The following is a 57259-nucleotide window of genomic DNA, read 5'->3' as shown; positions in this document are numbered from 1 at the left end:
TGTCTTCATAGCCACCTGCTCGTTTTTTGTTACTTTTTTGTTAAGGAAATGTTAACTTTGTGTTAAATGCAACCTCCAATGTAGGAAATTGTACGTAAAATTGCAACAAGAGATGCAAAAAATTAGTTTGCCACTTTGACGGCATAGCCTGAAATTTTGTATCCGTAATATTGTTTATTCACAAAAAGGGTATATTCTACCTCTACAAGCGCATCAGCACCTAAGCGGCGCGCTTTCTCTGCCAGTTGGTAAATCAATATTTCCTTTTCGGTCAAGTTGTATCCTTTGGGCATTTGCCCGTATTGCTCGAGCAGTTCGTCTCTGATGCCGCGGTTGGCATTGTGTGGGCGGGTGTCGCTTAACTCCACTATTTCAATAATGCGGTAAGGCATGCCAGCCCTCTCTCCTTTAAAATATACGGGAATAGGATAGGGGTTTTCTTGGCGCAAAGGGATGAGACACGCCTGCAGCGAGAGGAGCATCAGCCCCAAAAAGCAGCAGCGGCGAAGAGTACCGAGCAAAAGAAAGTACTTAATGCCAACTGTTTGAGTAGAGGGTCCAGTTGTGGCGGCTCCGCTGTATTCCATACTTTTTTCAGGTGAATAACAAACAAAGGGTAAGTAAGCAAAAATACAAACTGTTGTCTTTGATGAAACAGTATGTTTGCAGTGAATAAAAGCGCCAACATGCCGGCAATAACCAAGAAGGCGTGGTAGTAACGGGCAGCTTGGTATCCCATGCGTACGGGCAAGGAGCGTTTTCCTGCCAAGCGGTCGCTTTCTATGTCGCGCATGTTGTTGAGGTTGAGCACACCCACCGACCAGAAGCCGATGGCGGCAGCTGCCCCCCATACGGCTGCGGTCAATTGTCCGGTATAGAGAAAGTAGCTGCCTGCCACAGCAATGAGACCAAAGAAAAGCCAGACACTCAGGTCACCCAAGCCCCAATAGCCGTAGGGGCGTTTGCCTATGGTGTAGCCGATGGCTGCCAAGATAGCCAACACGCCTATAAGCAGCAGTATGGTAAAAGCCTTGTAATTGGGAACGGAACCACTAAAAAAAGCAAGATATAAAAGGTAGGTGCCAGTCAGCAGGCTGCCCCCTCCCGTGAAGAAAATTGCCCGCCACATCGCTCGATGGCTGATTGCCCCGCTTTGTACGGCTCGCGTTGGTCCTTGGCGGTGAGCAGAGTCGGCGCCGTGCTGGGCGTCGCCTAAGTCATTGGCAAAGTTGGAAAGTATTTGCAGCAGTAGGGCAGTGAGCCATGCCCAAATGAAGATATTGAGGCGAAAAGCACCTGCCTGTGCAGCCAAGGCGCTGCCGGTGAGTATGCCTGCCGATGCCAGTGGAAGGGTACGTAAGCGAGCTGCTTGTAGCCATACGCGCCATTGTTTCATAAACATAAAACCGTTTTTAAGCCGCATAAAAAAACAGAGGCACAAAGATAATCTTGTGCCTCTGTTTGATGCAAAAGAGCAGTGTTTTTATTGGTTGACAGCAGCCAGCAATTCTTTGTCCATGGGGTTGACTGCCGAACCGAAGAACTTGACCAGTTCACCGTTTTCGTTGATGAGATATTTGCAGAAGTTCCAAGTAGGTTCTTGCTCATTCCAGCCGTTTTCTTCTTTGTGCGTCAGCCAGTAATAGACGGGGTGTTGTCCTTCCCCTTTTTTTACGTTTACTTTCGAGAACATCTGGAAGGTAACCCCATAGTTCTTTTGGCAGAAGGCAGCAATTTCTGCTTCGCTTCCCGGTTCTTGCCCTCCGAATTGGTTACAGGGGAAGCCCAATAAGACTACCTTGTCGCCATATTTTTCGTGGAAAGCCTGCAGGTCTTTGTACTGCGGCGTATAGCCACACTTCGAGGCAGTGTTCACGATGAGCACCTTTTTGCCTTTTAACTGCGAAAACTTAAAAGGCTTGCCATCGATGGTGGTGGCTTCTAAATCATAAAAAGAACTTTTGGCTTGGTTCATGGCTTCTTGCGGTTTAGATTTGATGGTGGTGGCGCCCCAACAGGCAGCCAAGAAGATAAATAAAAGACTGAGTATCTTTGCCATAGGTGTGTTGTTTTACATGCGTTCGGGTACTTCTATTCCTAATAACTGCATTCCCTTGCAAATGGTTTGCGCGGTGGCTTGCGAAATTGCTAAACGAAAACCTGCAGCCTCCTTTGTTTCGGCTTTCAGTATGGAATGATGCGCATAGAAAGAGTTATAGAGGCGGGTGAGCTCGTAAAGATATTGCGCTACTACCGAGGGGGCATAGGTGCGGGCTGCTTCTTCCAGCTTATCGGTAAATTGCGTGAGCGTGAACACCAGTTGCTCTTCTTGCTCGCTCAGGACATAGCTTTTGGGGAAGGCGGCTTCCATTGCATTGTCGGCGGCTTTGCGCAATACCGAACAGATGCGGGCGTGGGTATATTGTATGAAAGGAGCCGCATCACCTTCGAAGTCTATAGACTCTTGCGGGTTGAAGAGCATGCGTTTTTTGGGGTCTACCCGCACAAGGAAATACTTGAGTGCACCCAAGCCAATGATTTCATAGAGTTTATTTAGTTCTTCGGGAGAGAAGCTGTCGAGCATGTCATTGTTTTTCAGCTTCTCTTCGGTGATTTGGCGGGCGATGTCGATGACTTCGGCTATGAGGTCGTCGGCATCGACGACGGTGCCCTCGCGCGATTTCATTTTTCCGGAAGGTAAATCCACCATACCATACGACAGGTGGAAGAGCCCGTCGGCATAGGGGCGCCCCAGTCGTTTTAAGATGGAAAAGAGTACTTTGAAGTGATAGTCTTGCTCGTTGCCTACCACATAAATCATACGCTGCATGTGGTGTTCTTGGTAGCGTTTTTCGGCGGTGCCCAGGTCTTGGGTGATATAGACGGAGGTGCCGTCGCCACGCAGCAGCAGTTTGTGGTCCAACCCCTCTTCGGTGAGGTCTACCCATATTGAGCCGTCTTCTTTTTTATAGAAGATGCCCTTCTGCAACCCCTCTTCTACGATGTCTTTACCCAGTAGGTAAGTATCCGATTCATAATCAACCGAGTCGAAGCGAACGCCTATTTTGCGGTAGGTTTCTTCGAAGCCGTCAAGTACCCACTGGTTCATTTTCTGCCAGAGGGCACGCACTTGGGGATTGCCGGCTTCCCATTGGCGCAGCATCTCTTGTGCCTCTTTCATGAGTGGAGCTTCTTTCTCGGCTTCTTCTTGGCTCATGCCTTGCTCCATGAGTGCTTTTACCTGCTCGCGGTAGTGTTTTTCAAATACCACATAATAATGTCCTACGAGGTGGTCGCCTTTGATGCCGCTGCTTTCGGGGGTCTCGCCTTTGCCAAAACGTTGATAGGCAAGCATGGACTTGCATATGTGTATGCCACGGTCGTTGATGATTTGTGTTTTGTGCACATCATAACCGGTGGCTTCGAGGATGGCAGCCATGGAGTAGCCCAGGAAGTTGTTGCGCAGGTGCCCCAAGTGAAGGGGTTTGTTGGTGTTGGGCGACGAGTACTCGACCACCACTTTTTCTTGTTTGCTGTGGCGCGTATGCTTGGGAAAGTCAGCCAGCCACTGGCTGTAGTCCTGCAGGGCGTTTACAAATGCTTCGTGGGTGAGTTCTATGTTCAAAAAACCCTTCACTACATTGAACGCACGTACGAGCGGACTGTGGTTTTGCAGCCACTCGCCAATGGCTTGGGCTATCTCTTCGGGTTTACGTCGCAGAGTTTTGGTAAGGGGAAAAGTAACAAAGGTATAGGTTCCTTTGAACTCTTTACGCGTAGGTTGAAGACTCACAGCCGCTTCGGTATCAAACAGCTCGTGAATAGCCGTGCCTATTGCTTTTTCTAATTGTGCTTGTACGTTCATTCTCTTAATTTGCATTGAGTCCTTATTTTTTTCAATCGAGCAAAATTAGAAAATATGCCTTTGGAATGAATAAAAAACTTGTGTTTTTCTGCCGTCTGCTACAAGCTCCATGCTTTGGTAGGATACAGCAAGACGCAACTAAATAAAAAAGAATTAGGATGGAAGTAGTTTCTTTAAAAACCTGTCTGACGGACGACCTCCTGCTCCATAGTTGGCAGCGCCTTTGTGTGGATACTTACCGGGCTACTTATGTGCCTGCCTTCCCGGAAGCAGACATTGAGGCGTACATACAGCGACATTTTCACAAGGAGCAACTTAAGCAGTGGGCAAGCGACTCCCGTTATGAAGGGTGGATTGCCCACACCGGTGGGCAGGCAGCCGGTTATGTGTTGTTGCGAAAGGGCATTGCTCCCAATAACAAGTTCGACTCGCGGCAGGTATGTTTGGACAAGTTCTACGTATCGCCCGATTGGCAGGGAAAGGGCATAGCTATACGCTTATGGCAAGCAGCCCTTTTTTTCGCTTTGAAGGAAGGTTACAAACAATTGTGGCTAATTACATGGCGCAACAACGGGCGTGCCATTCGCTTTTATGAGAAAATAGGATTTCGTACAGTAGGTACTCATCCTTTTCGTTTAGGAACAAAGACCTATTTTGACTACTTGATGGTATATGAACCGGTTACTGGAAATGGGGTTTAAAAAGTATTCTTCAAACAACATCGTTCTACTTCTTCTATGAGCTGCAGCAGACTGTTCATTTGTCTGCGCAAATATTCATTTTGCATTTGAACTGCCTGTTGCCGATATTTTTGTTGCTGTTCTTTTGAGAAAAGGAGGCGACGTAGCATCATAGTATCACAGCGCTCCAGTTGCTCTTGATGAAGATAAAGCTGTGCCAAAAGGCGGAAAGGACGCTTTTCCTGCATAAGGAAGAATTTAAGTCTCTTGTTTTCAGGAAAATAAACCATTGAAAAGAATTGCAAATAAAACACTTTATTTTTCAACCACTAAGATTAAGTAATAAAAATCTTGTTTTCGTTGTCTATCATCCTTATCTTTCGAGGCTAAAAGTAAAAACGGCTTTAAATTATCAGTGTATGAGTAATACAACTACTTTGAATAAACAAGAATCCTGGGGGTCTCGTATCGGTTTAATTCTTGCCATGGCAGGCAACGCCGTTGGTTTGGGCAACTTCTTGCGTTTTCCGATGCAGGCGGTGCAAAACGGCGGTGGTGCGTTCATCATTCCTTATATTGTGTGCTTTTTGCTGATGGGTATTCCCATGCTGTGGATAGAGTGGGCTACTGGGCGCTTCGGCGGACGCTATGGCAACCACTCCACGCCTTTTATTCTGGATAAGATGACCAAAAGCAACTTCTGGAAATATTTTGGGGTGTTTGGCATCTTTACTAACATAGGGGTGGCGGCATATTACTGCTATATCGAGTCGTGGACAATGGCTTATGTGTATCACTCCATCATGCAGACTTTTTCGGGAAAAACACAAATCGAAGTAGCCTCTTTCTTTAACAGCTATGTGGATGTAACTTATTCTACAACTGGTATCCCCTATGAAGCGGTTATTTTTTATCTGGTCTGTTTGGCACTGAATACCTATATCCTCTCGAGAGGATTGAGTGAGGGGATTGAAAAGGTGGCTAAGATAGGTATGCCGCTTTTGCTTCTGTTTGGTGCTTTTTTGGCAGTGCGCGGCTTGACCTTAGGCGATTCTGGTGCCCCCGAAGGATGCACCGACTGCAACGCCTACTTGGGCTTGAATTTCTTGTGGGAGCCCAAATTCGAATCGGTGCTTGACCCCAAAGTATGGCTGGCAGCCGCTGGGCAAATATTCTTCACCCTTTCGGTAGGCATGGGTACTATCCAGTGCTATGCTTCTTATGTGAAATCGCGCGATGATATCGCTTTGAATGCTATGTCAGCAGGTTTTATGAACGGCTTCGTGGAAATCGTCTTGGGTGCTTCCATCGTGATACCTATTGCTGTAGGCTACCTGGGCTTGGATTGGGTGCTTGAAAATGCAGGTTTCTCTATGGCTTTCCAAACGATGCCCTACCTCTTTGGACAGTGGGGACCCTTCTTGGCTACCGTGGCAGGTGTCATGTGGTTTGGCTTGCTTTTCTTTGCAGGCATCACCTCGTCGCTGGCAATGGGTACTCCTTGGATGGGCTTCATGCGTGATGAATTCAATTGGAGCCGTGAAAAAGCAGCTTGGTCATTTGGTTTGGTAACACTCATCATGGGCTTGCCTACTGTATTCTTCTTTCAGCAAGGCGTATTTGATGAATATGACTACTGGGCAGGCACCGTGTCGTTAGTGATATTTGCTTTGGCAGAGTCTTTGATTTTCGCTTGGTTGTTTGGTATCCGTCGCGGCTGGCGCGAAATCAATTTAGGTGCCGACATCCGGGTGCCTCGCTTCTATAAGCCCATATTGAAATATGTAACGCCGCTGCTCTTGTTAGCAGTCTTTTTGAGTGCTTTGGTTACGCCCAAAAACAACGACTGGGAAGCGGCTTTTTCCGGTAATTGGGAATTAGATGCCAGCAGCATCATAGGTAAGATTCAGCACAAGGGAGTGGTTGCCAATCAAAGTTATTTTTCTGATGTGCTGGAGTCGGAGGTGGCAGGCGTAGTTTACAACATAGGACGTACGAAGCGCCGCAATCGTCATCTGGTGGAAATCGCTCAGCAAAAAACTTTCTACCGCTCACCTGCGGGTGTTCGCCTTTATGAAGGGGAGGAAGCAATAGACCAATCTTTGCTATTCGATTCGTTGGTGGTAGTAAAGGCTTACCGCATTGCCCCGGAAAAAGAACTACTTGTAAAAGTAGGCGATAAGGTGGAAGTAGGAACGCCTATAGCCAAAGGCGGCTTTGTAAACAACATCTTTTACATAGACATGGCTCGCTTGCTGCTGATGGGACTATTTATAGGTATCTGTGTGTTGGTATATGTCGCTACCAAAAAGCGCGAACGCGAAGGAAAGACCGGAGATGAGATAGTGGATGAAACCTATCCGGGCGATGATTACGATGTTACAAATTATTAAACGAAACGAGCCATGACAACAAGTGCATTGATTACGATGATTACGGTTCAGGGAATGGTTACCTTAGTGACGGCATATCTTTTCTGGCGGGTATTGACTACTCCGCCAAAGCCGAATGCTATTGAGGAAAACAACGATGATTCTCGTTGAGTGATACCAGAAGACTGCCAGCTGGCAGTCTTTTTTTGCATTATCTTATGTGTCCCACTTATTTAAAGCATGTCATGTTAAAAAAGAAAAAAAAGCCTATAGGCATCTGTTTGAGTGGGGGCGGTGCGCGTGGTATTGCTCATGTAGGTGTGCTGCAGGCATTGTTTGAGAGGGGTATGGCACCCGACAGGGTCGCAGGGGCAAGTATGGGAGCAATCGTAGGGGCGTTTTATGCAGCGGGCTATGACCCGGAAGACCTCAAGCGCTTGGTGGATGATGCCAGCTTGTTGAAGCTCTTTTCTTTCTCTTTGCCGAGCAGCGGCTTGTCGGAGCTTAGCTACCTGCGCAAACTGATGAAACGATTTCTGCCCGAGCGCTTTGAAGAGCTGGAGCGTCCTTTTACCGTATCGGTATCTAACCTGAATACCGGGCGTGCCGAGTTCATTTCAGAGGGCAGCCTGTACGAGGCGGTAGAAGCCTCGGCTTCTATTCCTATCTTATTCAAGCCTGTGAAAATAGGCGAGTATTTTTATGTAGATGGTGGCATGCTCAACAACTTGCCGGTAGAGCCCCTTCTGGAGCACTGTTTCCCCGTCATAGGGGTGAATGTAAATCCGTTGGAGGTACTTCCCGACGACTCGTGGACGATGCTGTCGGTAGGGGAGCGTTGCTTTGATTTGATTGTGTGGCAGAACGTTCAGGAAAATCTGAAAAAATGCAATGTGGTAATAGAACCGCCGGGGCTGTCGGAACACAATATTTTTGCTTTTCAGAAAGCCGACTTCTTTTACGAAGCCGGCTATGAAGCTGCTTTACGGGTGATGCCCCATTTGCAGGGTTTACTCCAGTAAGCCCGCACGACGCAACAGGGGTTCTACTGAAGGCTCGTGCCCTCGAAACGCCTTGTACAGTTCCATAGGATGTCGCGAGCCACCGGCTGCCAACAGGCGGCGGAAAGCAAGCCCTGTATGGCGGTCAAAGATGCCTTTTTCTTGGAAGAGGGCAAAAGCATCGGCATCGAGCACCTCTGCCCATTTGTAACTGTAATAGCCGGCAGAGTAGCCACCAGAGAAAATGTGTGAAAAAGCGGTGCTGATGGCAGTGCCTTCTACTGGTGGCAACAAATCGACGGGTGTAAGCACTTCTCGTTCAAAATCCTCAAGTTTGTTGAATATGGGCGCTTGTTCTACGGCATGCCATGCCATGTCGAGATAGCCGAAGCTCAGTTGTCGCAGGGTCTGATAGCCTTCCATAAACTTGCCCAGCGCCTTGATTTTTTCTATGTATTCCATGGGCAGCGTTTCGCCGGTTTCGTAGTGCTTAGCAAAAAGGGCGAGGCATTCGGCTTCATAGCACCAGTTTTCCATGATTTGCGAAGGCAGCTCTACAAAATCCCAATACACATTGGTACCTGACAGGCTTTCATAGGTTACGTCGGAGAGGAGGGCATGCAGGGCGTGCCCAAACTCATGGAATAAGGTAGTTACTTCGTTGAAGGTGAGCAGGGAGGGTTTGTCTTGGGTAGGGCGTGTAAAATTGCACACAATAGACACCAAAGGCGAAATGCGCTTACCCTCTTCTTTGTACTGCTCACGGAAGGTGGTCATCCAAGCACCGCTGCGTTTGCCTTCGCGCGGATGGAAGTCGGCATACAACAAACCCAAGTGGGTGCCGTCGTAGTCCAGCACTTCATATACTTCCACCTCTTCGTGATAGACGGGGATATCGGTTCGTTGTTGGAAGGAGATGCCGTACAGCCGCCCGGCTACTTCAAAGGCAGCGGCTAATACCTGTGGCAAAGGAAAGTAAGGCTTTAGGCGGTCGTCGTCTATGTCAAACAGATGTTTTTTTAGCTTTTCTGCATAGAAAGAGACATCCCAGCGTTGCAGTTGTCCTTCGAAGCCTTGTGTTTTGGCAAATTTTTCCAGTTCGCTCATCTGGCGAATGGCTACGGGTTTGGCTTTTTGCGCCAGTTCATCTAAGAAAGCCTGCACCCGCTCGGGGGTTTGTGCCATGCGCTCTTCCAGCACAAAGTGAGCATGGGTGGGGTATCCCAGCAAGCGGGCGCGTTGCACACGCAGTTCGGCTATGCGGCGTGCTATTTCCACATTGTTGTGCTCGTTATTACGGTAGGCACGCGACGCATAAGCACGGTAGAGTTTTTCGCGCAGCTCGCGCCGTTGGGCATATTGCATGAAAGGCATGAAGCTGGGTGCCTGCAAAGTGATGACCCATTTGTCGGACATATTGCGCTTGGCTGCCTCTTGGCGTGCTGCCTCTACTGCCCAAGCGGGCAAACCTGCCAGTTCTTCTTCCGATTCCAGTACCAATATAAAATCGTTGGTTTCCTTGAGTACGTTCTCGCCAAACTGCACTGAAAGGCGTGCTTTCTCTTCATCTATTTGGCGAAGAATGGCTTTGTCTGCTTCGGAAAGCAGCGCCCCGTTGCGTACAAACTGACGGTACGTTTGCGTGAGCAGCATTTGCTGCTCGGCAGTAAGTTGCGTTTTATGCCTATGTTCCCATACGTAGCGTATGCGTGCAAAGAGCTGCTCATGGAGCATGATGTCGTTGGCATAGGCAGCCAGTAGGGGGCTTGCTTCGCGTGCCACGGCTTGCAGGCTTTCGTTGGTCTCGGCACTATTCAAGTTGAACAATACGGAAGCAATGCGATTGACTTGCTTGCCTGCACGCTCCAGCGCCTCTATGGTGTTGAAGAAATCGGGCGTTGCGGGGTTCTGCGCAATGGCTTCAATTTCTGCTTTGGCTTGCTCTATTGCTTCTTGCAAGGCGGGCAAGTAGTGTTCTGTTTGTATGGCAGGAAAATCGGGGGCAGCAAAAGGATGCTCGCTTTCAACAAGTAAAGGATTGCGGATGTCTGTTTTCATAGGGTTTGTTTTTCAATCTCTGTAAAGTTGTAACTTTAAAAAGAACCTTTGCTGAAAAGATAACAAAATAAGGCGTAAAAAAGCTATATGCCTTTTAAAAAGTAAACGGGGCTGTTTTTCATCGGCAATTGAGCCACGAAAAAGTTTCAGTATGTGCATCTATCAAGAATAAAGAGCAGTTTGGTTGCTGTCAAAGAAGAGCTCTTTCGATTGGAAAAGAAAAACCAGACACTCACCTAATGCAGGCTTTTGGGGATAGAGCTCGTTGAGTCCGAACTCAATATTCAGAATCTCCGAGTTGACTCTTCTCCCTTTGAATGCTAAGCTACGAGAATTTGGGCTTCATTCCGCTTGAAATGGCAGGCAACGCTGTTTATTTCAAGCGACTTAACGTATTTTATTTTTTATTGGTTTTCTTGTTGCTCTTCATCATCGAGGATTTCTATATCCTGCACAAGCACCCTTTGAGCTATGGCAAGCCCGGTAGGGGTTGTTGCCAAGCCGCCTTGGGCAGTTTCTTTATAGCGGGTTTCCATGCTTTGTCCTACTTCACCCATCGCCATCACACATTCATCTACGGGTACCACACCACTCATGCCTGCTATGGATAGCTGCGCTGAGGAGTAAGCAATGGCAGCGGCGCTTGCATTGCGTACCACGCAGGGCATTTCTACCAACCCAGCGATGGGGTCGCATACCAAGCCCAGCATGCACTGTATGGTGATGCCCACGGCATTAAATACCTGTTCGGTATTGCCCCCCAGAGCATACACTATAGCGCCGGCGCCCATGGCAGCAGCGGTGCCGGTTTCTGCTTGGCAGCCGCCTACTGCACCTGCAATGCCCGCTTTCTTTTCGATGATGAGGGCAATGCCTGCTGCTACCAGCATGCTTTCAAGAATCACTTGTTCGGGCAACTGGTGTACCTCTTGCAGAGTATAGAGCACCGCTGGCATGATGCCCGAAGCACCAGCCGTGGGCGCTGCTACGATACGCCCCATGCAGGAGTTGACTTCTTTGGCAGCAACTGCCCGGGCTACCAGCTTTTGGAATTCGGGCGAAAGCACCGTTATCGGGCTGTGATACACTTTCTTGCCGCCGTTATCAATCATGCCCGAGCGGGAGCGCATGTCTTCGGTTAAGCCTGTTTCTATGGCTTCACACATCACGCCGTAGGCTTTGCGCATGTGTGCCCATATCTCTTCCTCGCTGCGGTTGCGTAGCTCTATTTCGTAGCGCAGTACCGGCTCGTAGAGTTTGCAGTTATGTTTTTGGCAAAATTGAGCCCACTCTTGAAAAGAATCGAACTGTATGGTCATAACACTTTTTTCGTTAAAAATCCCTGCTTTGTGCTTATACAACAAAAAACAAGACGAGGAAGGTCAGTTTTCGTAGGTTTCTTTCACATCAACGAGGAAATGATGGGTGTCGAAAATCAAATCTTCCTTTTTTACTTGATGCGGCAGGGGTAGGCTTTGCCATTGGGTAGTTACACGTAGGCGGTGGGTTTCACCGGGCCATGATACCACAAAAGGCATCTCGAACTCGGGCACGTTGGCTTTCCAGCGGTAATGCAGCTTGCCGCGCAGTACATGGTATTCAAACACTGGGATGTCTTTGTATTCAAGATACTGCTTGAAGAAAAGGCTGTAATCAGCATTGAGCTGCTGCGAGAAAAAGCGAATAAAAGTGGGTGTGTCCACCGTTTTATAGCCGAACTCTTCGAGTACCGACCGTATGGCACGGAACCATAATTTGTCGTTGGCAACGATGTGACGCAGCGTTTGCAGCATCAAAGCGCCTTTGAAATAAATATCGCCGGGTGGGTCGGCATGCACACCCCGTGGTGCCAGCATGAGCGCTTGGTTTTGTATGAGCGGGCGGTAACCTGCTAAATAAGCATCGGCAGCATCTTTGCCCCACATACATTCCACATAAAGGGCTTCGCTATAAGTGCACCAACTTTCGTGCAGCCACATGTCGGCGCGGTCCTGGCAGCTCAACAGGTTGCCCCAATATTCATGTCCCGACTCGTGGATGATGATAAAGTCGAAGCGCTCGCCTATTTGGGTAGCGGTGCTGAGGCTGCGCCCAAGATAGCCATTCTGGTAACCGTTGCCATAGGCAATGGCACTTTGGTGTTCCATGCCCAAATAGGGCGACTCTACCAGCTTATAGCCATCGCGCCAAAAAGGATATTTCCCGAAATACTTTTCATAGCAGCGGAGCATGGGTTTTACTTGTGCGAATTGCTGTTTCGCCTTCTCTTCATTGCCGGGCAGTACGAAATAATCTAACCGTAGCCTTTTTTCATCGTCGCTGGTGTATTCGTCTTGCCAATGCACATATGGCGCTACATACAGTGTGATGTTGTAGTTGTTGATGGGATAGGTTACGCGCCAATGAAAACGTACGAAGCCATCTTGAAGGGTGTCAATTCCTGCAAACTGCCCGTTGCCCACAGCCCATAAGCCTTGCGGTACTTCATAATGCAGGCGCACGCTGTCCGGTTCGTCTGACAGGTGGTCTTTGTTAGGATACCATACGTGTGCGCCCACGCCTTCGCAGGCAACGCCTATCCAAAGCTTGCCTTGATGGCTTTTCCATACAAAGCCCCCATCCCACGGAGCATTGCGGGCTTCTTGTGGTTTGCCTTCGTAGTAAACCGTAATACTGCTTTGGCTACCCGCTTTTATATTTTTGGGAAAGCGGACATATACCGCTTGCGCTTCTCTGTTGAAAGGAAGAGCACTTCCCTTCCACTCGATGCGCCGAATGGCGAGATTAGCAGCCAAATCTATCTGCATTTCTTTGAAAGTGCGGGTAGCGGTGAAATAAATAGTATTGCTGCCGCTGATGCTTTTGCTTTCGGGCAGAATGCGCAAAGACAAGTCATAATGGTGTACGTCGTAGCAGCCGCGCAGGGGCGTGAGCGTACCTAAAAGCGAATCGGCACGGCTGTAGCTTTCTTTTTGCGCAAAGCCGGGCAGCATCATAAAAAAGCAAGGTAAGACCATAAGCACTCGAAAAGGATGTATCTTCATAGTAGTCTGATTTTTGGCTTTCTCTTGAAAAGAACTATGGTTTTACGGCAATATACAGAATTTCGTTGGCGGGAAGCGCAAAACGACGCACTTCATCGGGCGGCAGTGTTTTTACAAAGGCATCTGCCTTCACTCGAAAGCCTGCTTTTTCTAAACGTTGAGCATAGTCGCGCCCATATTGGCGCACGTGGTCGTTTTGTCCGTAGTATTTTTCACGTGCTTCGGGGCTTTCTATGCTGGGGTCTTCGAAGGTGTGTTCCAGCTCGTAGTTGATAGGCACTTGAAGAAGTGCCCAACCACCGGGACGCAGCACTCTGTACAATTCCCGCAGCGCCTGCTGTTCGTCGTCTATGTGTTCGAGCACATGATTACAAAAAATAATGTCAAAGCTGTTGTCTTCAAGTGGCATGCGGCGGATATCCATTTTGATGTCTGCCCAAGGCGATTCGAGGTCGGCAGTATAATACTTCAGCTGTGGCAACTGTTTGAAACGTTCCACAAAACAAACTTCGGGGGCTATGTGCAGCACCTTATGAGGAGCAGAGAAAAAGTCTGTTTTTCGTTGCAGGTATAACCATATCAGACGGTGTCGTTCCAACGACTGGCATTTGGGGCAGAGCGCATTTGCCCGCATTTGCACCCTGCCGTAGGGCAGCATTTTGCGCCACCGGCTTTGGCATATGGGGCATTCATAGCGCTTGCCTCGGTACCAAACCGCAAGTATCGGAAAAATCGCCGGAACAGCTCTTTGAAGCCATGGACGGGGAATAAAGCGCAAACTCCATCGAATGAGGGCTTTCATGAAAAGTACATAATGTTTAAAGAATGCCAATACAGTCTTTGCAAAGCTACAAAATTGATACCTTTGTCGAAAAATGCCTGTTAAACCTTACAAAGAATGGGAGAGGGGGCTGCTTGAACGCCTTTTGGTGGTATATACCGAGCCGGAAGCGCGTGCCATTGCCCGCTGGTTGCTTGAAAAGCGCGCCTGCGCAGGCAGTGCCCAACGCCTGTTGAATGCCCCTTTGTCTTTAAGCGAAGCAGTAAGCCGGCGTATAGAGCAGGATATAGAGCGTTTGCTGCGTCATGAGCCCGTGCAGTATGTACTTGGCGAGGCTTATTTCTTTGGCATGCGCTTCGAAGTAAGCCCTGCTGTTTTGATTCCCCGCCGAGAAACCGAAGAGCTTGTGGAGTGGGTGCTGCAGTCCATAGCGCCCGGGCAGCCACTTCGTTTGTTAGACATAGGTACCGGCAGCGGGTGTATTGCCATCACCTTGAAGAAACACCTGCCGGCTGTCGAAGTGCACGCTTGGGATGTGTCGTCGCAAGCGCTTGAGCAAGCCGCTCGCAATGCAGCCTTTCATCATGTGGAAATTCGGTTTTCGCACAAGGATGTTCTGAGAGAAGCTGCGGCTTCCACTCACAACGAGCAGTGGGAAGTCATTGTGAGCAATCCGCCTTATATACCTAAAAAGGAAAAAGCGCTTATGCAGCGCCATGTGCTTGATTATGAACCGCCTATAGCCCTTTTTGTCGATGACAGTCGCCCCCTGCTTTTTTATGAAGCCATTGCCCGTTATGCGTGGCATACGCTGCTGCCCGGCGGATATTTGTTTTTTGAAATACACGAGGATTACGGGATGGCTTGCAAACACATGCTTGAACAGTATGGGTTTCAGCAGGTGCAGCTGCGCCGCGATATGCAGGGCAAACAGCGCATGCTTCGCGCTTGCAAAGCATAATGCCCTTTTGTGCTTTCCTTTATGAATGCGTAAATTTGTATGCTCAAACAAAAACGAATAAGCAATCATGGCTCAAATGGAACTAATGGCGCCGGCGGGAAGCTTCGAGGCGATTGCCTCGGCAGTGAAGGCAGGAGCAAACTCTATCTACTTTGGCATTGAGCAGCTCAACATGCGGGCGCGCTCAAGCATCAACTTTACTTTGGAAGATTTGCCCAAAATCGTGGATATGACCGCCTCGAAAGGCGTGAAATCATACATTACGCTCAACACCATCATTTATGACCACGACCTGCGCCTCATGCGCGAAATCGTGGATGCCTCGAAGGCAGCCGGGGTAAATGCCATCATCGCCTCCGACCATGCGGTGATGAGCTACTGCCGTCGTGTGGGCATGCCCGTGCATATCTCTACTCAAGCCAACATCACCAACATCGAAACTGTGGAGTTTTACTCCGCCTTTGCCGATGTGATGGTGATGGCGCGTGAGCTGAGTTTGAAGCAAGTAGCCGATATTGTGCGAGAAATAGAGCGCCGTCAAGTGAAGGGTCCCTCGGGTGAGCTGGTGCGTATCGAAATTTTTGGACATGGAGCGCTCTGCATGGCAGTGTCTGGCAAATGCTATCTTAGTTTGCACTCACACAATGCCTCTGCTAACCGTGGAGCTTGCATTCAGAATTGCCGCCGCAGCTATATCGTCATCGACAAAGAAGAAGGATATGAGTTGGAGATAGACAATGAGTACATTATGTCTGCCAAAGATTTGTGCACCATTGACTTCTTAGACAAAATCATAGAAGCAGGTGTGAGTGTGCTTAAAATAGAGGGGCGTGGGCGCTCTGCCGACTACGTATATGTAACTACCCGTTGTTATCGCGAGGCTATCGACAGCATCGCCGAAGGAACCTATACCCCCGAAAAGATAGCCGAATGGAAAGAGCGACTGGCTACGGTCTATAACCGCGGCTTCTGGGATGGCTATTATTTGGGACGAAAACTGGGCGAGTGGAGCAAAGAATATGGTTCGGCTGCTACCAAACGTAAAATCTATTTGGGTCGCGGACGCAAATACTTCGACCGCATCGGCGTGGCAGAGTTTGAAATGGAAACCCACAGCCTGCGCGTAGGCGATGAAATCATGATTACGGGACCCACCACCGGATTCATACAAACCAAAGTGGAAGAGCTACGCATAGACGACCGCCCCGTAGAAGAAGTGAAAAAAGGCGATATCTTCTCCGTGAAAGTGCCCGAAAAAGTGCGCCCTTCTGATAAGCTTTACAAAGTGGTAGAGGTCTCGCAGAAAGCCGAAACAGAAGCCTGAGTCTGGATGAAAAAGAAATACAGAGTCATACAATACCGCCAAAAATGCATCGGTTGCAATGCCTGTGTGGAAGTAGCCCCGGAGCGCTGGCGCATGTCCAAAAAAGACGGTAAATCGGTGTTGCTTGGCGCAAAAGAAAAGAAAGGCATCTTTTCGGTGCTTATTCATGAAGAAGAACTGGAAGCCAATCGTTTGGCAGCTGAATATTGCCCGGTGAATATTATCCGCATTTTGGATACATAGAAGATGCTCAGCCAACACAAAACTGCTTTTTAAGTCTGTTTTTTTTGGTATTTGCAAGCTGGTCTGAGTCTTTACGAAGAAATAATGCACTTATGCAGCATAAAAAAACAAGCTTCGCTTGCCAAGTGAGGCTTTGTTTTTATTTTATTGTCGCTTTGTAAAATTTTACTACTACCTTGTCGTTACATCTAAAAAGTTTGTTTCAAAAAATTAAAGACAGCATAGTTATGAAATACACATGGATACCCTTGGTAGCAATCCTTCTTTTGTTGGGGCAAGCGCAACCAAGCCATGCGCAGTTGTTTGGCAAAAAGAAGAAAAAAGCCCAAGTAGCGCAGCAAGCTCCCTCACAGGATAAAAAGAAAAAGAGCATTGAAGACATCACCTCGAAATGCACTGCCTACGATGGGCTGTTTAAACTCTACCAAAACAAAGAAGACGGCACGGTGTATATGCTCATCGAAGCACCGCAGCTCGAAAAAGAATACATTTATTTTAGTCATGTAGTGGATGGTGCTGTGCCTGCTGGCAGTTTCCGCGGTGCTTTCCGTGGCAATGCAATTTTTTCGGTGCGTCGTCACTTCGACCGCATCGAGTTTATCAATAAAAACACTTCCTTCTATTTTGACCCCAAGAGCCCTCTGAGCCGTGCTGCCCATGCCAACATCAGCGATGCAGTGCTGGTGAGTGTGAAAATAGAAGCTGCCGATGAAAAAAATGAGCGCTACCTTATCAAAGCTGATGAAGTATTTCTGGCAGAGCACTTCAATCCCATTAAACCCAACTACCCACCCGAATACAAAGGATTTAAGTTGGGCAACCTTAGCAAAGAAAAAACCAAGTTTGTAGCCTTGAAGAATTACCCTGCCAATACTGACGTGATTGTAGAATATGTCTTCGACAATTCAAATCCCGGAGAGAGAGCAGAAGAGCTGGCAGACAGCCGTTTTGTGAGTATTTTCTTCCAACATACCCTCATAGAGATGCCACAAAACGATTTTGTCCCTGTATTGGATGACCCGCGTGTAGGCTATTTCACTACTCAAGTGAACGATATGACCACCACCAAGGCAGTGAACTACCGTGACTTGGTGCACAAGTGGCATCTGAAAAAGAAGAATCCCAACGCCGAGCTGTCTGAACCGGTAGAGCCTATTGTCTTCTGGATTGAAAACACCACACCGTATGAGTTTCGCGACATTATTCGCCAAGCCGGCTTGCGCTGGAATGAAGCTTTTGAAAAAGCAGGCTTCAAAAATGCCATCGACATACGCGTGCAGCCCGACACCGCCGATTGGGATGCTGGCGATATCCGCTACAACGTATTGCGTTGGACTTCTTCGCCCACACCGCCTTTTGGGGGCTACGGTCCCAGCTTCGTGAACCCGAGAACAGGGCAGATATTAGGCGCCGACATCATGCTGGAGTTTGTGTTCTTTACCAATCGCTTGCGTCAGCAGGAAGCCTTCGACGTGGCGGGTATCAGCCAGTGGCTGCAAAGCAAAGAGGAGTGGCTTGAAAAACACCCCAACGCTTGTGAGGCTTCTTATTATATGCATCAGGCAGCCCTGTTTGGTGTAACCGCTTTGAGCTTGACCGGTGCCTCAGAAGCCGAAATCAAAGAATACGTCGAAAATGCCTTGTACTACCTTGTGCTGCATGAAATGGGGCACACCTTAGGCTTGAATCACAACATGAAAGCAAGCCAACTGCATATGCCCGATGAAATACATGATAAGCAACTCACCCAGCAGGTAGGCTTGACGGCATCGGTAATGGACTACCCCGCTGCCAACTTAGCACTGGACAAAGCAAAACAAGGGCAATTCTTTACCACCAAGCCCGGACCTTATGACCATTGGGCTATTGAGTTTGCCTATGGCAACTTAGAAGACCCTGACGCAGAAGCGCAACGCCGTCAAAAGCTATTGGAGCGCTCTACCGAACATGCGCTTATGTTTGGCAATGATGCAGACGACATGCGCACGCCGGGCAGAGGCATAGACCCCCGCGTGATGATTTATGACCTGTCGGGCGATGTAGTTACTTATTCCATGCAACGTATGGAGCTTTGCCGTCGTTTGTTAGGCGAACTGCTCGAACGCTACCGTCAAGCACATGAAAATGAATCTTATCAACTGTTGCGCAACCAATACTTAATCATCACCACCGAAATGGCATATGCTGCCAACAACTTATCCCGCTATGTAGGGGGCGTGTATGTAGAGCGTGCTTTTGTGGGGCAGAAGGGCGCTACTCAGCCTTTCAAGCCAGTAGAGCGGGAAAAGCAAAAGCAAGCTATGCGCAATCTGGAGCGGTATGTCTTTGCGCCCGATGCCTTCAATGCGCCTTCTGCCTTGTATGCTCACCTGCAAATGCAACGACGTGGTTTCAACTTCGCTAACAACAACGAAGACCCCGAAATCCATACCCGTGTGTTGAATATTCAACAGACGGTACTGAGTCATTTGTTGCACCCCAACACCCTGACTCGCATCGTAAACAGCGAGCTCTATGGCAATGCCTATCCGCTGAGCGAGATGATGACCGACCTGACCAATGCCATCTTTATGGCAGACCTGAGCGGAAAAGTGAACACCTTCCGCCGCAATCTTCAGGTAGAATATGTGAACCGCTTGCTGCAGGTAGCCGGCTTGCACAAAGGGCAGCCATACCCACATGTGGTGCGCGAAATGGCTTTTTATGAACTACAGCGTATCAAAGAGCTGATGAAACGCAATGCAGGCGCCGACTTGGCAACCAAAGCGCATCGCAACTATTTGGTGTTCTTAATAGAAAAAGCAGAACGGACGGACTAATGCAGCAGCTTGTGTTATATGGCTTTTGAATGATTTCATTGGAGTAGTTGTAGTCTTTTACTGCTACGATTCGCTCATTGGATACGTCGTCGTTACTACCGTCATCAAAATACTTGAACAAGCAAACAGTTGCTAAATAAAAAAGCCCCTCGAATCAAGAGGGGCTTTTGGTTTTCTTACATTCTGCGGTAAATATCTTTAATCTTTTCCGGCTCTACTTTACTTTGCCAATCCGGACCTAAGGCATGGTGCCACATGTGCGACAAGCCTAAGGCTATTTCCGTCATCTTGTTTATTTGCTCTTCGGTCCAGTTTTTGGCAAGTCCTTGTGGGATGTCTATGCCGTGCTGTTCTACCATTTGTTTGAACGCCTTCACCCCGTCTGGGTAGTACTCTTCCAGTTGATTGAAACAGATGCAGTTGGCAATGCCATGACGTGTGCCAAAAACGAAAGACAAACCATAAGAGAGGGCATGGCATATGCCTACCTCCGAATAAGTAAGGCTCAAGCCCCCCATGAAGGAAGCCACCATCAATTTTTCATCATTCAGTGGGGTTTGCCCTGCGTTTTCACCCAAATACACCTCTTCGCACAACTCCATAGCTTTGTAGCCGTAGGCTTCGCTGAAAGTGTTTTTCATATAACCGGTCATGGCTTCTACACAGTGGATGTAGCAGTCCATACCTGTATAGAACCACTGGTTCTTGGGAACAGTAGCAGTTAAGTCGGGGTCTAAAATAATTTGGTCAAAAACGGTATAGTCGCATTTGATGCCCAACTTTTTGGTAGGTCCCGTCAATACAGCCGTCATCGATACTTCGGCGCCGGTACCCGAGATGGTGGGAACTCCTACATGATATACGCCCGGTTTTTTGATGAGATTCAAGCCTTGATATTGCACCGAAGAACCTTCATTGGTGAGCATGAGCGAAAGAGCTTTGGCAATATCCATGGCGCTGCCGCCACCGATACCCACCACACCCGCGGGTAAACCACCTTCTGCCAAGATGCTGTCGCGCAGAGCGTCGATTTGAGAGGTTTTAGGCTCTTCGCCTCCGCAATAGATGAACTCCACACGGTCTTTGCTTTCCACAGGCAGCTGCTGAGCCAAGGGCTTGTCTTGGAAGTAATCATCTACGATGAAGACAAAATAGCCGTTATTTTCTTTGCGTTGGGGGGCTATAATTTCTCCCAAGCGGGCGAAGCTTCCACGTCCATAGGCGCATTTGCCTACATTCTTGAAGTTGCGAAACATGTTACTCATGTTGTTCGTTGGGTTAATTGATAGAATTACTATGCATGGGCAAACTTACAAACTTTCTCTCATATCTTTGCGTATGCAAGTGAAAACATAAACCATAAAAAAGCTATGTTGAAAGTAGGTGACAAAGCTCCTTTGTTTGAAGCCAAAGACCAAAACGGCAATATTGTACGTCTTGAAGATTTGCTCAAAGAAGGCAAGAAGATAGTTCTTTATTTCTACCCCAAAGACGACACCCCCGGCTGCACCAAGCAAGCATGCAACCTGCGCGACCATTATCAAGAACTACTCAATGCAGGCTATTTAGTAGTAGGAGTGAGTGTGGATGATGAAGTTTCGCATCGAAAATTTATAGAAAAATATCAGTTGCCCTTTCCTCTGATTTCCGACACCCAACAGAAATTGGTAGAGACTTATGGGGTATGGAAAGAGAAGAACATGTATGGCAAAAAATACTGGGGCACTGTCCGCACAACGTTTATCATCCATCCCGATGGCACCATTGAGCGCATCATCAAGCGCCCCAAAACAGAAGAACATGCCGAAGAGATTCTAAAAGGCGAAAAATAATATCCCAGCTTTTGACAGATATAAAAGCCTTCAGAACAAGCTTACCGAAGGCTCTTCTTTTAAAACAAAAACTGGTGCTTAGCGTGAGATTGCCCGCTGCAGTTTATTGTAAGGTCGCAAATATGAAACCTTAACGCTCTTTTGGCATACAGCCAGAATTGCCGCCCCACCTGAACTGATTGAATGCCTATTCTACGTCGTAAAAGAACTGAATGTCTTGCTCTAAGTCGGCAGACAAGCTCAAGGCTACGGGGCAGTTGCGGGCAGCGTGTTCCAATTTGGGGCGTTCGCTGGCTGCTATGCTTTGAGGTAGATGTAGGCGTATGCGTATTGCCGCTATACGACGCGGATTGCTCGCCATCACTTTTTCGGTCTCCCAATAGGTGCCCGATAGGTCAATATCACGCCCCGCAGCATAAATGCCCATGATGGTAACCATGCAGCTGCCCAAAGCCGTAGCTACCAAGTCGGTAGGGGAAAAAGTTTCCCCTTTGCCGTGGTTGTCCGTGGGGGCATCGGTGAGCAGTTCGTCGCCCGATGGTAGGTGTATAGACTGTGTGCGGAGTTGTCCCAAATATTTTCCTTGTATCTTGGTCATAAGGTAACCATGGTTTGGTTGTTTTAAAAAAGTACGCACAAAAATACTTTGCCGCTTTTTTTGTCAAAAAAAGTGCACTTGGATTTTTTTATATGAAAAAATGTTTATATGTTTGTGTGGTTAAACTGTAATTGAACTCATCTTTAAAAAAGCAAAAGTTCTATGAATGAGATTTTAGGCTATCTGTTATCTGTTGTTATGGGCTTCACCTTGGGCTTACTGGGCGGCGGAGGTTCCATCCTGACCGTTCCCATTATGGTATATGTAATGGGTATAGACCCGGTGATGTCCACGGCTTACTCTTTGTTTGTGGTAGGCTTGACAGCGCTTATTGGGGCATATGGCTATTGGCGCAGAGGGCAGCTTAGCTTGAAAACTGCCATTGTGTTTGCCATACCATCATTTGCTTCGGTATATGCCACACGGAAATTTTTGATGCCTGCCATTCCTGATACCATCGCACAGATAGGCGGTTTTACACTGACTAAAAACATTTTGGTGATGCTGGTTTTTTCTGTTATGATGATGGTGGCTGCTGTTTCTATGATTCGCGATAAAAAAAGGAGTGAACCAGCCGAGGAAGAAAAGCAGGCAGCTGATTTGAAATTTAATTATCCTTTGATTTTTATAGAAGGCATAGTAGTGGGGGTATTGACCGGCTTTGTGGGCGCAGGAGGAGGCTTTTTGATAATCCCTGCCTTGGTGGTCTTTGCGCGTTTGCCCATGAAATTGGCGGTAGGGACCTCACTGCTGATTATAGCCGCAAAATCGCTGATTGGCTTTATTGGGGATGTACAAAACTACGGTGATGCCATCGACTGGACCTTCCTAGCTTTCTTTTCTTTAATGGCTGTGATTGGTATTTTGTTGGGAACTTGGATTAGCAAGTCCATCAGCAGTGCCAAATTGAAGCCCGCTTTTGGCTGGTTCGTCTTAGTGATGGGGGTATTTATTCTTTTAAAAGAAACGCTGGGGGCATAAAGCCAACGAAGACAATGACGAAAGTCATTCTTCTTATGAACAAATCTACATATATTTGTGTTATATAAGTGAAACCTTAAAAATGGAGGAAAACTATGGCAACTCTCAAAAAAGAAGGCGTGTACTTTGTAGAGCAAATGTACACCAACTGTTTAGCCGAAGCTGCCTATTATATTCAATCAGGTGATGAAGCGGCAGTAATAGACCCACTGCGTGAGCCCGAGCCTTATATTCAGATGGCACAGAAGCATGGGGCAAAAATAAAGTATGTCTTTGAAACCCACTTCCATGCCGATTTTGTGTCGGGGCACCTCGACCTTGCCAAGAAAACAGGGGCTACCATCGTGTATGGACCTACGGCTCAACCCAACTTTGAAGCATACATCGCCAAAGACGGAGAGGAGTTTAAGGTAGGAAAGATTACTATCAAAGTGCTGCATACGCCGGGGCATACTATGGAGTCCACCACCTATATGCTCATCGACGACGAGGGCAAGGAGATAGCCATATTTACCGGCGATACCCTCTTTATAGGCGACGTGGGGCGCCCCGACTTGGCAGTAAAAACAAACCTGACCAAAGAGGACCTTGCTGGGCATCTGTACGACTCTTTGCGTAACAAGATTATGCCTTTGCCCGATGAGGTGATTGTATTTCCGGGACACGGTGCCGGTTCGGCTTGTGGCAAACACCTGGCAAAAGAAACCTACGATACTTTGGGCAACCAAAAGAAAACCAATTATGCTCTTCAGCCCATGTCGAAAGAAGAATTTATCAAAGTGGTAACGGATGGCTTGCTGCCTCCGCCTCAATACTTCCCCAAAAATGCCGTTCTGAACAAAATGGGCTATGAAAGCTACGACGCTGTAGTAGAAAGAGCTTTCACTCCCATGACCGTAGAAGACGTGGAAAAAGCCATAGCCCAAGGCGCTGTGGTGCTGGATGTGCGCACACCCGATGATTTCCGCAAGGGACATATTCCCGCAGCTTTCAATATCGGACTGGATGGCGGTATGTTTGCCGTGTGGGTGGGCACCATCATTGAAGACCTGAAGACGCCTATCGTGCTGGTTACACCCGAAAATCGCGAACGTGAAACCATTACCCGCTTGGCACGTGTGGGTTATGACAACGTGCTGGGCTTCTTGAACGATGGCATGCAAGCGTGGGCACAGGCAGGCAAAGAAATAGTTACGGTTGAGTCAGTAACTGCCGAAGAATTGGCTTCTCTTTATGAAGAAGGCAAAACGATGGTGTTAGATGTGCGCCGTCCGGGCGAATATGAGGCAGAGCATATCAAAGGTGCTCTCAATTATCCCGTAGATTACCTGCAGCAGCATTTGGGCGAGCTGGATAAAAGCAAGAAGTACTACGTACACTGTGCCGGTGGCTACCGCTCCATGATTGCCTGCTCTATACTCAAGCGAAACGGTTTTGAGCAGGTAGTAGATGTCATGGGCGGGTATAACGCCATCAAGCAGACGGCTGTGCCTAAAGAGTCAGTACTGGCTACTGCTTAAAAAACTACCGGTGGGCGGGCAGAGACTTCCGCCCACCTTTTGAAATGGTTTTAGTAAATTTGTTAAACATAAAACAAGTATCCTCATGATAGTAGAACAGCTTTATACGAAGTGTCTGGCACAAGGTGCCTACTTCATCGAATCGGAAGGCGAAGCCGCCGTCATCGACCCACTGCGTGAACCCATGCCTTACATAGAATTGGCAGAGAAAAGTGGGGCTAAGATAAAATACATCTTTGAGACCCACTTCCACGCAGATTTCGTTTCGGGACACCTTGATTTGGCAAGGCTCACCGGAGCTACCATTGTGTATGGTCCGAGAGCAGAAACCAACTACCCGGTGTATGTAGCCCAAGACGGTGAAGAGTTTACCATCGGTAAGCTGAAAATAAAGGTGATTCATACGCCCGGGCATACCCCTGAATCGACTACTTACTTGCTCTACGACGAAAACGGCGAGCCACATGCCATCTTTACCGGTGATACCCTCTTTATTGGCGACGTAGGACGCCCCGACTTGGCTATTCGCAATGGCTTGACCAAGGAAGATTTGGCTGGCATGCTGTATGATTCACTGCGAAATAAAATTATGCCTTTGCCTGACCATTTGATAGTCTATCCGGCGCATGGTGCCGGTTCGGCTTGTGGCAAAAGCATGGCGAAAGAAACCTACGACACTTTGGGCAACCAAAAGAAAACCAATTGGGCTCTACAGCCTGAGTTGACCAAAGAGCAGTTTATCAAGGAGGCTACCAATATTTTGCCGCCTCCGCAGTATTTTGCCAAAAATGCTCAATTGAACAAACAAGGTTACAATAGTGTGCTTGAAGTGGTAGAGAAGGCAGAAAATGCGCTGGACCTTGCCACTTTTGAACAGCACATGAAAGAGGGGGCTTTAGTGCTGGACGTACGCAGCGCACAAGAGTTTGCCCAAGGGCATATCCCCGGTGCTTTGAACATAGGACTGGATGGTATGTTTGCTATATGGGTCGGTACTTTGGTTGAAGACTTGAATACACCTATTGTGCTTATTACCCCCGAAGGGCGCGAAGAAGAAACCGTAATTCGCTTGGCTCGTGTAGGCTACGATAACGTAATTGGCTATTTGAGTGGTGGCATAGAACGCTGGAAAGAAGCAGGGAAGGCAATTGCTCAAGTAGAGTCAATCCCCGCAGAAGAGTTCGCCCGCCATTACCAATCCCAACAGCTTAATATTCTTGACGTACGCAAGCCGGGTGAGTACACGGCGCAGCACATTCCCGGTGCTCAAAACGTACCCTTGGATTACATATATGAACACTTAGGCGAATTGGATAAAAACAAGCATTACTATGTACATTGCGCCGGTGGTTATCGTTCTATGATTGCCTGCTCTATACTCAAACGTAATGGCTTTGAAGCTATTACCGATATTGCTGGAGGCTTCAATGCTATTAAAAATACCTCTGTGCCTTTGACGCAGGAAATCTGCCCCACAACAGGACAGCCTAAATAAACCAGACATAAAAGAAGTAAAATCATATGTTAAACGCTCTAAAAACTATCTGGAAAGCCATGACAGGACAAGCTTTCAAAAATATGACGCCCAAAGAGTTTTGGGCAGCCTATGAACAAGACCCCAACGCTGTCTTGTTGGATGTGCGTACGCCTATGGAATATCGCGAAGCGCACTTGAAAGGTGCCAAGCTCATTGACATCAATGGTGGTAACTTTGCTGCCGAAATCGATAAGCTCGACAAAAACAAAACCTACTACGTATATTGCCGCAGTGGTGGACGTAGCAGTGCAGCTTGTGGCTTAATGGCAAGCAAAGGCTTTGCTCATTTAGTCAATATGAGCGGAGGCATCACACGATGGATGGCAGAGGGTATGCCCGTTGAAAGATAAACAAAAGTTGTTTAACGCAGCTTGGAATTGAGACAGCCCTTGAAAGGCTGTCTCAATTTTTATTGCTGACCTTGCTGGTTGCCTGCTACCCTACGTTCGTATTTTAAAATCAAAGCTTTGCTTTGATATAGTTGACTGTATGACTCAAAAAGTATTTGATTTTTAGCCGTAAAAAGCTACATTAGTATATGGCTTTTTACGCTAAACTCTACACTTATGTCTGCAAACTATTTCAAAGATTTGGGACCTGAATCCTTTTATGAGGCGATACAAAAAGACCCCGACGCTGTACTGCTGGATGTGCGTACGGAGCATGAATTTGAAGAGGTGCACCTAGAAGGCGCGCTGCTTATGAACATCAACAGCGGTGTATTCCTTACTGAAATCGAAAAGCTTGATCGCAGTAAGCATTACTACGTGTATTGCGCAGTAGGGGGGCGCAGTAAAGTAGCTTGTGGCATGATGCTATCGCGCGGTTTTGAACACGTATGCAATCTGTCGGGTGGCTTGGCCGCCTGGATTCAAAAAGGTTTACCCTTGGTAAAAAAGCAAAAATAAAAGGCAACGGGGCAATATCACCCGTTGCCTTGAGAGGAGGGCAGATATAAGACCTATCCGCCGGAAGTGTTTATTCCCCGATAGGGCTTAGATATTTCAAAAACTCTTGTTTGGTAGCTTCATTCTTGAAACGCCCACCGTAGTAGGCAGTGACGGTACTGCTCGTAGTATCTTGCACGCCGCGGGCTGCCACACACATATGCTTGGCATCAAGCAATACGGCTACATCCTCTGTTTCGAGCACTTCTTTCAATTCTTTGGCAATTTGTACGGTCATGCGTTCCTGCACCTGTGGGCGTCGGGCATAATATTGCACAATGCGGTTCAGCTTAGACAAGCCGATGACCTTGCCCGAAGAGATATAGGCTACGTGTGCTTTGCCCCATATAGGTACAAAGTGGTGTTCGCAGAAAGAATAGAAAGTGATATCTTTCTCTACAAGCATCTCGTTGTATCGGTACTTGTTTTCGAAAAGTGTGACTTGAGGTTTATTTTTCGGATTCAAGCCGCTAAATATCTCTTTGACAAACATCTTTGCCACGCGGCGAGGAGTGCCGCTAAGGCTGTCGTCGCTCAAATCAAGCCCTAAGATGTACATGATTTCACGAAAATGCTTTTCTATCAGTTCCATTTTTAGCTCGTCGTCCATTTCAAAAGCATCTTCGCGCAGTGGCGTTTCAAAAGAGCTTGGAATGTGTTCATCGCTTGCATCATCCATATGTTGTTGGTGTCCGTTAAGCGGGGAATTCAACGAAGTTTCTCTCTGTTTCATACAATTTAACTTTTAATTCATATTCTTTCGGTAACAAGGCACGTAGTTTCTGCCATATGACTACTGCTATGTTTTCGGCGGTGGGGTTGAGGTTTTTAAATTCTTCGGTATCTAAGTTGAGATTTTTATGGTCAAATTTTTTAATGATGTGTTCTTGTATTAAATCGCTTAGCTGTTTCATGTCATACACATAGCCGGTTGAAGGATTTATTTCGCCAGTAACTTCCACAATCAATTCATAATTGTGTCCATGGTAATTGGGGTTGTTGCATTTGCCAAAAACTCTTTGGTTGGTGGTTTCGTCCCATTCGGGATTATGCAAGCGATGGGCTGCATTAAAATGCTCTTTTCTACATACTTTTACCTTCATATCCTTGTGTTCTCGATAAGGTAAATTATTCTCGTTGATTTCGTTCCCGAAACAAAAATAATAACCCTCGCACGGATAAAAAGTTTGGAGGGGGCTTGGTTTTTTCTTCCTTGACAAAACACCAAAGAAAAGTCAGATGGTTCAATCCTGCACAAGCTGCCCTCGTTTTCCCAATTCTATGACTTCTATTTTTTGCGCTTTTCCACCAGCAAGGTAGAGGTGCAGCATGGTGCGTATGTTATGAAAGCCGTGGTGTCCGGCAGCCCCCGGATTGATGTAAAGCAACTTTTGCGCAGGGTCAGGAATAACGCGCAAGATATGCGAGTGCCCACATACAAACAACTGTGGGTGATGGGCATCCAATAATCCCTTTATTTTTTTAGAATAGCGAGGAGGAAGAGCGCCTATGTGGGTCATGAATACCTGCAGCTCCTCCGCCTCGAAAGCCAAGTGCTCAGGCAGCACGCGCCGCAGAGCTTGGTCGTCTATGTTGCCATAAACAGCCCGAAGGGGCGCTACTTCTTGTAGCGCTTCGATGACTTGCAAGCCACCTACATCGCCGGCATGCCATATTTCATCGCATCCACGGCAAAATTTCAGGATTTGTTCGTCTATGTGTCCGTGTGTGTCAGATAAAATTGCTATCTTCCTCATAGAAATTGCAAACTATGGCTTTGCAAATACAACTAAAAGCAAGAAACAATAAAAATTTGAAACTATGGGAATGTTAGAAAAACACAACCGTGCGCGTCGCATGCTTTCTATGAATACCGCTTTGTTTGGGCTCTCGTCGCTGGCACTGGGTGCCGACCTCATATGGGGCAGTGTGCAAAGTCTTTTTGGGGCAGGAGTGCCCGGTTTTGTGGGGGTGGTGTTGGGCATTGTCTTGTGGGCAGCTTTCGGGCTTACCAACATACGGGGCGCATGGAAAGCCTTTGCCCGCAGCGAATACGAAAAATCGCAACGCAAAGGGATAATCAGTTGGCTGGTGCCTTTGGGCATGGTAATCTTCGATATGCTGTTTTAGTGCTGCAAAAGCCTTGTTTTTATTTTCGAATTACTACCTTTGCACCCAAACACCTGAGCAATTAAACAACCATTGATTATGCAATACGACGTAACAGTAATCGGTTCCGGACCCGGCGGCTATGTAGCGGCTATCCGCTGTGCGCAACTGGGTATGAAAGTGGCATTGATAGAAAAATATAGCACTTTGGGCGGTACTTGCCTGAATGTGGGCTGTATTCCTTCCAAAGCCCTGCTCGATTCCACCGAGCACTACTACAACGCCACTCATCATTTCGACGCGCACGGCATCAAGATAGAAGGTATCAAGTTAGATTTGCCCCGCATGATAGAACGCAAAAACGAAGTGGTCAAACAGACTTGCGACGGGGTCGTGTATTTGATGAAGAAAAATAAAATTGACGTATATCATGGCGTGGGCAGCTTCATCGATAAGAACACCGTGGAAGTAACCAAAGCAGACGGCAGCAAACAGCAGCTTACATCTCAAAAAGTGATTATTGCTACCGGCTCGAAACCGGCAAGCATTCCTACCGTTCCTATCGATAAAAAACGCATCATCACTTCCACCGAAGCTTTGAATATCACTGAGCTGCCCCAAAAGATGATAGTGATTGGTGCTGGTGTGATTGGACTCGAAATGGGCTCAGTCTTTGCCCGCTTGGGCACTGAAGTGCATATCGTAGAGTACATGGACAGAGCCATCCCTACCATGGACTCGACCATGTCGAAGGAAATAGAGAAAGTGTTGAAAAAGCTGGGTATTCAGTTTTACTTTAAACACAAAGTACTGGAAGCCAAAGCTACTGACAAGCAAGCAACTGTAAAGGTAGAAACCCCAAAGGGCGATATCATCGACTTGAAAGCCGACTACTGTTTAGTAGCCATTGGGCGCCGCCCCTATACCGAAGGCTTAGGTTTAGAAAAAGTGGGCGTGAAGACCGACGAGCGCGGGCGCGTGCTTGTCAATGAAAAATTGCAAACTAATATTGAAAACATCTACGCAATCGGCGATGTGGTTCGCGGTCCTATGTTGGCACACAAAGCATCAGAAGAAGGGGTATTTGTCGCCGAAGTGATTGCCGGTCAGAAACCGCATTTGAATTACCGACTGATTCCCGGGGTTGTGTATACTTGGCCCGAAGTGGCTTCGGTAGGCTATACCGAAGAAGAGTTGCAAGAGCAAAGCATACCCTATAAGAAAGGGCAGTTTCCTTTCCGTGCGTTGGGGCGGGCGCGTGCCAGCATGGACCTCGACGGTCTCGTAAAAGTGTTGGCACACAAAGAAACCGACGAGATATTGGGCGTACACATCATTGGCGCACGGGCAGCCGATATGATAGCCGAGGCTGTGGTCGCTATGGAATTCCGCGCTTCTGCCGAAGACCTCGCCCGCATTTCTCATGCACACCCCACCTATATGGAGGCAGTGAAAGAAGCTTGCTTGGCTGCTACTGAAAACCGTCCTTTACATATCTGATAGAATACCTTGGAAATTATCTGGGTACATAAACCCACAGAACACATTCAAAGCACACTGATTGGGCTTGCCCGCCTGACTGACACCCTCAGTACGGCGGGCTTGCCTGCTTCAGATTTGCAATACGTAGAAAGCATCGAGCATCCTGTGCGTCGCAGCGAAGCCATTGGAGTACGCCTGTTGTTGCGCTACTTGCTTGAGGAGCATTGGCATATGCCCTACACCGGAACGCTACGACGGGGAAAACAGCCACTGCTGAATGGTTATCCTTCCGTGGGTGTTTCTTTTAGCCATGCTTATCCCTATGTGGCAGTGGCGCTATCGGCTCACTTCCGGGAGGTAGGTATCGACATTGAGCGCCCCCGCCCACAATTGTTGCGCGTGGCACCCCGTATTTTTGCCGAACAAGAAATGCTGTGGGCTGGCAATGACCTTGAAAAGCTGGGCATCTTATGGGCTGCCAAAGAAGCACTTTTTAAAGCATATGCAGAAGGAAAGCTTATCTACCGCACCGAGCTGCTCGTGGAGCCGGCACCACAAGACGCTTTTTTGATTGGTTGGGTGCGCAAAGAGAAAATCCCCCTGCTGTCGTTTGAGCTGAGGGTGCACCGGTTGCCAGATGCCCTCTTGTGTGTGTGGACCAATCAACGCTTGAATCCTCGCTGACGCTTGGCTTCAAATGTTATGATAGCACAGGCATTCGACACATTGAGTGAATCTATGTAGCCACTCATGGGAATGATGATGTTTTGGTCGGCAGCTTGCAACCATGTGTCACTCAGCCCTGTGGCTTCTGTGCCGAACACCAGCGCTGAAGGTCGGGTAAAATCAGCAGTATGGTAGGGTATGGAGGCATTCAGTGCGGCTGTGTAGATGCATACGCCTCTTTTTTTGAGCCAAGCAATGACCGTTTCGCTGGGAGCACAGATGGTGGGTACTGTGAAAATACAGCCCAAACTGGAGCGGATTACATTAGGATTGAAAAGGTCGGTTTGAGGGTCGCATACAATCAAGGCATCTACAGAGGCGGCATCGGCAGTGCGCAGGATGGCACCTAAGTTGCCGGGCTTTTCTATTGCTTCTACTACTATCAATAAGGGATTGGAGGGCAGCTGTAGGTCGTCAAGACGACGCACAGGCGGAGGCGCCGTAGCAACTACCCCTGACTCGGGGCGATAGGCTATCTTTTGCATTGCCTCTTCGCTTACCTCAAAGATGCGTACTTTCTGTTTGTCGAGAGGGAGGCTCTCTATCCAGCTTTCCGGCGTATAACGTGGGTAAAAAAACAGGCTCTCCAGCTGTATGCCTGCCTGCAGTGCTAAGCTGATTTCTTTTTTTCCTTCTATTAAAATTAACCCTTCTTGCTTGCGTGCATGGCTTTTATGTAATTGGTAAAGCCGTTTGATTTTTGGATTTTGTGCCGATTGAATCAATGGATAGGGCATAGTGATTTTATGCTTTTGATGAGTAAGGGCGTAAATTTCGCTTTTTTATTTCGAATTTTGTTCTTTATATTAGATTCATGAACCATTTTGCGTCTATGCAAGAACAAAGTACTATACATGTAGCGGATGTGCGTGATGGCACCCAGCAAAAGCCTAAGAAAAAATCAATATCGTATTACTTTCGTATTGATTTTGAGACTATTCAAGGGCGTTTGACGGCTGGCTTTTTGTCCATGGCGCTCATATCTTTTGTTTTGATTCAAGGAGCCAACTATCGGTGGAGGCAGCAGATAGAAAACCGCAATACGCTGCTCTACAAACTATACCCGCTCGAAATCCACGCCTTGCGCCTGCTCGATGAAGTGCGGGAAGCTGAAAATGTCTTCGAAAAAGCCTTGCTATTTGACAATAAAGACTATCTCAGGGAGTTTGAGAACCGTTGGCAGGGGAGGGTATTGCCTGTTGCTGAGGCACTCAAAAAGACTGCCACCAATATCCAAGATGGAGAAGTAAAGACACTTGCCAATAGCATTAGCGATGTGTTGCTCAAACACATGAAGCAAGAGTATGAGCGCATACGCGAAATTTACGAGCGCAAGGAAGACCTGCAGGGCATCACAAGCATACGAAGCTATTTGCAGGAAGAAGTACAAAACAGAATAGTACCTTTAAGTGCACGCTTCAAGGAAACAGTAGAACGTCTGTTGCGAGAAAAACAGGCTCTGGTAGCCAGCTATGAGAGCGCCTACCTTTCACTTGACCGTTGGCGCCCTTGGGTCATTGTTCTGGAATTTGCCATTGCCGTGGCGGTAGCTGCCACCATAGGTTCGCTTTTGATTATTAGTATTTTAGTTCGTATTCGCACACTGAGAGACCAGATTCTTACACTTGCCAAAGGCGACTTACCGCCTCCGTTGCCGGAAAGCAAAGACGAATTGAATACCCTGATTCGTGCATTGAACCAAGTAGTGGAGGGGCTTTCTAAAATCAAAACCTTTGCTCAGGAAGTAGGTAGCGGGCGCTTCGATACCGATATATCGGTATTCGAACGGGAAGGAGACTTGGGGCGCTCGCTCGAAGAAATGAAACAGCAACTCAAGCTGGTGTATGAAGAGGAGCAAAAACGGGCTTGGGCAAGTGAAGGCTTGGCGCAGTTTTCGCGTATCTTGCGGGAAAATCAAGATGACCTCGAAGCGCTCTCCCGTCGTTTTGTGTCTAATCTGTCGCGCTATGTCGGTGTAGAACAAGTAGGTATTTTCCTATTGGAGGAAGCACAAGATGGGGAACCGCTCTTGCAGCTCAAAGGCGCTTTTGCATACAGCAAACATAAGGCAATACATAAAGAAATAGCCATAGGAGAAGGGCTGGTAGGGCAGGTGTTTCTTGAAGCAAAGTCATTACATATAACTGAATTACCTGAGGATTACTTAAAAGTAGTAACTGGTATGGGCGCAGCACCACCCCGTGAGCTATTTCTTGTGCCCTTGGTATATAACGAAGAGTGTTTTGGTGTGATAGAAGTTGCCTCTTTGCACCACATACCAGAATATAAAGTGAAGTTTATAGAAGAAGTAGCTAAAGTATTGGCTTCTACGGTTTCTTCGGTAAGAGCCGGGGAGCGTACTCGCTTATTGTTAGAAGAGTCGCGCCGCAAGACCGAAGAGATTCTCGAGCAGGAAGCCTTATTGCGCCAAAATGCTGAGGAGTTGCGTGCTGCTCAAGAAGAACTTGAAAGCCGCTTGAATCGCACGCGTCGCGAGCTGCACCAGATGCAATTGATTATGGATAGTATTGCCGATGTGGTGATGGTTTATGACGAAAGAGGGGGCATTCGTATGGTGAACCGTGCCGTGGAGGATACCTTTGGTTACCTTCAAAGCGACCTCATCAGCAGCAGCATACGCATGCTTATCAATGCGCCTATAGAAGAACTAAAAGAAGTGGAATACATTACCAGTCGCGACGGAGAGCGTTTGATGCTCTCAAAATACAAGGTGTTTAAAGCTACCCGTCGCGATGGCATCGAAGTGGAAGTGCAGATGGCATACCAAGCTATAGATATGGAACGGGAGCGCCTGTATGTAGCTACTATTCGTCCTTTGTAATCAAATATCTTTGAATATGCAACGAAATATATTACACACTCTGCTGTTTTTAGCATGCCTTTGGGGCATGAGCGATTGCGCTACTTTGCAAGGAATCAATACTCAAATAGATGGCTTGGGAAAGATAGGGCAGCAACCATTGACCGAGCAGGAAATTGCTGCCGGCTTAAAAGAGGCTTTGGAAGTGGGAATATCGAAGGGAGTAGAACAACTCATGAAAGAAAACGGCTATTATGGCAACCCATCTATAAAGATTTTATTGCCTCCAGAAGCTCGAGAAGTGGAGTCTGTCATTGAGCGGCATGTGCCGCAAGGCAAAGAGCTCATTGATAGGGTAGTCTTGAAGATGAACCGTGCTGCCGAAGAAGCTGCCCAGCAGGCGAAACCTATTTTTGTGAATGCTATCAGGCAGATGACCATCACAGATGCGCGTAACATCTTGTTTGGCAGCCAAGATGCGGCAACCCAGTACCTGAAAGCCAAAACCTATGACGGTTTATTTGAGGCTTACTATCCTCAAATAAAAGACGCAATGGAAAAAGTAGGTGCACAACAGGCATGGCAGGCGTTGGCGCAGCCCTACAACAAGTTGGCAGCGTCGCCTTTGGGCAGCACCGTGGGCGCTTCGAAAAAAGTACCTGAGGACGTATCGCGCTACGTTACGGAGCGGGCACTGTACGGTTTATTTTTGAAGGTGGCAGAAGAAGAATTAAAAATAAGAGAGCAGGCGACAGCTCGTATTACGCCGCTGCTGCAAAAAGTATTCGGAGAACTGGATAAGCGCTAACCCCAACTAAAAAGCAAAGCCCTGCCACCGACGGCAGGGCTTAATTCATAACAAATGCGTTATTTTTATTCTTTTACGGCTTTGGCAGTGCCTGAGCCTAAAGTTTGCACTTGTACACGTTCGGGACCTCCTTTGTAGTAGATGTCTCCTGAACCAGTAATTTTAGCCTCTATGCTGTCGGTAACCGTTACCTTAGCATCGCCACTGCCAAGGATACGGATATTGGCAGAGTCTGCTTGCAAGTCATAGGCTTCTACATTACCGGAACCCCGTAGTTCTATCTCTAGCTTGTCAGTACTGCCACGCAATACAATATCGCCACTGCCTATTTGCCTGATGCTAAGCCTTTCACACAAGAAGGAGGCTTCTACTTTGCCGCTGCCCTTATTCTCTATGAAGTAGCTTTTGCCTTCCAGTTTACTTTCTACCAATACATCAGAGCTACCGCTGTTTTTTAAGTTGGTAAATTTGCTAAAAGTGACGGTGATGGTGGCATTGGAATCGTTGGTCAGGTGTTTAAGATTGGTTTTTCTTTTGATATACAGCGTGTTGTCTTTTACATAAATTTTGATGTCATCCAAAGGAATGCCACGTGACTCTATGCGGGCTTCTTCTTTATTTCCAGCACGCAGCACCACTTTAAAATCGCCGTCTATTTCTACTTGTGAGAAGGTGGATAGTGTGCGCGTGGCAATTTCTTGTGCCCAAGTGCCAACACTCCAAAGGAGTAAGCTCATCGTCAGACAGATGTTTTTTCTCATAGGGTTTTTGCTTTTTTAACTTTTATGCAAAGTTATGCATAAATTTTATGCATAAATAAAAACGGAATTACTTTTCATTTCTTATGCCTAAATTGTAGTTTTACACTTGTTCCTTGTTTATTGATTTTTTTAGCAAAACATAATTCAAAATTAGCGCTTTATGAGAAGAAGAAAGAATACTAATCTGTTGAATCAATTGTTGTGGCGTTTGTTACGTGCCCCTCGTTTTTGGGGCTTTTTTATCATCCTCTTGCTTATGCTCTATATCTTCATGCCCCACGAAAAAGTAGGGCGCTTGTTAATGCCTTTTACCGCTAATGACTGGGCGAAATCACTCTATGCTGTCAAGTACGAATATTTCCCCAATTCGGATGCGCCTCCTTTAAGTGGCTTGTTGCAAGCAGAAAGCAGCGTAATACAGAAAGAAGAAAAACCGACTGTGGTCGACAGAGAGCTCGCGGCGGCAAATGAAGAAAAAAGTTGGGTGCTTGATGAATCCTTTGCATTTCCTGCCTCTACTGTTCCCTGCACAGTGGTGCGTCATAAAGCCTTTGCACTATGCTATGATGAAGAACATGAGTTGGCACGCTGGGTAGCGTACCGTCTAGACTATGAAGAGCTGGAAGGCAATTTAGAGCGCTTGAATAACTTTGCCCCTGACCCGGCAGTACCTACAGGTACCGCCCATCCCTCTGACTACTCACGCACTGGCTACGATAGAGGGCATTTAGCCGCCGCCGCCGATTTCGAATTTGACCGCCAGGCTTACGAAGAAAGCTTCCTTATGAGCAACATAGCGCCACAAACTCCTGAGCTGAATCGCGGGGTATGGCGTGAGCTGGAAGAGCAGTGCCGCCGTTGGGTGCGCCGCGACAAATCTCTTTACATCGTTACAGGTCCTATCCTCGGCAAACGCCCTCGCAAGATAGGGAAGCGAACAAAAATCTCTGTGCCTGAGGCTTTCTATAAGGTAATTTTGGATATGCGCGAACCAGAAATAAAAGCCATTGCTTTCATTATGCCCAATAGTAAAAACCTGAAGGACGACTTTATGGATTATGTCGTGAGTATCGATGAAGTGGAAGCGCAAACTGGTTTGGACTTCTTTCCGGAGTTGAGCAAAAATCCTGCCCTTGAGCAACGCCTCGAAGGCGAGCTGCACCCCGAGCTATGGCGAAGAAAGTATAGAAAAAAACAGTAGGGGATGTGCTCTTTTCTGTGATTATTACTTTATTTTTATCTTGTCAGAAACAATTAAACGTGGTCAAATTATGTTGGATTTTAATAATGCTATAAGGGAGGTAGCCAAGCGCTTCAATGCTCAAATAAAAGAAATCTCTCCCAGCGTTTATGCGCTCGATATACCCTTTGTTACCAAAGGGGGAAGCAATCGTTATCAGTTTGTGTATGCATGGGTGGTGAAGGGGCGTGCCAAAGGGCGCGACTGCTTCTACTTCAACAGCAAGGTAGGGACCTATCACTCGCAAATAAATTTGAAAAAGATAGTAAGAGAAGCAGGTTTTGCCAACAGTGCCACTATCACCATTATTGATGACAAACAAACCGATGGCTCGCCTTGTGAAACACTCATCGTGCAGGCAGCTCCTTTGGCAGAACATGTAACCTCTATCGATGAAATGGCTGATATCATATGGGAAGTAGCTGAGTTGGCAGACGTGCTCGAAGAAAAATATTTTGGAGGCGACAAGTATTAACTGCTCAATTTTTTTTTGAAAATTTTGACCCGCACGCAACTTCTATGGGAGTTGCGTTTTTTTTGTTAAAAAAAATTTGCATGTATATATACTTTTTAATTAGCTTTACTTTGTGTTTCAAAGACAAAGTGAAAAATGAAAGAAATACTTCCTCATATTGACAAGCTGCTAGAAAACAAGTACCGTTTGGCAATCATGGCAGCACTTATGAAAAAGCCAGGGCTTACTTTCAACGAAATAAAAGATGCTTTAGGGCTGACAGACGGCAATTTGTCGAGCAATACCATTCTGCTGGAAGAAAGAGGATATATTGAAACAGACAAGCGCTTCGTGGGGCGGCGCCCGCTTACCACTTATCGTCTTACCAATAAAGGTTACAAGGCTTTTGCCAAGCACTGTGAACAGCTGGCAAAGGTCATCAGTGGGCAATTCAGTTTAGACGAGGGTCAATCGGATAGTTCGCAATGACGCGGTATTCGCCACCCATGTCGCGTAAGATGGTACGCCACAAGTCGCCGGGCTGGGTGTCAAACAGTACAGTGGTATTGCACTCGGTTACTATCCATGTGTCTCGTTCTATTTCAGCATCGAGCTGACCCGGCGACCAGCCCGAATACCCCAAAAAGAAGCGTATGTTTTGGACAGGTAATTGACCAGTATTGAGTAGGCTTTTAACCACGTCGAAATCGCCACCCCAATAGAGCCCTTCCTGCAGTTGTATGGAGCCGGGAATAAGTGCCCCCATTCGGTGCACGAAGTGTAAGGTGTTTTGCTCTACCGGACCACCGATAAAAAGAGGAATATCGCCAGCATAAATGTCATCCAACACATCACTTAAATGTAGATGGGTGGTTTGGTTGAGCACCAAACCAAAGGTGCCGTGCTCTTGATATTCACAAATGAGTACTACAGTGCGTTCAAAATTAGGGTCTCCCAAGAATGGTTTGGCTATCAGTATGCTGCCACTTTTTGGTTTCGATTTAGACATTCTGCTTTTTCTTTTTTCAAAAAATAAAAAGCTTTTGCTCAAAAGATAAAATATTCGCTCTTTTTTGAGTAAATTTTTGATGCATTTATCAATCTATGCCTATGTCTGTTTACTTACGCCTTCTTGCCTGCTTGTTGCTTATTGTGAAGTCGTTGCCGGGACAGACACAGGATGCATCTCGCCCGGCTTTTGTGCGCAATCTGGGGCAGTGGCCCGCACCGGTGCTTTATAGAGCGGAGCTTTCCGGGGGCTTTCTTTTTGTTTATGCCGACAGCCTGCAATTTTCATGGTATGATGCAGCCTTTCTTGCTTCGCTCAAACATAGCAAGCAGCACGGACAACTAGCGCCACAGCAAGCCATGCGGGTGCATAGTTATGTAATTCGTTTTAAAGGTGCAAATCACACACAGCCGTCTTGTGCCCCGGACAGCAGACAGCTGCCGGTGAAATACTATTTGTCTGCAAGCGACCCAACAGGAACCACCTCTGTGCAGCGTATAGAAAGCAGTGCTTGTGCTGTTTTGCACTTTACTAATCTGTATGACCGCATAGATTTGCGTTTGTTTATAAACGAGGAGGGGCATGTAAAGTATGAATTTTGGGTGCATCCGGGGGCAAACCCCAACGACATACGCTTGGAATACGCTTATACACAAGGGCTGCGCATCACCGAGCAGGGGCACTTGGCAATAAAAACCATCTTTGGCGAAGTATTGGAATTAGCTCCTGTAGTATATCAAATAAAAGGAGAACGAAAGCAAAAAATCAAAGCTCGTTATGCCTTGAAAAAAAATACATTGAAGTTTTTACTTGAAGACTATGACCCCACAGCGACCGTGGTCATAGACCCCGAGCTAGTCTTTTCTACTTATTCCGGTGCGGTATCTGACAACTGGGGCAATACTGCCACTTTCGATGAAGAGGGGTACTTATATTCGGGGGGGACTGCCTATGGGCGTAATTTCCCAAATCCCCCGGGTATCTTTACCATCGGTCCGGGGGGAACTTCCGCCAACTTCCCTTTGATTACCGATGTGGTGATTTTTAAATATAACCCTACGGGCACGCGGCTTGAATACATCGTCCTGATAGGGGGCAGTGGTTCAGAGGTACCTCATAGTTTGGTAGTTGACAACAACCGCGATTTGGTTATACTGGGCACCACAAGTTCTACCAACTTTCCCACTACCGATGGCTCTTCGTTTCATGGAGGGGTACCTGTGAATAGCGTGTTGGGCAATAGCTATGCCAACGGCAGTGATATTTTTGTCATGAAACTGGCTTTCGACGGCTCCTTGAAAGCTTCTACTTTGATTGGAGGCACGGACAACGACGGTATCAAACTCTACCAAGCCGGCACTTTCATTCATAACTACGGCGACGAGTTTCGAGGCGATATTTATGCCGACGCCAACAACAATTTATACATCGCTTCAACCACACGCTCGAGCACCATTGCGGGGGTGAGCGGTTCTCTTAGCGGTACGCAAGACGGGCTGTTGTTGAAGCTGAATGCCAACCTTCAGCTCATCTGGGGGCGATACATTGGAGGTAGTGGGGTTGATTTGGCTTTGTCGGTACGTGAAGCACCTAACGGCGATTTGTATGTGGGAGGGGGGACAAACAGCCCCAATTTGCCCAATACCGCCAATGCTTATTTGTCAGCCCCACAGGGAAGCGACGATGGTTTTGTAGCGCGTTTTTCGCCCGATGGCACTTGGTTACAAACTACCTACTTGGGTACCTCTGCTGCTGACATGGTCTTTTTTGTGGATACCGATGCCGAAGGCAAGGTGTATGCATTTGGGCAGACCTATGGAAACTATCCGATATCGCCGGGTGTATATGCCGTACCTAACAGCGGACAGTTTATTCATAAGTTAGAGGCTGATTTGCGTTCTTCGATATGGAGTACCACGGTGGGGTCAGGTGATGGCGCTCCAGATATTTCGCTGACAGCTTTTTCGGTAGTAACCGAAAATAATTGTGGCAACATCTATTTCGCCGGTTGGGGGGGAGCCATCAACCGGGCAGTCAACGGAGGCATCAACAACAATGCCTCTAGCGATACAAGGAATTTGCCCACTACTTTCGATGCTTTCCGGCGAACGACCGTCAACGGCAACGACTTTTATATTGCAGTGCTGGAGAAAGATGCTAAAAGCTTGCTTTATGCTACTTTCTTTGGAGAAGATAGCCCCAATGAGCGGGGCGACCATGTGGACGGAGGCACCAGCCGCTTTAGTAAGAGTGGCACCATTTATCATGCTGTTTGTGCTTCTTGTGGGGGCACCAACGGCTTCCCTGTAACCGAAGGGGCGTGGTCTGCCAACAACAACTCTTACAATTGCAACAATGCAGTGTTTAAATTTACACTCGACCTTGAAGCTGCTTTTGAAATAAAAAATCCTAACTTAGGTTTTAGTGTGGTAAATAGTGGGGAGCGCGTGTGTGCCCGTCGCTTGTTTTTCGACTACAAGGCTATTGGCGCAGAGACTTTCGTTTGGGATATCTACGACAATTTAGGCAATAAAATATTCAGCCAAAGTAGCGAAGCGGACTTTTTCTATGAATTTACCAAAGAAGGGGTATATACCGTCAATCTGACGGTGATTAACTTCTCTTCTTGTGCCAAGGTGGCACGTGCTTCTCAAACGTTTCAAATCGCTTTTCCTCCTTTTACCGTAAGCGATGACGTAAGCATTTGTTATGGTGATACGGTGCAGTTGCAGGCTGCAGGTGCCGATACTTATGAGTGGGCACCTGCCGGCAGTTTGTCTGACCCTTTTGTATCCAATCCCTTGGCATTTCCTACGCAAACTACTACCTACTACGTACTGATGCGGGACAGAGCCGGCTGTGAGTATCGCGACAGTGTTCGGGTAACGGTTTTGCCTTTTGAGCCGGTGAGTATAGAAGTGGAAACCGTACCTTCTTGTGCTGCTACCAACGGCATCCGTCTGAAAGCGGTGGGCGGTTTAGAAAGCTATACCTATGAATGGCACATGGGCGATGGTACGGTCTTGGAAGGTGCTACGCCAGAAGTTTATTTTTATACCAAAGGAGGGACTTACGATGTGGTGTTGCTGGTGAACACCGGCGATTGCATTGCAAAACTGAAACAACAAGTGCAGATAGAAGAAAAGCCCTTACCGCCTAATGTGATTACCCCTAATGGAGATGGCATCAACGATGTACTGGTGTTGCCGGAGACGGGGAGCCAGCTCCGGGTAGTCAATCGTTGGGGCAAGACCGTATATGAAAGCACCGATTACCGCAACGATTGGGGCGGCGACTCATTGCCTTCCGGTGTGTATTTCTTCCATGTGGTAACCCCAAGTGGAAGAGACTGCCGTGGCTGGTTGCATCTGCTGCGCTAAAATATACTTGCCAGAATGAGTAATTAGTAAATAAAAAGGGGACTTCTATAAAGGCTTGGAAGTCCCACAAGTAATGGTGGATGTATTGATAATCACTACAGTCCTCTTGCCAAGAGCTCTGCCATAAGTACATAACGTTCGTCAAACGGAATTTGCTGAATGCTCAAGATGGCATATCCTATGGAGTTTTGCTTGGCAGGAATGCGTAGCACTTCCGACTCGCCTGCTTTCACTATTACTACATCCTTCGATTGCTTGGCTTCGCCAATCTCGCGATTTTGATGGTACACTTTTACCTTTCCGCTTTCTGTTCGTTTGATTTCATAGGGGTTTTGATTTTTTTCGTCATCGCTGATTTGAACTTTGTCTTCATAAATTTTTACCATCCACAGCAATTGCCCGTTGGTTGTGTTTAGTTTGAATATACTCTCTTCGGATGCTTCCACCTCGATAAAATCGTAGCCATCGGTGCTATATACGCGCTTTTCTTCGTTTTTTGCTTTTCCTTTTATGGTGCGTTTGTCCAACTTTACAATGAGATTGCCGTCCGGCTCGAATTTGACCTCAAGGACGGTATTGCCCTCGCTGTCTTGAACACTTACCTGTTCAACACTTCTTTGTTGCGATACCTTCTTTTGGGAAATGTCTTCTTCTTGTTCAGATGTGGTTTCTGCTTCGCTGGATGCGTGGTTGCTGCTGTCGCAGCCAACCAACAGCATGCCGGCAATCAAGCTCAACGTAATCAAAACACTCAAATAAGCACTACGCATGATAGCATGAAACATCAGTCAAACAGTTTGGCTTGTGTTACAGCTTTTTCTGTTACACGGTAGAACTCTTTGTGTACATTGAACAGGCGTTCCCCTTGTTTGGGTTTGATTTTGACGTAGGAACCGTCTTCTTGCATTTCATAGGCATTTACATTGTCGCGCCAGCAGCTTGCCAAGATATAAATGGCTTGCTGTTTGGCAAGTGGGTCTACTATCAAAAAGAGCGATTCGATACGTCTTTCAAAGCTGCGTACCATCACATCGGCGCTGCCTCCGTAAATTAACGGTTCGCCCGCATTGTGGAAATAATAGAGGCGCGAATGTTCCAAATAATCCCCTACAATAGAACGTACAGCTATGTTGTCGCTGAGCCCGGCGCGTTGTGGGCGCAGGCAGCAAATGCCACGCACGATGAGTTTGACCGGCACGCCTGCTTGTGAAGCGGCATACAATTCATCGATTACTATGCGGTCTTCGAGTGAGTTGATTTTGATGCAAATACCGCTTGGTTTGCCTTGTTTGGCATTTTCGGCTTCTTGCCTGATGAGCTGAATCAAGGCTTGGCGCATGTCGTGCGGTGAGGTGATGAGGTAGCGGTAGGTGTTGGGGATGGAGTGCCCTGTAATGGCATTAAAAAACTCCGACACGTCTTGTGCATAAGTTTCATTGGCACTCAGCAAGCCAACGTCTGTGTACAAACGGGCGGTATCTTCGTTGTAGTTACCGCTTGTTATGTGGATGTAGCGCCGCACTTCGTCATTTTCCTTGCGTACGATTTGCAGCAGTTTGGTGTGTGTTTTATATCCCCCGATGCCATAGATGATGTAGCACCCTGCTTTTTGCAGACGTTGCGCCTCGCGTATGTTGTTTTCTTCATCGAAGCGGGCTTTCAGTTCGAATAGCGCCGATACGTGTTTCCCGTTTTCGGCAGCTTTCAACAAGGCTTCGGTTACTCGAGAGTGTCGCGATAGACGGTAAATAGTCATTTTAATAGAAAGCACATTGGGGTCTTCGGCTGCTTCTTCGAGCAGGCGCAGCACCCATTCAAAAGAGTTGTAAGGGTGGTGCAGTAAAATGTCTTTTTGACGGATAAGCTCAAATATATCCGCTTCGCGCTCATGTTGGTGAATGCCCAGTGGCAATACGGGGGCAGGAGACACCGGCAGTTTGGTCTTAAATTCCGGGTGCTTGATAATCTCCCAAAGGGCAGTCAGGTCTAAGAGCTCGTTTATTTCGAAAATATTGTAATGGTCTATATCCCAGCGGTGAATGAGTATATTGACCAGCCACTTGGAAAAGCCGGGTTGTATTTCCAAACGCACAACACGACCCGTGCGGCGAGTTTTTAACTTTTGTCTTACCTCTTCGATGAAGTCGGCTTCCATGTCGTCGCTTTCATCGAGGGTGAAATCGCCATTGCGGGTGATGCGGAAGACATCTACCGACAGAATCTTCACATTGCGGTAGAGAGACTCTATATGTTTGCGTATGATTTCTTCTATAGGTATGAACAAAAGTTCTGTGCCCCTTTCGATAACATAGAAGCGCGGTAGGTTTTGCGGTACTTGAATGAAAGAGGCTTTTTTAGCCCGTTTTTCTGAGTGTGGATTGATGGTAACCACCCCAAAAATCAAAGACTGCGGACGCAAGATAGGGAAGGCATGAAAGCTGTCAAAGACCATGGGGGTGAGCATGGGAAAGAGAGTACGCTCAAAGTACCTGCGTATTTCTGCTTGCTCTGTCTCGAGTAGGCTATCCAATTCACTGACAATGCTAAAGCCGTTGCGTTTGAACTGATGCTTTAGCTCGGCAAATACTTGATACTGTTCCTTGACAAACTCTTGCGCTTTGCTGAGCAAAGTGGCACGGAAAGGACGCTCCCGCAAACCAGAGTAATCCAAACGTTCTTTGTCGTAGTCCAGATAATTGTAAAGGCTCCCTACCCGGATAGTGAAAAATTCGTCTAAATTAGAAGCCGAAATAGCCAAAAATTTGCACTTTTCGAACAAGTTGCGCCGGCTGCTACGGCATTGGTCCAATACCCGTTCGTTGAATTTAAGCCAACTTAAATCCCGGCTGATGTAGCGGCTTTGGTCTATAATGGTGCTGAGGCGCTTGTCCGGGTAGGATGGCTGATGTGTATTTGCAGAAAAGACGCCCTTTTCCGGGCTTGTTTTAGGGTCAAGCTCGGTTTCTTGGCGTCTTTCTTTTTCCTGTGGACTTTCTTTCAGTTTTACCATTCAAACTTGTCTATAATTTTATCGACGATGCCATAAGCTACCGATTCTTCGGCGTTCATCCAGTAATCGCGGTCGAAGTCTTTCATTATTTTTTCTACGGTCTGACCGCAGTTTTCAGCCAATATTTTGGCGCCCAGCTCTTTGGTTTTTATGATTTCTTTAGCTGTGATGGCTATGTCGCTGGCTTGTCCTTGCACCACTCCGCCTATGCTGGGTTGGTGTATCATCACACGCCCGTGGGGGAAGATGAAGCGTCGCCCTTTAGCACCACCTGACAACAGGATGGAGCCCATAGAAGCAGCCAAGCCCATGCATACAGTGGCTACTGGCGATTGAATCATCTGCATGGTGTCGTAAATAATCATGCCGGAAGTAACTACACCGCCGGGGCTGTTGATGAGCAAGGTGATTTCTTTGCCGGGCGCAATACTATCTAAATACAAAAGTCGCTCCACTACATATTTGGCAGATTGGTCGCTTACAGGACCCCATAGGAATACTTTGCGCTCTTCTAAAAATTTATTTTCGAATTTATTGCCTGCTGCCAATTCCTCGAATAACTCTCGAAGCTCTTTGCTATCTGATGTTACCATAACTGTTTGCTTTGTTTTAGAAATGATTAAATAGTGAATTTGCTATCGAAATTAAAGTTTTTCTGCATAAAGAAAAACAAAAGTGGTGCCTATAGTTCTCACCTCTGGTAAATATTTATGCAAGGTGCTGGTTATTTGCTACATAACACAAGTCAGGATGGCTGACAAACTGCCAGTCATCCTGACAATTGTTAGACTCGGCATATGCCCATGTGTTTTAGAGCAGTTTTTGCAAAGCTATTTCAAATGCTTTTGCCGAGATGCTGGTAGGTATGTCTTGTTGCGCTCGAATCTGCTCAAGTGCTTGACGGATGGTTTGAGAGGTATCGCTGAAGATGGCTTCGTCGGTGAGTACTTCGTCCTCGTAGGTCATGAGGTAGGCAAACACCCGTGCCATGCCGCAATTGGCAATAAAGTCGGGAATGACCGAAAGTCGCTTATCGCCGTATTGCGCAACGGGACCGTAGAATATCTCTTCGTCAGCAAAAGGCACGTTGGCGCCGCAAGAGATTACTTCCAGTCCTCCGGCAATCATGCGGTCGAGATGTTCTTGATGCACTAAGCGCGAGGCTGCTGCGGGTATGAATATTTCGGCACCTATATCCCAAATGCGGGCATCGGCTTCATTGAAGGGTATCATGTCGCCGGCTTGCAAGCTGTTGCCTTTGCGTTGCACGAACAATTCTTTTACTCGTTCGGGGCTAAGTCCTTTGGGTGCCAACAAGCCGTTGTCTTTGTCTATGATGCCCACAATGTGTACGCCCATTTCGGCGAGATATAAAGCGGCGGCAGCCCCTACATTGCCCCATCCTTGAATGATGGCACGTTTACCCTGTACTTCACCGCCCCACAACTCATAAAAGTGGCGCACGGCTTCGGCTACACCGTAACCGGTAATCATATCGGCAACGGTATATTTTTTTTCTGTTGAGGGGGTGAAGCGGGGGTCCTCAATGACTTTGGATACGCCTTGTCGTAGCTTGCCTATTTTTTTGATTTTTACGGGTTTGCTTGCTTGAAAATGTCCGTTGACAATACCCTCTTGTGGATGCCACAAACCATAAGACTCGGTGATAGGAATGACTTCATGGATTTCATCTACATTCAAATCACCGCCTGTGCCGTAATAGTTCTTCAACAGCGGGAACACAGCTTTATACCAGCGCCTCAATACTTCTTCTTTGCGGGGGTCTGCCGGGTCAAAATTGATGCCTGACTTGGCGCCACCGATGGGGGGACCAGAAACAGTAAATTTTACCTCCATTGTCTTGGCTAACGATTCTACCTCACGTTTGTTCAAGCCTTTGCGCATGCGAGTACCTCCGCCGGCGGCTCCGCCTCGCAGCGAATTGATGACGACCCACCCTTCGGCACCGGTTTCGGCATCATGCCATTCAAAAACAATTTCTGGGGCTTTTTCTTCAAATTGCTTCAACAAGCTTTTAACCACTTCTTTCGACGCTGTGTTGGTTGTCATACAGTTGGTATTTTTCTTTGAATTGTTTAATTTTGTCTTTGTAAAGTTCATATTCTCTGCCCAAAGATACCATTTTTTTGCAAAGCAAAGAAAAAAGCAAGCAGTTAGAGATGGCTGCTTGCTTTTGATTTTTTCTTAGCCTTCGAAAGGTTTGTTGCTTTTTAATTTGCTATCTGTAAACGATGAGGCGGTTCGATATGGTCTGAAGAAAGTAAGATGATACGCACTGCTGAGCGCACGCCGCGCAGGAAAGAGTCAAAGTCGGCGTTGCGGTGTTGGCGTAGCACTTCAGTGCAGGCTTCAATAGCTTGCTGGCGTAGGTAGCTGTTGACCGAACTGGCATTGAGTAATGCCAGTGTCTCCTCGATGAGAAGAATAGCAAGCTCTTCGTGGCGTCCTGTGCTTTGATACTCTTGAAACTCCTCTTCCGACAGCCGGCTACCGCTGAAAGCAAGCGTGGGGGCGTATAACTGTTCCATAAGCACTATGATTTGGTATGATTAAATTTTTGCTTCAATACACATTCCCATACAAAACGTATGGAGGTATAGGTAGGTTGAAAAAAAGAGGAAATTTTTTCATAAGGCACCCAAAGGGCTTCTTCTATGCTTTCTTCGGTTTGTGGTTTGGGAGGGGGGCATTCAGCAGCTTTTAGTAGATACCAGTAGGTTTTTTTCAGCACAATTTGATTGCCTATCTTATAGGTGTGATAGGTATCGCAAATAAAATGTTCAATTTCAGCAGCTACGCCACTTTCTTCTGCCACTTCCCGGCGGGCAGTTTTTTCGGGGCTTTCGCCTGCTTCTATTTTTCCTTTTGGGATATCCCATTTGCCCAAGCGTTTAATCACCAAGAAGGACTCACAAGTGGGGGCATATACTACTCCTCCGGCAGCTTCTAAGTAAAGGAATTGCTTTTTTAAGTTTTTGACTATTCTTTCTATTTTAGATGTGCGTATTTCCAAAAAGTAAATGAATGGGTTGTATTCTTTGGCAAGCTGTTCTATAATTTGTAAAATCGTTTCTTGGGAAGGCTCCACTAAGCAGAGGCGCCCTCTGTGAGCCAGCGTCGTGTCTGCTGTGGGGCTATAGAGTATGGTGTCGAAAGTGGAATTGTCAGTGCAGGTGGTGTTGTTGCGAATAAATACCGGAATGTCATTGAGGAATAAGTTCATGCACATTGCATCTTATCAAGATGCAATTCTAAGTAAAAAATTACATTGTTAAAAATCGTTTTTAACTTTTTTCTCAAAAAAATCGTATTGATATCAAAGTACACAAATATCGCAAATTTATGGTAAAAAATATACTTTTGACAGGAGCCACCTCTGGCATAGGCAAAGCAGCTGCCAAAAAATTATTACAGGAAGGTCATTTTTTAATCTTGCCCTATAGAAATGAAGAAAAAGCGTCTGTACTGAAAGAGGAACTGGAAGCTATAGCTCCGGACCGCTTCGACCTACAACGATGCGACCTTGCCTCTTTGGATTCTATCCGCTCTTTTGCTGATTACGTAAAAGAAAAATACGACTATTTAGATGTGCTTATCAACAATGCGGGGGTGTGGAATCGCCATTTCCGCGAAAGTCAGGACGGCATAGAGCTGACTTGGGCGGTCAATCATCTGGCGCCTTTCTTGCTTACGAATTTGTTGTTGGACCTGTTGCGTAAAGGCAGGCGTGCCCGTATTGTCAACGTAAGCTCCGATTTGCATCAAGGTAGCATTGATTTTGAGGATATAGAGTTCAGAAAGAAAGAATACAACGGCGTTGCTGCTTATCGACAATCCAAGTTGGCTAATATTCTTTTTACCAAAGAACTCGCACGTCGTGTGCAAGAAGATGGTATTACTGCCAACGCCCTTATGCCCGGTTTTATATCTACAGATCTTTTTCAGGATTTGAATTTCTTTGCCCGTCTGATAATAAAAATCATAGCTAAATCGCCAGAAAAAGGAGCAGAGACCATTGTTTATTTGGCTTTGAGCCCTGAGGTAGAGGGAGTGAGCGGGAAATATTTTAAAGACAAGAAAGAGGCTATTTCTTCACGTCAGTCGCAAAACATAGACCTTGCCAAACGTCTGTGGGCAGTCAGCGAGCAAATGACAGGGCTTCGTGCCTCGGTCAGTGAGTGATTTTTTGAATGCTATCCACGGCTTTCAGTCCGGTAGAAGTAAGTGCGCTTACCACTACTTCATCTGCCTGCGCGTCTTCAGCTAAATAACGACGGGCACCGGCAATTACTGCCGCACAGGTAGGTTCGACAAAGTAGCCTTTCCGTGCCAGTATCTTGAGCATGTCTATGATTTCTTCTTCTTCTACAGCAATGCATTTGCCTTTGCTTAGTTCTATGTATTGCAGCATCTGGGTGCCGCGCAAGGGGTTGCTTATAGCCATGCCTTCGGCAATGGTTTTTTTTGCATGGCAGGGACGAATGAAAGCGTCGCCGCGGATAAAAGCTTCGTAAAGGGGGGCGCAGTTTTTGGCTTGCACGCCGATGAGTTTGGGCATCTTTTGAATAATGCCTGCCTGTTTTAAATCCCTGAATCCCAGATAGCAACCAATAAGCAGTGAGCCGCTGCCGGCGGGTACCACTACGCTATCGGGTGCTTGCCAGCGCAGTTGTTCACATATTTCATAAGCAAATGTTTTGGTGCCTTGAAAGAAGAAAGGATGCCACACATGGCTGGCATAGTGGTATTGCTGGGCGAAGGAATAGGCTGCTCGGGCGACCTCTTCACGGCTGCCCTTCACCAAGTGCACTTTTGCACCGTATAGTTTGATTTGTGTGATTTTGGCAGGCGACGTGCTCGCCGGCACGAAGATATCGCAAGCAATGCCTGCTTTGGCGCAGTAAGCAGCCAACGAAGCCCCCGCATTGCCCGAAGAGTCTTCTACCACCCGCGATACACCCCATTCTTTGAGCTTGCTTACCAAGACACTGCTGCCACGGTCTTTGAACGAACCGGTGGGGTTCATATATTCTATTTTCACTTTTAAAGTCCTGCCGTCTATTTCTATGTCGTGCATAGGGGTAGCTCCTTCAGAAAGGCTCACTACCGAAGAGGGATGCTCAATAGGAATGGCTTCCCAATAGCGCCAAAGGGTTTTGGGGCGGCTGCTGATTTTGTCTAATGGAAATTGAGCAGAGAAATGAAGGTCGAGCAGCCCCCCCTCTTCGCTGCACCATAAAGGCAGGCTGGTAGAATACTCTTTCCCACTTTGTAAACAAATGAGCTTGACCTGTTTCATTGCTTTGCCATGAAAAATGTACCCCCCAAACTATTTAAAAAAAAGCAGAATACCTAATACCCAACAAGAGCAAACTGCCCACCTTTGTTTGAATTGTTTTACAGCTTTTTTTGTTTAAATTTGTGAAAGCATGCCGTCTGGAGCGGTAATGCTTTATAAATATAGTATTTTGCGATGCGTTTTATCTTTTCTCTTATTTTCTGCTTGTTTGGAGCGATGCTGCCAGCAGCCCAAGCCCAGAGCGTATTCGAAGACGCCTACACCCGCGAGTATGCCTTCGGCTTGAATATTGCCTCCAATGGGGGCTTCCCTTCAGGTGTATATTTCCGTTACGGAAAAGTAAAAACAGCCCGTGTGAATAATTTGTGGGGAATAGAAATAGCCGGCATTAAGCACCCCAAAGAGCGTAGAGTACAAAACCCCTTTGGGCAGGGCAACACCTTCGTTTATGGTAAAGTAAACTACCTGTTCAGCATACGCCCAGAATATGGCAAGGACCTGATTTTGTTTCGAAAAGCGCCCAATGAAGGGGTGCAAGTGGATGTGGTGTTGGCAGCAGGTCCCTCCATCGGTTTCATAAAACCCTATATGATTCTTTATGATTACTCACCTGATGGCATTATTCCCCAAATAAAAGAAGAGCCATATGACCCTGCCATTCATACAAACCCCAACCGCATTGCTGGCAGAGGTAGTTTTTTTAGTGGTTTTGGACGAGGCAATGTGGCTTTGGGATTGCATCTGCGCTTGGCTATGTGCTTTGAAGTGGGGGCTTTTCAATCGAACCTTACAGGTATAGAAGCCGGCTTTTTATTTGAAGCTTTCGACCGAACCATTACCATCTTGCAAGACAGGTCTGGCAGCGTGGAAAACTCTGCCGTTTATAATGCCGCCTATCTCAGCTTTTTCTTTGGTGGGCGTAAATAAAGCCTAAACCATTCTTGAGCTCTGTTTGTTTATTTGTAAACTTGCACTTCGCAAAACGATAAGATTTAAGGCTATGATAGAACTACCTGTTGTACCCTCTGAGCACAAAAAGAAACCCTCTTGGTTGCGCGTAAAACTGCCCACCGGAAAGAACTACCTGCATGTCCGTCAACTGGTTGACAAATATAAACTGCATACCATCTGCGAGAGCGGCAACTGCCCCAATATGGGTGAATGCTGGGGGGCGGGCACCGCTACTTTCATGATTTTGGGCAATGTGTGCACACGCAGTTGTACTTTCTGCGCAGTGGCTACCGGGCGCCCCAACGAATATGACGAAGACGAACCCCGTCGTGTAGCCGAAGCAGTGAAGCTGATGGGAGTAAAGCATGCAGTTATTACTTCGGTAAACCGTGATGAACTCAAAGACCGCGGTGCTGAAATATGGTACCGGACGGTGCGCGCCATCAAAGAAGCCTCGCCCGAAACCACCATCGAGACCTTGATTCCCGACGTGAGAGGCTCATGGGATGCACTTTACCGCATGATAGAAGCCGGGCAAGAGGTGGTTTCCCACAATATGGAAACAGTGAAGCGTCTTTACCGCCGGGTACGCCCGCAAGCCAAATATGAACGCAGCCTCGAGCAACTGCGTCGTATCAAAGAATACGGAAAGCGTACCAAAACAGGCATTATGGTGGGGTTGGGCGAAACCGATGAAGAAGTTTTTGAAATCATGGATGATTTGCTGGAGTGCGGTGTAGATATCCTCACCATCGGACAATATTTACAACCTACCAAAATGCATCTGGAGGTAGTAGAGTATGTGCATCCCGACAAGTTTAAGATGTATGAGGAAGTAGGCTTGAAGAAAGGCTTTAAATATGTGGAATCGGGTCCTTTGGTACGCTCTTCCTATCATGCCGAGCGCCATGTGAATGTATGAGGATAAAAAAATATCCTGAAAAATTTGCATTTTATTTATTAGTTTGCTATATTCATGATAATGAAATACATACATTATCACCACCTAATTAGGCGTGTGCTACGAAAGTAGCGCGAGTCTATCAACCAAACGCTGATAGGAGCCCTAAGGCAGGCTTAGCCCACGTCGCTTCTCTTAACATAGACTTAGGAGAAGCGACGACGTTCTTTAGTGAGTGCAAAATCAAGGAAGTGCATCTCGTACCATAACCAATCCCTTTCGGCTGAGTTGTTCGCTGCGGAAAATCCCTGCTTTGTTTTCATAGTTGAAAATAATCTGCTTTTACAGACCGGTTTCGTAATCGATGATGTCAGGGACAATACCGCTGTTCTCGTCTGCTTATGATGCATCCGTCTGAGAGAGTGGAAAAAGCAAAGTGTTTCCGATTATTGAGGATTAGCATCTTATGAAACAGAAAAACATAAAATGAGATAGAGCGAAAAAAAATTACACAAATTTTTTGTTTAGATTAAATCTAAATAAATTTGAGCCGTATCTGATTTAAAATCGGACAACTTATGAAAGTTCGAGCGGCTGTTTACTCCTTCTTACTCTTCTTATGCCTTTGCCTCTTTTCTGTTGCACACGCACAGCATTTGCAAGGGGTGGTGATGGATGAGCAGGGCAATCCTTTACCGGGCGCAGTTATAGAGCTAATCCCCATTCAACGTTTTACAGTAGCCGATGAGCAGGGGCGCTTTGTTTTGGAAGTACCTTACCAAAAGGGCTTATCCTTAAAAGTTGTGTTTATCGGGATGAAGGAATGGCAGATGCCCTTACATCCTGAACACTGGCAAGCACCCTTGCTATTGCACATGCAACTTAAAGAGGAAGTGATAGCGGAAGTGGAAGTAACTACTTCGCGAGAAAAGACCTTTGGAGTGCGCAGTTTATACAGTGTGGAAGGAACAGCTATTTATGAGGGAAAAAAAACCGAGGTGGTAGAAATGCAGGACATCGTTGCCAATTTGGCAACCAATAACTCACGGCAGATATTTGGTCGTATACAAGGCATCAATATATGGGAAAGCGACATGGCAGGTTTACAGCTTGGCATAGGCACGCGGGGACTTAGCCCCAAGCGAACAGCTAATTTCAATACTCGGCAAAATGGCTATGACATGAGTGCCGATGCCTTGGGCTATCCAGAGAGTTACTACGTGCCACCTGCCGAAGCGCTTGAACGTATCGAGTTAGTCAAAGGGGCTGCTTCTTTGCAATACGGCACCCAATTTGGCGGTATGCTCAATTTTGTGATGAAAACACCTCGCAGCGACAAAGCCTTGCATGTGGAAGCGCATCAGACAGTAGGCTCATGGGGTTTTTGGAATAATTACACCGGTATAGATGGTACTTTGAGCTCCAAAGTTAGATATTTTGCCTTTTATCAATACAAACGCGGCGACGGCTGGCGCCCCAATGCTCAGTTTTATAGTCATACGGCGCATATGCAGTGGCATTTTGATTTGAGTAAGCGCCTGCGCTTACGTGCAGAATACACACATATGCAGTATTTGGCGAAGCAGCCTGGCGGCTTAATGGATGTTACCTTCGAGCAAGACCCCTCTGTGTCTTTTCGCAGTAGAAACTGGTTTGCTGTCCGTTGGAACCTGCCAGCACTTACCCTGAATTACCGTCTGTCAGACCATACTACAATGGACCTCAAGGCGTTTGCCAACTTGTCGTCACGTCAGGCATTGGGCGTACTGCTGCCGGCTTATAAAGCAGATGACCCTTCGCAAAACCGAACCTTGATTCGTGACCTTTATCGCAATTGGGGCGTAGAAGGGCGTTTGTTGCGTGATTATAAACTGGGCAGCCGGACTCATCATTTTTTGGCAGGGATACGCTACTATCATGGGCTCACCTATAAGCAACAGGGCGAAGCGGACGCGACCGACCGTCCACACTTCGACTACCTGAATCCCGGAGACTTGGAAAAATCGGATTATCGCTTCCCCGGACGGAATGTTGCCCTCTTTGCCGAAAATATTTTTTATCTGAGCAAACGCTGGAGCATTACGCCAGGGCTTCGCTATGAGTATATCAACACCATGGCAGACGGATATTACAAAGTGCGGGCATATGATGCTGCAGGAAATCTCATTGCCGAAGACCGGGTCAATGAAGCTTTTGATTTGAAGCGCGCCTTTTGGTTGGGAGGCGTAGGCATTACTTACCGCCCTGCCGATTTGTGGGAGGTATATGCCAATGCCAGCCAGAATTATCGGGCAATTACCTTTGGCGATTTGCGCATCGATAACCCCAACTTCCGCCTTGACCCCAACATACGCGATGAGCGGGGATTTACTGCCGAGATAGGTTTTCGAGGGCAACAAAGCGGGCGCTTTCAGTGGGATGCCAGCCTTTTCTTCATGCGCTATAATAATCGGATAGGGTTTGTTACTTTAATAGACGAAAAAATTTACAACGAATACCGCTTCAAAACCAATGTAGGAGACTCGCAGCATTACGGTATAGAACTATATGGAGAATACAACTTAGCTTCTTTGTGGAAAAAAGACTCGGGCTGGCAGTGGCGCCTGTTTAGCAGCTTTACCTACGCCGAAGCCTACTACTTGAGTGCCAACAACGACAGCTGGCGCAGAATAGAAGGCAACAGGGTAGAATTTGCTCCCCGTATCATTTGGCGAGCCGGTTTGTTTGTTGAGCGTGGACCTTTTCGCATGAGTCTGCAGCATAATTATGTTTCCGAACAGTTCAGCGATGCCGATAATACAAGGGGGCGGGTGGCTTCGGCAGTAGTGGGCATCATACCAGCATACCATGTTACGGATTTGAGTGTTTCCTATAAGCGGAAACATTGGAAGATAGAAGGCAGTGTGAACAACCTGCTCAACCAGAAATACTTCACCAACCGGGCGGTAACCTATCCCGGTCCGGGTATCATACCGGCAGACCCTCGCGGCTTCTTCCTTACCGTAGGTTTTACTTGGTAGTATTTTTTTAAATTGAAACGACTTTGTAAATCAAAGCAAGGAGTAAATTATCCTTGCTTTTTTATTTTCCATAGATGTGAAGTGATATTTTCGTATTCCATGCATGATTTGATACTAAGTAGAAGAAAGAGTTTGTTTACTAAGTAAAAGAATTGGAGTATACATGGTAGCTTGTTTTGGTATAATATTTTAAATATGCTTATTTTTGAAAAATTTTTTGAATTAAAAATTGAAGCGTTATGGGTGTACCAAAAGCTTGGGTTTTTCTTTTGCTGCTTTGTCTCTTATGGTACGGCAGCAGTGCGCAAAAAGTAGCACGAGAAAAGCAGGAAGCTCCTCCTAAGCGTTGTGCTACTGTGGAATACATGCAAAAGTTGCGCGAGCAGTATCCTTCTTTTCCTTCCGATGAGGCTTTTGAGCGCTGGCTGGCTCCCCGCCTTAAAAGTATAGAAGAAGCAAAGCAAAAAGGAACTTATAAGAAAACTACTTATACCATCCCCGTAGTGGTGCACATAATACACAACGGAGAAAGCGTAGGGAGTGGTACCAACTTGCCTTATGCTCAAATAGAATCGCAAATACGGGTGCTGAATGAAGATTTCAATCGTACCAATGCCGATAAAGTAAATACACCAAATGTCTTTCTATCACGAGCCGGCAGCATTGATATTGAATTTAAGTTGGCTACACGTGACCCAGATGGCTTACCACTGGCTGAGCCTGGCGTGCATCGTGTAAATCGTAATGCCATGGGCTGGAGTGCTCCTCCTTTTAGTGATAATTATATAGAATCAACCATCAAGCCTGCTACTATTTGGGACCCAACGAAGTATTTGAATATCTGGGTGCTTGACATCTCCGGAGGGCTATTGGGCTATGCACAGTTCCCTGAAAGCACTTTGCCCGGCTTGCCCGCTAGTGGCGAGGGAGAGGCAGCAAATACCGATGGCGTGGTTATTTGGTACAGAGCCTTCGGTTCAAACTATGACGCTTCGGGTAATCCCATCAGTCAGCCGTTCAATTTATATCCCTCTTACGACAGAGGACGGACTACAACGCATGAGGTAGGACATTTCTTGGGTTTACGCCATATATGGGGTGATGGCGATTGTAGCAAAGATGACTTTGTAAGTGATACACCGGTTGCCAGTGCACCTAACTATACCGGAGCGCCTTGTACCTTTCCAGGACCTAATTCTTGTAATGAAGGTTCGGGCGATTTGCCCGATATGTTTCAAAACTATATGGACTATTCCGATGATGTGTGTATGAACTTGTTCACACAGGGACAGATAAACCGTGTGGAGACCGTATTGCAAAATTCACCCCGCCGCCAAGAACTCCTTACTTCAAATGCTGCTGACCCGTTGGACATCTACGCCAGCTTCAGAGTTGATAAAGAGGCTGGCTGTGCTCCTTTGACTGTTACTTTTACCGACCAGTCGGGCGTAGCTGATAGCGAACCAGCCATTTCCTCTTGGACATGGAACTTTGACGCTACTGGTGTTGGGGGCACGCTTACGCCTTCGAGCACTGCAAGTGGCGCCGGTCCGCATACCATCACTTTTGACCCTACGGCGCTTGGGGCAGGCACTTACACCTATGAGGTGGAGTTGGTAGTAAGCAACGGTAGTAAGTCAGCTTCTTTCAAAAAGAACATTAAGGTGATTGTACCGGCGGCGCCTGCACCTTTGCCTCTTGTCGAGGGTTTTGAAAGTGGCAGCATCACTGATGGCAACGGCACGGTCGGTAACTGGCAGGTATCTACCAACTCTCCGGACGGGGGGTGGGAATTTACTTCTACTGCCTATCAAGGTGTACAGGCTTTATGGGTAGATAATTACAATTTGGATTTGCGCGGAAAAAAGGTAGAATTGCTTTCGCCTTACTTTAGCCTTGTGGGTACATCCAAGCCTCAGTTGCGCTTTTATGTTGCTTATGCGCCGTACAGTACAAACTTCTATGATGGCTTGGAGGTGGTGCTGCTTACCGACTGCGGTGCTACTGAAACCGTGGTTTATTCAAAAGAAAACCAACAGTTGGCAACCGCCCCAGCAACTACTGTGTTGTTTACACCTACATATGACCAATGGCGTGAAGAAATCATTGACTTGTCTGCTTATATAGGGCAAACAGACTTGCGTATTGCCATACGGAATAAAGGTGGATATGGGAATGCACTCTATATTGACGGACTGAAGCTTTATGATGCACAACTTAATGCCGACATATCGTTGAGTGCCAACCGTGGAAGAGTTCCCTTTACCGTAACCATATCTGACGCCTCGAGCGTAGAGACTGGACAGCCCCCTATTAATAGCTGGAACTGGGATTTCAATGCTACTGCTCTTCAAGGAGTTGTAGTGAATCCTTATGCAACAAGTTCTACGCAAGGTCCGCATACCATCACTTATGATGTGGAGAGCAACGAGGCTGCCTTGTATACAGTACAAGTAAAGCTTACCGTAAGCAATGGCAGCTACAACGATACAAAACAAGTGCCTTTGATGTTAGAAGTGCCACTGAATGTTCCGCAAGACCTAACGGTATCGAGCAATGGAGTACCTAAGGTTACATGCAGTTGGACTTATCCCGACGATAACGGGGCAGAGGGCTTCAGAGTAGAGCGCTCCGAAGACGGGCTAAACTTTGTTATGGTGGGGGCTACTGCTTTGAATGAGCTCTCCTATACCGATGAAACCGT

At 47.0% G+C, this 57259-nt stretch carries 52 protein-coding genes (2 of these 52 cut by a window edge); 27 read left to right on the top strand and 25 right to left on the bottom strand.

What is annotated here, in order from left to right; translation table 11 throughout:
• The 5 genes from FHS56_RS11970 to argS all read right to left on the bottom strand — a co-directional run.
• Positions 1–9 carry the beginning of a hypothetical protein gene (locus tag FHS56_RS11970; RefSeq protein WP_262886439.1) on the bottom strand. 126 nt of this gene lie to the left of the window's left edge, so only the first 9 of its 135 coding nucleotides appear in the window; the start codon lies at positions 7–9; the stop codon falls past the left edge of the window.
• Positions 10–122: 113 nt separating this feature from the next.
• On the bottom strand, positions 123–521 hold the full coding sequence (locus tag FHS56_RS02220) for a hypothetical protein (RefSeq protein ID WP_166918247.1): 399 nt from the start codon (positions 519–521) through the stop codon (positions 123–125).
• Complete coding sequence (gene menA / locus FHS56_RS02215) at positions 482–1396, bottom strand: 1,4-dihydroxy-2-naphthoate octaprenyltransferase (RefSeq protein ID WP_166918246.1); 915 nt, start codon at positions 1394–1396, stop codon at positions 482–484. Before menA ends, FHS56_RS02220 begins: the two co-directional genes overlap by 40 nt.
• An 87-nt stretch (positions 1397–1483) precedes the next feature.
• Positions 1484–2059, bottom strand: coding sequence for a glutathione peroxidase (locus FHS56_RS02210; protein ID WP_166918245.1), 576 nt, complete (start codon positions 2057–2059; stop codon positions 1484–1486).
• 12 nt (positions 2060–2071) lie between these two features.
• Positions 2072–3880, bottom strand: coding sequence for an arginine--tRNA ligase (gene argS, locus FHS56_RS02205; RefSeq protein WP_243844128.1), 1809 nt, complete (start codon positions 3878–3880; stop codon positions 2072–2074).
• A gap of 143 nt (positions 3881–4023) precedes the next feature.
• Between argS and FHS56_RS02200 the strand changes: the two genes are divergently transcribed.
• On the top strand, positions 4024–4566 hold the full coding sequence (locus tag FHS56_RS02200) for a GNAT family N-acetyltransferase (RefSeq protein ID WP_166918244.1): 543 nt from the start codon (positions 4024–4026) through the stop codon (positions 4564–4566).
• Here FHS56_RS02200 and FHS56_RS02195 read toward each other — a convergent pair.
• Positions 4563–4793 (bottom strand): hypothetical protein, encoded by a 231-nt coding sequence (locus tag FHS56_RS02195; RefSeq protein WP_166918243.1) that lies wholly within the window; start codon positions 4791–4793, stop codon positions 4563–4565. The two genes, FHS56_RS02200 and FHS56_RS02195, sit on opposite strands and share 4 nt — an antisense overlap.
• A gap of 171 nt (positions 4794–4964) precedes the next feature.
• On the opposite strand from FHS56_RS02195, the gene FHS56_RS02190 reads away from it, so the two are divergent.
• Together FHS56_RS02190 and FHS56_RS02185 are read left to right on the top strand one after the other, a co-directional pair.
• Positions 4965–6938: a sodium-dependent transporter gene (locus tag FHS56_RS02190; protein WP_166918242.1), complete on the top strand. Its 1974-nt coding sequence runs from the start codon at positions 4965–4967 to the stop codon at positions 6936–6938.
• A gap of 224 nt (positions 6939–7162) precedes the next feature.
• The gene (locus FHS56_RS02185; protein WP_166918241.1) at positions 7163–7939 is read left to right on the top strand and encodes a patatin-like phospholipase family protein; all 777 of its coding nucleotides are present in this window, start codon (positions 7163–7165) and stop codon (positions 7937–7939) included.
• Here FHS56_RS02185 and FHS56_RS02180 read toward each other — a convergent pair.
• The 4 genes from FHS56_RS02180 to FHS56_RS02165 all read right to left on the bottom strand — a co-directional run bounded on the left by FHS56_RS02180 (position 7928) and on the right by FHS56_RS02165 (position 13822).
• Positions 7928–9976, bottom strand: a complete 2049-nt coding sequence (locus tag FHS56_RS02180) for a M3 family metallopeptidase (RefSeq protein ID WP_166918240.1) — start codon at positions 9974–9976, stop codon at positions 7928–7930. The two genes, FHS56_RS02185 and FHS56_RS02180, sit on opposite strands and share 12 nt — an antisense overlap.
• 404 nt (positions 9977–10380) lie before the next feature.
• Complete coding sequence (gene sdaAA, locus FHS56_RS02175; protein ID WP_166918239.1) at positions 10381–11295, bottom strand: L-serine ammonia-lyase, iron-sulfur-dependent, subunit alpha; 915 nt, start codon at positions 11293–11295, stop codon at positions 10381–10383.
• A gap of 63 nt (positions 11296–11358) precedes the next feature.
• A complete protein-coding gene (locus tag FHS56_RS02170; RefSeq protein ID WP_166918238.1) occupies positions 11359–13020 on the bottom strand; it encodes a M1 family metallopeptidase in 1662 nt (553 codons plus the stop codon).
• Between the two features lie 34 nt (positions 13021–13054).
• Positions 13055–13822, bottom strand: a complete 768-nt coding sequence (locus tag FHS56_RS02165) for a class I SAM-dependent methyltransferase (RefSeq protein ID WP_166918237.1) — start codon at positions 13820–13822, stop codon at positions 13055–13057.
• Between the two features lie 73 nt (positions 13823–13895).
• Between FHS56_RS02165 and prmC the strand changes: the two genes are divergently transcribed.
• From prmC to FHS56_RS02145, 4 genes are all read left to right on the top strand, one after another.
• Positions 13896–14762 carry a peptide chain release factor N(5)-glutamine methyltransferase gene (gene prmC, locus FHS56_RS02160; RefSeq protein WP_166918236.1) on the top strand — a complete coding sequence of 289 codons (867 nt, stop codon included), beginning with the start codon at positions 13896–13898 and terminating at the stop codon, positions 14760–14762.
• A gap of 67 nt (positions 14763–14829) precedes the next feature.
• Positions 14830–16086, top strand: a complete 1257-nt coding sequence (locus tag FHS56_RS02155) for a U32 family peptidase (protein ID WP_166918235.1) — start codon at positions 14830–14832, stop codon at positions 16084–16086.
• A gap of 6 nt (positions 16087–16092) precedes the next feature.
• Complete coding sequence (locus tag FHS56_RS02150; RefSeq protein ID WP_166918234.1) at positions 16093–16329, top strand: ferredoxin; 237 nt, start codon at positions 16093–16095, stop codon at positions 16327–16329.
• A 227-nt stretch (positions 16330–16556) separates the two neighbouring features.
• Positions 16557–19148 carry a zinc-dependent metalloprotease gene (locus FHS56_RS02145; protein WP_166918233.1) on the top strand — a complete coding sequence of 864 codons (2592 nt, stop codon included), beginning with the start codon at positions 16557–16559 and terminating at the stop codon, positions 19146–19148.
• A 176-nt stretch (positions 19149–19324) separates the two neighbouring features.
• On the opposite strand, the gene FHS56_RS02140 is transcribed toward FHS56_RS02145, so the two are convergent.
• On the bottom strand, positions 19325–20413 hold the full coding sequence (locus FHS56_RS02140) for an iron-containing alcohol dehydrogenase family protein (RefSeq protein ID WP_243844127.1): 1089 nt from the start codon (positions 20411–20413) through the stop codon (positions 19325–19327).
• Between the two features lie 105 nt (positions 20414–20518).
• Between FHS56_RS02140 and bcp the strand changes: the two genes are divergently transcribed.
• Positions 20519–20980 (top strand): thioredoxin-dependent thiol peroxidase, encoded by a 462-nt coding sequence (gene bcp, locus FHS56_RS02135; RefSeq protein WP_166918232.1) that lies wholly within the window; start codon positions 20519–20521, stop codon positions 20978–20980.
• A gap of 187 nt (positions 20981–21167) precedes the next feature.
• On the opposite strand, the gene FHS56_RS02130 is transcribed toward bcp, so the two are convergent.
• On the bottom strand, positions 21168–21578 hold the full coding sequence (locus FHS56_RS02130; RefSeq protein ID WP_166918231.1) for an OsmC family protein: 411 nt from the start codon (positions 21576–21578) through the stop codon (positions 21168–21170).
• 162 nt (positions 21579–21740) lie between these two features.
• On the opposite strand from FHS56_RS02130, the gene FHS56_RS02125 reads away from it, so the two are divergent.
• From FHS56_RS02125 to FHS56_RS02105, 5 genes are all read left to right on the top strand, one after another.
• Positions 21741–22559, top strand: a complete 819-nt coding sequence (locus FHS56_RS02125; RefSeq protein ID WP_166918230.1) for a sulfite exporter TauE/SafE family protein — start codon at positions 21741–21743, stop codon at positions 22557–22559.
• Between the two features lie 95 nt (positions 22560–22654).
• Positions 22655–24079, top strand: coding sequence for an MBL fold metallo-hydrolase (locus tag FHS56_RS02120; protein ID WP_166918229.1), 1425 nt, complete (start codon positions 22655–22657; stop codon positions 24077–24079).
• An 85-nt stretch (positions 24080–24164) separates the two neighbouring features.
• The gene (locus tag FHS56_RS02115) at positions 24165–25574 is read left to right on the top strand and encodes an MBL fold metallo-hydrolase (RefSeq protein ID WP_166918228.1); all 1410 of its coding nucleotides are present in this window, start codon (positions 24165–24167) and stop codon (positions 25572–25574) included.
• Between the two features lie 26 nt (positions 25575–25600).
• Entirely contained in the window at positions 25601–25966 is a 366-nt protein-coding gene (locus FHS56_RS02110; RefSeq protein ID WP_243844126.1) for a rhodanese-like domain-containing protein, read from the top strand.
• A gap of 216 nt (positions 25967–26182) precedes the next feature.
• Entirely contained in the window at positions 26183–26524 is a 342-nt protein-coding gene (locus tag FHS56_RS02105) for a rhodanese-like domain-containing protein (RefSeq protein ID WP_166918227.1), read from the top strand.
• Positions 26525–26594: 70 nt separating this feature from the next.
• Here FHS56_RS02105 and folE read toward each other — a convergent pair whose 3' ends face one another.
• The 3 genes from folE to FHS56_RS02090 all read right to left on the bottom strand — a co-directional run bounded on the left by folE (position 26595) and on the right by FHS56_RS02090 (position 28320).
• A complete protein-coding gene (folE, locus tag FHS56_RS02100; protein ID WP_166918226.1) occupies positions 26595–27296 on the bottom strand; it encodes a GTP cyclohydrolase I FolE in 702 nt (233 codons plus the stop codon).
• The gene (locus FHS56_RS02095; RefSeq protein WP_166918225.1) at positions 27259–27666 is read right to left on the bottom strand and encodes a 6-pyruvoyl trahydropterin synthase family protein; all 408 of its coding nucleotides are present in this window, start codon (positions 27664–27666) and stop codon (positions 27259–27261) included. Before FHS56_RS02095 ends, folE begins: the two co-directional genes overlap by 38 nt.
• Before the next feature lie 141 nt (positions 27667–27807).
• Positions 27808–28320 (bottom strand): metallophosphoesterase family protein, encoded by a 513-nt coding sequence (locus tag FHS56_RS02090; RefSeq protein WP_166918224.1) that lies wholly within the window; start codon positions 28318–28320, stop codon positions 27808–27810.
• A 64-nt stretch (positions 28321–28384) separates the two neighbouring features.
• Between FHS56_RS02090 and FHS56_RS02085 the strand changes: the two genes are divergently transcribed.
• From FHS56_RS02085 to FHS56_RS02075, 3 genes are all read left to right on the top strand, one after another.
• Complete coding sequence (locus tag FHS56_RS02085) at positions 28385–28693, top strand: hypothetical protein (RefSeq protein ID WP_166918223.1); 309 nt, start codon at positions 28385–28387, stop codon at positions 28691–28693.
• A 78-nt stretch (positions 28694–28771) separates the two neighbouring features.
• Complete coding sequence (gene lpdA / locus FHS56_RS02080) at positions 28772–30172, top strand: dihydrolipoyl dehydrogenase (protein WP_166918222.1); 1401 nt, start codon at positions 28772–28774, stop codon at positions 30170–30172.
• A gap of 9 nt (positions 30173–30181) precedes the next feature.
• Entirely contained in the window at positions 30182–30838 is a 657-nt protein-coding gene (locus tag FHS56_RS02075) for a 4'-phosphopantetheinyl transferase family protein (RefSeq protein WP_166918221.1), read from the top strand.
• Here FHS56_RS02075 and FHS56_RS02070 read toward each other — a convergent pair.
• On the bottom strand, positions 30817–31617 hold the full coding sequence (locus FHS56_RS02070; RefSeq protein WP_166918220.1) for a TrmH family RNA methyltransferase: 801 nt from the start codon (positions 31615–31617) through the stop codon (positions 30817–30819). The genes FHS56_RS02075 and FHS56_RS02070 overlap by 22 nt on opposite strands.
• 95 nt (positions 31618–31712) lie before the next feature.
• Between FHS56_RS02070 and FHS56_RS02065 the strand changes: the two genes are divergently transcribed.
• Positions 31713–33722 (top strand): PAS domain S-box protein, encoded by a 2010-nt coding sequence (locus tag FHS56_RS02065; RefSeq protein ID WP_166918219.1) that lies wholly within the window; start codon positions 31713–31715, stop codon positions 33720–33722.
• A 16-nt stretch (positions 33723–33738) separates the two neighbouring features.
• Positions 33739–34509: a DUF4197 domain-containing protein gene (locus FHS56_RS02060; RefSeq protein ID WP_243844125.1), complete on the top strand. Its 771-nt coding sequence runs from the start codon at positions 33739–33741 to the stop codon at positions 34507–34509.
• A 65-nt stretch (positions 34510–34574) separates the two neighbouring features.
• Here FHS56_RS02060 and FHS56_RS02055 read toward each other — a convergent pair whose 3' ends face one another.
• Positions 34575–35246 (bottom strand): head GIN domain-containing protein, encoded by a 672-nt coding sequence (locus FHS56_RS02055; protein ID WP_166918218.1) that lies wholly within the window; start codon positions 35244–35246, stop codon positions 34575–34577.
• Between the two features lie 184 nt (positions 35247–35430).
• Between FHS56_RS02055 and FHS56_RS02050 the strand changes: the two genes are divergently transcribed.
• From FHS56_RS02050 to FHS56_RS02040, 3 genes are all read left to right on the top strand, one after another.
• Positions 35431–36471, top strand: a complete 1041-nt coding sequence (locus tag FHS56_RS02050) for a DNA/RNA non-specific endonuclease (RefSeq protein WP_166918217.1) — start codon at positions 35431–35433, stop codon at positions 36469–36471.
• Positions 36472–36541: 70 nt separating this feature from the next.
• Positions 36542–36985, top strand: a complete 444-nt coding sequence (locus FHS56_RS02045) for a hypothetical protein (RefSeq protein WP_166918216.1) — start codon at positions 36542–36544, stop codon at positions 36983–36985.
• 135 nt (positions 36986–37120) lie between these two features.
• Positions 37121–37453 (top strand): winged helix-turn-helix domain-containing protein, encoded by a 333-nt coding sequence (locus tag FHS56_RS02040; protein WP_166918215.1) that lies wholly within the window; start codon positions 37121–37123, stop codon positions 37451–37453.
• On the opposite strand, the gene FHS56_RS02035 is transcribed toward FHS56_RS02040, so the two are convergent.
• Positions 37416–37973 carry a YqgE/AlgH family protein gene (locus FHS56_RS02035; protein WP_166918214.1) on the bottom strand — a complete coding sequence of 186 codons (558 nt, stop codon included), beginning with the start codon at positions 37971–37973 and terminating at the stop codon, positions 37416–37418. The genes FHS56_RS02040 and FHS56_RS02035 overlap by 38 nt on opposite strands.
• A gap of 101 nt (positions 37974–38074) precedes the next feature.
• Between FHS56_RS02035 and FHS56_RS02030 the strand changes: the two genes are divergently transcribed.
• Entirely contained in the window at positions 38075–41353 is a 3279-nt protein-coding gene (locus FHS56_RS02030; protein ID WP_166918213.1) for a DUF7948 domain-containing protein, read from the top strand.
• A gap of 95 nt (positions 41354–41448) precedes the next feature.
• Here FHS56_RS02030 and FHS56_RS02025 read toward each other — a convergent pair whose 3' ends face one another.
• The 6 genes from FHS56_RS02025 to FHS56_RS02000 all read right to left on the bottom strand — a co-directional run bounded on the left by FHS56_RS02025 (position 41449) and on the right by FHS56_RS02000 (position 47607).
• Positions 41449–42138 (bottom strand): hypothetical protein, encoded by a 690-nt coding sequence (locus FHS56_RS02025; protein WP_166918212.1) that lies wholly within the window; start codon positions 42136–42138, stop codon positions 41449–41451.
• Positions 42138–44363, bottom strand: coding sequence for a polyphosphate kinase 1 (gene ppk1 / locus FHS56_RS02020; protein WP_166918211.1), 2226 nt, complete (start codon positions 44361–44363; stop codon positions 42138–42140). Before ppk1 ends, FHS56_RS02025 begins: the two co-directional genes overlap by 1 nt.
• Entirely contained in the window at positions 44357–44956 is a 600-nt protein-coding gene (locus tag FHS56_RS02015) for a ClpP family protease (RefSeq protein WP_166918210.1), read from the bottom strand. The genes ppk1 and FHS56_RS02015 overlap by 7 nt, the downstream gene beginning before the upstream one ends.
• A 217-nt stretch (positions 44957–45173) precedes the next feature.
• Positions 45174–46433, bottom strand: a complete 1260-nt coding sequence (locus tag FHS56_RS02010) for a Glu/Leu/Phe/Val dehydrogenase dimerization domain-containing protein (RefSeq protein WP_166918209.1) — start codon at positions 46431–46433, stop codon at positions 45174–45176.
• A 161-nt stretch (positions 46434–46594) separates the two neighbouring features.
• Positions 46595–46912 carry a hypothetical protein gene (locus FHS56_RS02005; RefSeq protein ID WP_166918208.1) on the bottom strand — a complete coding sequence of 106 codons (318 nt, stop codon included), beginning with the start codon at positions 46910–46912 and terminating at the stop codon, positions 46595–46597.
• A gap of 5 nt (positions 46913–46917) precedes the next feature.
• Complete coding sequence (locus FHS56_RS02000; RefSeq protein WP_166918207.1) at positions 46918–47607, bottom strand: NUDIX hydrolase; 690 nt, start codon at positions 47605–47607, stop codon at positions 46918–46920.
• 119 nt (positions 47608–47726) lie between these two features.
• On the opposite strand from FHS56_RS02000, the gene FHS56_RS01995 reads away from it, so the two are divergent.
• Positions 47727–48566, top strand: a complete 840-nt coding sequence (locus FHS56_RS01995) for an SDR family oxidoreductase (protein ID WP_166918206.1) — start codon at positions 47727–47729, stop codon at positions 48564–48566.
• On the opposite strand, the gene thrC is transcribed toward FHS56_RS01995, so the two are convergent.
• On the bottom strand, positions 48556–49683 hold the full coding sequence (gene thrC / locus FHS56_RS01990) for a threonine synthase (RefSeq protein ID WP_166918205.1): 1128 nt from the start codon (positions 49681–49683) through the stop codon (positions 48556–48558). The genes FHS56_RS01995 and thrC overlap by 11 nt on opposite strands.
• Before the next feature lie 174 nt (positions 49684–49857).
• On the opposite strand from thrC, the gene FHS56_RS01985 reads away from it, so the two are divergent.
• The 4 genes from FHS56_RS01985 to FHS56_RS01970 form a co-directional block, all read left to right on the top strand.
• The gene (locus tag FHS56_RS01985; RefSeq protein WP_166918204.1) at positions 49858–50610 is read left to right on the top strand and encodes a hypothetical protein; all 753 of its coding nucleotides are present in this window, start codon (positions 49858–49860) and stop codon (positions 50608–50610) included.
• A 73-nt stretch (positions 50611–50683) separates the two neighbouring features.
• On the top strand, positions 50684–51556 hold the full coding sequence (gene lipA / locus FHS56_RS01980) for a lipoyl synthase (RefSeq protein ID WP_166918203.1): 873 nt from the start codon (positions 50684–50686) through the stop codon (positions 51554–51556).
• A 557-nt stretch (positions 51557–52113) separates the two neighbouring features.
• On the top strand, positions 52114–54555 hold the full coding sequence (locus FHS56_RS01975; RefSeq protein ID WP_166918202.1) for a TonB-dependent receptor: 2442 nt from the start codon (positions 52114–52116) through the stop codon (positions 54553–54555).
• A 239-nt stretch (positions 54556–54794) separates the two neighbouring features.
• Positions 54795–57259, top strand: partial view of a M43 family zinc metalloprotease gene (locus FHS56_RS01970; RefSeq protein WP_166918201.1) — the 5' portion only. Its footprint extends 358 nt past the window's final position; the window shows 2465 of its 2823 coding nt (coding positions 1–2465); it begins with the start codon at positions 54795–54797; its stop codon lies off the right edge, out of view.

Source organism: Thermonema lapsum (genome assembly GCF_011761635.1).
Classification (GTDB): domain Bacteria; phylum Bacteroidota; class Bacteroidia; order Cytophagales; family Thermonemataceae; genus Thermonema; species Thermonema lapsum.
The sequence above is the reverse complement of the archived record's forward strand: the minus strand, read 5'-3'. Positions and strand labels throughout refer to the sequence as shown.

What these genes read in the sequence shown, in the direction of transcription:
- menA (WP_166918246.1), bottom strand. Translation starts at nt 1,396, where the DNA reads ATGAAACAATGGCGCGTATGGCTACAAGCAGCTCGCTTACGTACCCTT.
- FHS56_RS02210 (WP_166918245.1), bottom strand. Translation starts at nt 2,059, where the DNA reads ATGGCAAAGATACTCAGTCTTTTATTTATCTTCTTGGCTGCCTGTTGG.
- argS (WP_243844128.1), bottom strand. Translation starts at nt 3,880, where the DNA reads ATGCAAATTAAGAGAATGAACGTACAAGCACAATTAGAAAAAGCAATA.
- FHS56_RS02200 (WP_166918244.1), top strand. Translation starts at nt 4,024, where the DNA reads ATGGAAGTAGTTTCTTTAAAAACCTGTCTGACGGACGACCTCCTGCTC.
- FHS56_RS02195 (WP_166918243.1), bottom strand. Translation starts at nt 4,793, where the DNA reads ATGCAGGAAAAGCGTCCTTTCCGCCTTTTGGCACAGCTTTATCTTCAT.
- FHS56_RS02190 (WP_166918242.1), top strand. Translation starts at nt 4,965, where the DNA reads ATGAGTAATACAACTACTTTGAATAAACAAGAATCCTGGGGGTCTCGT.
- FHS56_RS02185 (WP_166918241.1), top strand. Translation starts at nt 7,163, where the DNA reads ATGTTAAAAAAGAAAAAAAAGCCTATAGGCATCTGTTTGAGTGGGGGC.
- FHS56_RS02180 (WP_166918240.1), bottom strand. Translation starts at nt 9,976, where the DNA reads ATGAAAACAGACATCCGCAATCCTTTACTTGTTGAAAGCGAGCATCCT.
- sdaAA (WP_166918239.1), bottom strand. Translation starts at nt 11,295, where the DNA reads ATGACCATACAGTTCGATTCTTTTCAAGAGTGGGCTCAATTTTGCCAA.
- FHS56_RS02170 (WP_166918238.1), bottom strand. Translation starts at nt 13,020, where the DNA reads ATGAAGATACATCCTTTTCGAGTGCTTATGGTCTTACCTTGCTTTTTT.
- FHS56_RS02165 (WP_166918237.1), bottom strand. Translation starts at nt 13,822, where the DNA reads ATGAAAGCCCTCATTCGATGGAGTTTGCGCTTTATTCCCCGTCCATGG.
- prmC (WP_166918236.1), top strand. Translation starts at nt 13,896, where the DNA reads ATGCCTGTTAAACCTTACAAAGAATGGGAGAGGGGGCTGCTTGAACGC.
- FHS56_RS02155 (WP_166918235.1), top strand. Translation starts at nt 14,830, where the DNA reads ATGGCTCAAATGGAACTAATGGCGCCGGCGGGAAGCTTCGAGGCGATT.
- FHS56_RS02150 (WP_166918234.1), top strand. Translation starts at nt 16,093, where the DNA reads ATGAAAAAGAAATACAGAGTCATACAATACCGCCAAAAATGCATCGGT.
- FHS56_RS02145 (WP_166918233.1), top strand. Translation starts at nt 16,557, where the DNA reads ATGAAATACACATGGATACCCTTGGTAGCAATCCTTCTTTTGTTGGGG.
- FHS56_RS02140 (WP_243844127.1), bottom strand. Translation starts at nt 20,413, where the DNA reads ATGAGTAACATGTTTCGCAACTTCAAGAATGTAGGCAAATGCGCCTAT.
- bcp (WP_166918232.1), top strand. Translation starts at nt 20,519, where the DNA reads ATGTTGAAAGTAGGTGACAAAGCTCCTTTGTTTGAAGCCAAAGACCAA.
- FHS56_RS02130 (WP_166918231.1), bottom strand. Translation starts at nt 21,578, where the DNA reads ATGACCAAGATACAAGGAAAATATTTGGGACAACTCCGCACACAGTCT.
- FHS56_RS02125 (WP_166918230.1), top strand. Translation starts at nt 21,741, where the DNA reads ATGAATGAGATTTTAGGCTATCTGTTATCTGTTGTTATGGGCTTCACC.
- FHS56_RS02120 (WP_166918229.1), top strand. Translation starts at nt 22,655, where the DNA reads ATGGCAACTCTCAAAAAAGAAGGCGTGTACTTTGTAGAGCAAATGTAC.
- FHS56_RS02115 (WP_166918228.1), top strand. Translation starts at nt 24,165, where the DNA reads ATGATAGTAGAACAGCTTTATACGAAGTGTCTGGCACAAGGTGCCTAC.
- FHS56_RS02110 (WP_243844126.1), top strand. Translation starts at nt 25,601, where the DNA reads ATGTTAAACGCTCTAAAAACTATCTGGAAAGCCATGACAGGACAAGCT.
- FHS56_RS02105 (WP_166918227.1), top strand. Translation starts at nt 26,183, where the DNA reads ATGTCTGCAAACTATTTCAAAGATTTGGGACCTGAATCCTTTTATGAG.
- folE (WP_166918226.1), bottom strand. Translation starts at nt 27,296, where the DNA reads ATGAAACAGAGAGAAACTTCGTTGAATTCCCCGCTTAACGGACACCAA.
- FHS56_RS02095 (WP_166918225.1), bottom strand. Translation starts at nt 27,666, where the DNA reads ATGAAGGTAAAAGTATGTAGAAAAGAGCATTTTAATGCAGCCCATCGC.
- FHS56_RS02090 (WP_166918224.1), bottom strand. Translation starts at nt 28,320, where the DNA reads ATGAGGAAGATAGCAATTTTATCTGACACACACGGACACATAGACGAA.
- FHS56_RS02085 (WP_166918223.1), top strand. Translation starts at nt 28,385, where the DNA reads ATGGGAATGTTAGAAAAACACAACCGTGCGCGTCGCATGCTTTCTATG.
- lpdA (WP_166918222.1), top strand. Translation starts at nt 28,772, where the DNA reads ATGCAATACGACGTAACAGTAATCGGTTCCGGACCCGGCGGCTATGTA.
- FHS56_RS02070 (WP_166918220.1), bottom strand. Translation starts at nt 31,617, where the DNA reads ATGCCCTATCCATTGATTCAATCGGCACAAAATCCAAAAATCAAACGG.
- FHS56_RS02065 (WP_166918219.1), top strand. Translation starts at nt 31,713, where the DNA reads ATGCAAGAACAAAGTACTATACATGTAGCGGATGTGCGTGATGGCACC.
- FHS56_RS02060 (WP_243844125.1), top strand. Translation starts at nt 33,739, where the DNA reads ATGCAACGAAATATATTACACACTCTGCTGTTTTTAGCATGCCTTTGG.
- FHS56_RS02055 (WP_166918218.1), bottom strand. Translation starts at nt 35,246, where the DNA reads ATGAGCTTACTCCTTTGGAGTGTTGGCACTTGGGCACAAGAAATTGCC.
- FHS56_RS02050 (WP_166918217.1), top strand. Translation starts at nt 35,431, where the DNA reads ATGAGAAGAAGAAAGAATACTAATCTGTTGAATCAATTGTTGTGGCGT.
- FHS56_RS02045 (WP_166918216.1), top strand. Translation starts at nt 36,542, where the DNA reads ATGTTGGATTTTAATAATGCTATAAGGGAGGTAGCCAAGCGCTTCAAT.
- FHS56_RS02040 (WP_166918215.1), top strand. Translation starts at nt 37,121, where the DNA reads ATGAAAGAAATACTTCCTCATATTGACAAGCTGCTAGAAAACAAGTAC.
- FHS56_RS02035 (WP_166918214.1), bottom strand. Translation starts at nt 37,973, where the DNA reads ATGTCTAAATCGAAACCAAAAAGTGGCAGCATACTGATAGCCAAACCA.
- FHS56_RS02030 (WP_166918213.1), top strand. Translation starts at nt 38,075, where the DNA reads ATGTCTGTTTACTTACGCCTTCTTGCCTGCTTGTTGCTTATTGTGAAG.
- FHS56_RS02025 (WP_166918212.1), bottom strand. Translation starts at nt 42,138, where the DNA reads ATGTTTCATGCTATCATGCGTAGTGCTTATTTGAGTGTTTTGATTACG.
- ppk1 (WP_166918211.1), bottom strand. Translation starts at nt 44,363, where the DNA reads ATGGTAAAACTGAAAGAAAGTCCACAGGAAAAAGAAAGACGCCAAGAA.
- FHS56_RS02015 (WP_166918210.1), bottom strand. Translation starts at nt 44,956, where the DNA reads ATGGTAACATCAGATAGCAAAGAGCTTCGAGAGTTATTCGAGGAATTG.
- FHS56_RS02010 (WP_166918209.1), bottom strand. Translation starts at nt 46,433, where the DNA reads ATGACAACCAACACAGCGTCGAAAGAAGTGGTTAAAAGCTTGTTGAAG.
- FHS56_RS02005 (WP_166918208.1), bottom strand. Translation starts at nt 46,912, where the DNA reads ATGGAACAGTTATACGCCCCCACGCTTGCTTTCAGCGGTAGCCGGCTG.
- FHS56_RS02000 (WP_166918207.1), bottom strand. Translation starts at nt 47,607, where the DNA reads ATGAACTTATTCCTCAATGACATTCCGGTATTTATTCGCAACAACACC.
- FHS56_RS01995 (WP_166918206.1), top strand. Translation starts at nt 47,727, where the DNA reads ATGGTAAAAAATATACTTTTGACAGGAGCCACCTCTGGCATAGGCAAA.
- thrC (WP_166918205.1), bottom strand. Translation starts at nt 49,683, where the DNA reads ATGAAACAGGTCAAGCTCATTTGTTTACAAAGTGGGAAAGAGTATTCT.
- FHS56_RS01985 (WP_166918204.1), top strand. Translation starts at nt 49,858, where the DNA reads ATGCGTTTTATCTTTTCTCTTATTTTCTGCTTGTTTGGAGCGATGCTG.
- lipA (WP_166918203.1), top strand. Translation starts at nt 50,684, where the DNA reads ATGATAGAACTACCTGTTGTACCCTCTGAGCACAAAAAGAAACCCTCT.
- FHS56_RS01975 (WP_166918202.1), top strand. Translation starts at nt 52,114, where the DNA reads ATGAAAGTTCGAGCGGCTGTTTACTCCTTCTTACTCTTCTTATGCCTT.